General features: G+C 67.8%; 54 protein-coding genes (2 of these 54 cut by a window edge). 22 read left to right on the forward strand and 32 right to left on the reverse strand.

Features of this window, described 5'->3' with window-relative positions; all coding sequences use genetic code 11:
• From WKW77_RS21230 to WKW77_RS21255, 6 genes are all read right to left on the reverse strand, one after another.
• Positions 1-2,545: the beginning of an amino acid adenylation domain-containing protein gene (locus tag WKW77_RS21230; RefSeq protein WP_340358861.1), read on the reverse strand. 4,673 nt of this gene lie to the left of the window's left edge; 2,545 of the gene's 7,218 nt are visible here — the first part of the coding sequence; its start codon is at positions 2,543-2,545; its stop codon lies off the left edge, out of view.
• A gap of 381 nt (positions 2,546-2,926) precedes the next feature.
• Positions 2,927-3,565, reverse strand: a complete 639-nt coding sequence (locus WKW77_RS21235) for a histidine phosphatase family protein (protein WP_340358862.1) — start codon at positions 3,563-3,565, stop codon at positions 2,927-2,929.
• A 49-nt stretch (positions 3,566-3,614) separates the two neighbouring features.
• Complete coding sequence (locus tag WKW77_RS21240; RefSeq protein ID WP_340358863.1) at positions 3,615-4,256, reverse strand: DUF4136 domain-containing protein; 642 nt, start codon at positions 4,254-4,256, stop codon at positions 3,615-3,617.
• A gap of 5 nt (positions 4,257-4,261) precedes the next feature.
• Positions 4,262-5,173, reverse strand: coding sequence for a tRNA 2-thiocytidine(32) synthetase TtcA (gene ttcA, locus WKW77_RS21245; protein ID WP_340358864.1), 912 nt, complete (start codon positions 5,171-5,173; stop codon positions 4,262-4,264).
• On the reverse strand, positions 5,174-5,557 hold the full coding sequence (locus WKW77_RS21250) for a dihydroneopterin aldolase (protein ID WP_340358865.1): 384 nt from the start codon (positions 5,555-5,557) through the stop codon (positions 5,174-5,176).
• A 4-nt stretch (positions 5,558-5,561) separates the two neighbouring features.
• On the reverse strand, positions 5,562-6,440 hold the full coding sequence (locus WKW77_RS21255) for an SDR family oxidoreductase (protein ID WP_340358866.1): 879 nt from the start codon (positions 6,438-6,440) through the stop codon (positions 5,562-5,564).
• Positions 6,441-6,457: 17 nt separating this feature from the next.
• Between WKW77_RS21255 and WKW77_RS21260 the strand changes: the two genes are divergently transcribed.
• From WKW77_RS21260 to WKW77_RS21285, 6 genes are all read left to right on the forward strand, one after another.
• Positions 6,458-7,555 (forward strand): class I SAM-dependent methyltransferase, encoded by a 1,098-nt coding sequence (locus WKW77_RS21260; RefSeq protein WP_340358867.1) that lies wholly within the window; start codon positions 6,458-6,460, stop codon positions 7,553-7,555.
• Positions 7,556-7,629: 74 nt separating this feature from the next.
• On the forward strand, positions 7,630-8,529 hold the full coding sequence (locus WKW77_RS21265; RefSeq protein WP_340358868.1) for a TauD/TfdA dioxygenase family protein: 900 nt from the start codon (positions 7,630-7,632) through the stop codon (positions 8,527-8,529).
• A 64-nt stretch (positions 8,530-8,593) separates the two neighbouring features.
• Positions 8,594-9,376: a histidinol-phosphatase gene (gene hisN, locus WKW77_RS21270; RefSeq protein WP_340358869.1), complete on the forward strand. Its 783-nt coding sequence runs from the start codon at positions 8,594-8,596 to the stop codon at positions 9,374-9,376.
• Between the two features lie 9 nt (positions 9,377-9,385).
• Positions 9,386-9,580 (forward strand): DUF2905 domain-containing protein, encoded by a 195-nt coding sequence (locus tag WKW77_RS21275; protein WP_340358870.1) that lies wholly within the window; start codon positions 9,386-9,388, stop codon positions 9,578-9,580.
• A gap of 90 nt (positions 9,581-9,670) precedes the next feature.
• Positions 9,671-10,597 carry an ROK family protein gene (locus WKW77_RS21280; protein WP_340358871.1) on the forward strand — a complete coding sequence of 309 codons (927 nt, stop codon included), beginning with the start codon at positions 9,671-9,673 and terminating at the stop codon, positions 10,595-10,597.
• A gap of 17 nt (positions 10,598-10,614) precedes the next feature.
• On the forward strand, positions 10,615-11,052 hold the full coding sequence (locus tag WKW77_RS21285) for a GNAT family N-acetyltransferase (RefSeq protein ID WP_340358872.1): 438 nt from the start codon (positions 10,615-10,617) through the stop codon (positions 11,050-11,052).
• A gap of 22 nt (positions 11,053-11,074) precedes the next feature.
• Here the strand turns inward: WKW77_RS21285 and WKW77_RS21290 are convergent, their stop codons facing one another.
• Complete coding sequence (locus WKW77_RS21290; RefSeq protein ID WP_340358873.1) at positions 11,075-11,317, reverse strand: hypothetical protein; 243 nt, start codon at positions 11,315-11,317, stop codon at positions 11,075-11,077.
• A gap of 150 nt (positions 11,318-11,467) precedes the next feature.
• Positions 11,468-12,925 (reverse strand): aminotransferase-like domain-containing protein, encoded by a 1,458-nt coding sequence (locus WKW77_RS21295; RefSeq protein WP_340358874.1) that lies wholly within the window; start codon positions 12,923-12,925, stop codon positions 11,468-11,470.
• Positions 12,926-13,109: 184 nt separating this feature from the next.
• Between WKW77_RS21295 and WKW77_RS21300 the strand changes: the two genes are divergently transcribed.
• Both WKW77_RS21300 and WKW77_RS21305 read left to right on the forward strand, forming a co-directional pair.
• On the forward strand, positions 13,110-13,442 hold the full coding sequence (locus tag WKW77_RS21300; protein ID WP_340358875.1) for a hypothetical protein: 333 nt from the start codon (positions 13,110-13,112) through the stop codon (positions 13,440-13,442).
• A 123-nt stretch (positions 13,443-13,565) separates the two neighbouring features.
• Positions 13,566-13,811 carry a hypothetical protein gene (locus tag WKW77_RS21305; protein ID WP_340358876.1) on the forward strand — a complete coding sequence of 82 codons (246 nt, stop codon included), beginning with the start codon at positions 13,566-13,568 and terminating at the stop codon, positions 13,809-13,811.
• Between the two features lie 25 nt (positions 13,812-13,836).
• Here the strand turns inward: WKW77_RS21305 and WKW77_RS21310 are convergent, their stop codons facing one another.
• The 9 genes from WKW77_RS21310 to WKW77_RS21350 all read right to left on the reverse strand — a co-directional run bounded on the left by WKW77_RS21310 (position 13,837) and on the right by WKW77_RS21350 (position 23,842).
• Positions 13,837-14,877 carry a uroporphyrinogen decarboxylase family protein gene (locus tag WKW77_RS21310; protein ID WP_340358877.1) on the reverse strand — a complete coding sequence of 347 codons (1,041 nt, stop codon included), beginning with the start codon at positions 14,875-14,877 and terminating at the stop codon, positions 13,837-13,839.
• Positions 14,878-14,898: 21 nt separating this feature from the next.
• Positions 14,899-15,603, reverse strand: coding sequence for an ABC transporter ATP-binding protein (locus WKW77_RS21315; protein WP_340358878.1), 705 nt, complete (start codon positions 15,601-15,603; stop codon positions 14,899-14,901).
• Positions 15,596-17,413: a branched-chain amino acid ABC transporter ATP-binding protein/permease gene (locus tag WKW77_RS21320; RefSeq protein WP_340358879.1), complete on the reverse strand. Its 1,818-nt coding sequence runs from the start codon at positions 17,411-17,413 to the stop codon at positions 15,596-15,598. The genes WKW77_RS21315 and WKW77_RS21320 overlap by 8 nt, the downstream gene beginning before the upstream one ends.
• On the reverse strand, positions 17,410-18,270 hold the full coding sequence (locus tag WKW77_RS21325) for a branched-chain amino acid ABC transporter permease (protein WP_340358880.1): 861 nt from the start codon (positions 18,268-18,270) through the stop codon (positions 17,410-17,412). Before WKW77_RS21325 ends, WKW77_RS21320 begins: the two co-directional genes overlap by 4 nt.
• Before the next feature lie 359 nt (positions 18,271-18,629).
• A complete protein-coding gene (locus WKW77_RS21330) occupies positions 18,630-19,844 on the reverse strand; it encodes an amino acid ABC transporter substrate-binding protein (RefSeq protein WP_340358881.1) in 1,215 nt (404 codons plus the stop codon).
• A 33-nt stretch (positions 19,845-19,877) separates the two neighbouring features.
• Complete coding sequence (locus WKW77_RS21335; protein WP_340358882.1) at positions 19,878-20,852, reverse strand: Bug family tripartite tricarboxylate transporter substrate binding protein; 975 nt, start codon at positions 20,850-20,852, stop codon at positions 19,878-19,880.
• Positions 20,849-22,015 (reverse strand): CaiB/BaiF CoA transferase family protein, encoded by a 1,167-nt coding sequence (locus tag WKW77_RS21340; RefSeq protein ID WP_340358883.1) that lies wholly within the window; start codon positions 22,013-22,015, stop codon positions 20,849-20,851. The genes WKW77_RS21335 and WKW77_RS21340 overlap by 4 nt, the downstream gene beginning before the upstream one ends.
• A complete protein-coding gene (locus WKW77_RS21345) occupies positions 22,012-22,818 on the reverse strand; it encodes a citryl-CoA lyase (protein ID WP_340358884.1) in 807 nt (268 codons plus the stop codon). Before WKW77_RS21345 ends, WKW77_RS21340 begins: the two co-directional genes overlap by 4 nt.
• A 139-nt stretch (positions 22,819-22,957) precedes the next feature.
• Entirely contained in the window at positions 22,958-23,842 is an 885-nt protein-coding gene (locus WKW77_RS21350) for a dioxygenase family protein (protein WP_340358885.1), read from the reverse strand.
• 128 nt (positions 23,843-23,970) lie between these two features.
• Between WKW77_RS21350 and WKW77_RS21355 the strand changes: the two genes are divergently transcribed.
• A complete protein-coding gene (locus tag WKW77_RS21355; RefSeq protein WP_340358886.1) occupies positions 23,971-24,930 on the forward strand; it encodes a LysR substrate-binding domain-containing protein in 960 nt (319 codons plus the stop codon).
• Positions 24,931-24,943: 13 nt separating this feature from the next.
• Here WKW77_RS21355 and WKW77_RS21360 read toward each other — a convergent pair whose 3' ends face one another.
• The 8 genes from WKW77_RS21360 to WKW77_RS21395 form a co-directional block, all read right to left on the reverse strand.
• Positions 24,944-26,329 carry an alpha,alpha-trehalose-phosphate synthase (UDP-forming) gene (locus tag WKW77_RS21360; RefSeq protein ID WP_340358887.1) on the reverse strand — a complete coding sequence of 462 codons (1,386 nt, stop codon included), beginning with the start codon at positions 26,327-26,329 and terminating at the stop codon, positions 24,944-24,946.
• A 103-nt stretch (positions 26,330-26,432) separates the two neighbouring features.
• On the reverse strand, positions 26,433-28,358 hold the full coding sequence (locus tag WKW77_RS21365) for a glycoside hydrolase family 15 protein (protein WP_340358888.1): 1,926 nt from the start codon (positions 28,356-28,358) through the stop codon (positions 26,433-26,435).
• Entirely contained in the window at positions 28,355-29,116 is a 762-nt protein-coding gene (gene otsB / locus WKW77_RS21370; protein WP_340358889.1) for a trehalose-phosphatase, read from the reverse strand. Before otsB ends, WKW77_RS21365 begins: the two co-directional genes overlap by 4 nt.
• A gap of 56 nt (positions 29,117-29,172) precedes the next feature.
• Positions 29,173-30,447 carry a multifunctional CCA addition/repair protein gene (locus WKW77_RS21375; protein ID WP_340358890.1) on the reverse strand — a complete coding sequence of 425 codons (1,275 nt, stop codon included), beginning with the start codon at positions 30,445-30,447 and terminating at the stop codon, positions 29,173-29,175.
• A 44-nt stretch (positions 30,448-30,491) separates the two neighbouring features.
• Complete coding sequence (locus WKW77_RS21380; RefSeq protein WP_340358891.1) at positions 30,492-31,175, reverse strand: glutathione S-transferase N-terminal domain-containing protein; 684 nt, start codon at positions 31,173-31,175, stop codon at positions 30,492-30,494.
• An 88-nt stretch (positions 31,176-31,263) separates the two neighbouring features.
• Positions 31,264-31,833 carry an MgtC/SapB family protein gene (locus tag WKW77_RS21385; RefSeq protein WP_340358892.1) on the reverse strand — a complete coding sequence of 190 codons (570 nt, stop codon included), beginning with the start codon at positions 31,831-31,833 and terminating at the stop codon, positions 31,264-31,266.
• Positions 31,834-31,912: 79 nt separating this feature from the next.
• Complete coding sequence (locus WKW77_RS21390) at positions 31,913-32,518, reverse strand: mechanosensitive ion channel family protein (protein WP_340358893.1); 606 nt, start codon at positions 32,516-32,518, stop codon at positions 31,913-31,915.
• A gap of 29 nt (positions 32,519-32,547) precedes the next feature.
• Positions 32,548-34,425, reverse strand: coding sequence for a lytic transglycosylase domain-containing protein (locus tag WKW77_RS21395; RefSeq protein ID WP_340358894.1), 1,878 nt, complete (start codon positions 34,423-34,425; stop codon positions 32,548-32,550).
• Positions 34,426-34,656: 231 nt separating this feature from the next.
• Between WKW77_RS21395 and WKW77_RS21400 the strand changes: the two genes are divergently transcribed.
• Complete coding sequence (locus WKW77_RS21400; RefSeq protein ID WP_340358895.1) at positions 34,657-35,274, forward strand: 5-formyltetrahydrofolate cyclo-ligase; 618 nt, start codon at positions 34,657-34,659, stop codon at positions 35,272-35,274.
• Here WKW77_RS21400 and WKW77_RS21405 read toward each other — a convergent pair whose 3' ends face one another.
• A complete protein-coding gene (locus WKW77_RS21405; protein WP_340358896.1) occupies positions 35,275-36,258 on the reverse strand; it encodes a LysR substrate-binding domain-containing protein in 984 nt (327 codons plus the stop codon).
• Between the two features lie 144 nt (positions 36,259-36,402).
• Between WKW77_RS21405 and WKW77_RS21410 the strand changes: the two genes are divergently transcribed.
• Complete coding sequence (locus WKW77_RS21410; protein ID WP_340358897.1) at positions 36,403-36,735, forward strand: DUF2917 domain-containing protein; 333 nt, start codon at positions 36,403-36,405, stop codon at positions 36,733-36,735.
• Between the two features lie 15 nt (positions 36,736-36,750).
• Here the strand turns inward: WKW77_RS21410 and WKW77_RS21415 are convergent, their stop codons facing one another.
• Complete coding sequence (locus tag WKW77_RS21415; RefSeq protein ID WP_340358898.1) at positions 36,751-37,146, reverse strand: BLUF domain-containing protein; 396 nt, start codon at positions 37,144-37,146, stop codon at positions 36,751-36,753.
• Positions 37,147-37,333: 187 nt separating this feature from the next.
• Between WKW77_RS21415 and WKW77_RS21420 the strand changes: the two genes are divergently transcribed.
• From WKW77_RS21420 to WKW77_RS21450, 7 genes are all read left to right on the forward strand, one after another.
• Positions 37,334-38,008: a Crp/Fnr family transcriptional regulator gene (locus WKW77_RS21420; protein WP_340358931.1), complete on the forward strand. Its 675-nt coding sequence runs from the start codon at positions 37,334-37,336 to the stop codon at positions 38,006-38,008.
• A gap of 246 nt (positions 38,009-38,254) precedes the next feature.
• Complete coding sequence (locus WKW77_RS21425; protein ID WP_340358899.1) at positions 38,255-39,094, forward strand: ABC transporter permease; 840 nt, start codon at positions 38,255-38,257, stop codon at positions 39,092-39,094.
• Positions 39,084-40,319: an ABC transporter ATP-binding protein gene (locus WKW77_RS21430; protein ID WP_340358900.1), complete on the forward strand. Its 1,236-nt coding sequence runs from the start codon at positions 39,084-39,086 to the stop codon at positions 40,317-40,319. Before WKW77_RS21425 ends, WKW77_RS21430 begins: the two co-directional genes overlap by 11 nt.
• Before the next feature lie 3 nt (positions 40,320-40,322).
• Entirely contained in the window at positions 40,323-41,222 is a 900-nt protein-coding gene (locus tag WKW77_RS21435; RefSeq protein WP_340358901.1) for a glycosyltransferase, read from the forward strand.
• Complete coding sequence (locus WKW77_RS21440; RefSeq protein ID WP_340358902.1) at positions 41,222-42,094, forward strand: glycosyltransferase; 873 nt, start codon at positions 41,222-41,224, stop codon at positions 42,092-42,094. The genes WKW77_RS21435 and WKW77_RS21440 overlap by 1 nt, the downstream gene beginning before the upstream one ends.
• Positions 42,091-43,203, forward strand: coding sequence for a Gfo/Idh/MocA family protein (locus WKW77_RS21445; protein ID WP_340358903.1), 1,113 nt, complete (start codon positions 42,091-42,093; stop codon positions 43,201-43,203). Before WKW77_RS21440 ends, WKW77_RS21445 begins: the two co-directional genes overlap by 4 nt.
• Before the next feature lie 2 nt (positions 43,204-43,205).
• Positions 43,206-44,297 carry an NAD-dependent epimerase/dehydratase family protein gene (locus tag WKW77_RS21450; RefSeq protein WP_340358932.1) on the forward strand — a complete coding sequence of 364 codons (1,092 nt, stop codon included), beginning with the start codon at positions 43,206-43,208 and terminating at the stop codon, positions 44,295-44,297.
• 19 nt (positions 44,298-44,316) lie between these two features.
• On the opposite strand, the gene WKW77_RS21455 is transcribed toward WKW77_RS21450, so the two are convergent.
• Together WKW77_RS21455 and WKW77_RS21460 are read right to left on the reverse strand one after the other, a co-directional pair.
• Positions 44,317-45,249: a glycosyltransferase family protein gene (locus WKW77_RS21455; protein ID WP_340358904.1), complete on the reverse strand. Its 933-nt coding sequence runs from the start codon at positions 45,247-45,249 to the stop codon at positions 44,317-44,319.
• 103 nt (positions 45,250-45,352) lie between these two features.
• Positions 45,353-46,234, reverse strand: a complete 882-nt coding sequence (locus tag WKW77_RS21460) for a DUF6279 family lipoprotein (RefSeq protein WP_340358905.1) — start codon at positions 46,232-46,234, stop codon at positions 45,353-45,355.
• Here WKW77_RS21460 and glmU point away from each other — a divergent pair.
• A complete protein-coding gene (glmU, locus tag WKW77_RS21465; RefSeq protein ID WP_340358906.1) occupies positions 46,233-47,663 on the forward strand; it encodes a bifunctional UDP-N-acetylglucosamine diphosphorylase/glucosamine-1-phosphate N-acetyltransferase GlmU in 1,431 nt (476 codons plus the stop codon). The two genes, WKW77_RS21460 and glmU, sit on opposite strands and share 2 nt — an antisense overlap.
• A gap of 6 nt (positions 47,664-47,669) precedes the next feature.
• Here the strand turns inward: glmU and WKW77_RS21470 are convergent, their stop codons facing one another.
• Positions 47,670-48,149, reverse strand: coding sequence for an Lrp/AsnC family transcriptional regulator (locus tag WKW77_RS21470; RefSeq protein ID WP_340358907.1), 480 nt, complete (start codon positions 48,147-48,149; stop codon positions 47,670-47,672).
• 136 nt (positions 48,150-48,285) lie between these two features.
• Between WKW77_RS21470 and glmS the strand changes: the two genes are divergently transcribed.
• Together glmS and WKW77_RS21480 are read left to right on the forward strand one after the other, a co-directional pair.
• Positions 48,286-50,166, forward strand: a complete 1,881-nt coding sequence (gene glmS, locus WKW77_RS21475; RefSeq protein WP_340358908.1) for a glutamine--fructose-6-phosphate transaminase (isomerizing) — start codon at positions 48,286-48,288, stop codon at positions 50,164-50,166.
• A gap of 229 nt (positions 50,167-50,395) precedes the next feature.
• Positions 50,396-53,440 carry an ATP-binding protein gene (locus WKW77_RS21480; protein WP_340358909.1) on the forward strand — a complete coding sequence of 1,015 codons (3,045 nt, stop codon included), beginning with the start codon at positions 50,396-50,398 and terminating at the stop codon, positions 53,438-53,440.
• A 17-nt stretch (positions 53,441-53,457) separates the two neighbouring features.
• Here WKW77_RS21480 and WKW77_RS21485 read toward each other — a convergent pair whose 3' ends face one another.
• Positions 53,458-54,408, reverse strand: a complete 951-nt coding sequence (locus WKW77_RS21485) for a hypothetical protein (RefSeq protein ID WP_340358910.1) — start codon at positions 54,406-54,408, stop codon at positions 53,458-53,460.
• Between the two features lie 208 nt (positions 54,409-54,616).
• Positions 54,617-54,961 carry a hypothetical protein gene (locus WKW77_RS21490; protein WP_340358911.1) on the reverse strand — a complete coding sequence of 115 codons (345 nt, stop codon included), beginning with the start codon at positions 54,959-54,961 and terminating at the stop codon, positions 54,617-54,619.
• Between WKW77_RS21490 and WKW77_RS21495 the strand changes: the two genes are divergently transcribed.
• Positions 54,960-55,199 carry the 5' portion of a hypothetical protein gene (locus tag WKW77_RS21495; protein ID WP_340358912.1) on the forward strand. 231 nt of this gene lie beyond the right edge of the window, so the window shows 240 of its 471 coding nt (coding positions 1-240); the start codon lies at positions 54,960-54,962; the stop codon falls past the right edge of the window. The genes WKW77_RS21490 and WKW77_RS21495 overlap by 2 nt on opposite strands.

Genomic DNA, 55,199 nt, shown 5'->3' on the forward strand with positions numbered 1-55,199 from the left:
CTTCGATGATGCCGCGCGCACGCACGTAGAGAGGGTCGGCGCGCAGCGCGGCGCTCACCCCGGCGTCGAGCGTGGCGTCGTCGAAGAAGCTGATCGATTCGCGGCCGGCGAGCAGGTTGTCCCAGAACTGTTCGACATCCGCCGCGCCGGGGAAGCGGCCGGCCATGGCGATCAGTGCCACGGGCTCCATGTCGGCGCCGGCGCGCGGCGCGAGCTTGGCGGTCGAGCGCTGTGGCGCAGCGGGTTCATCGGCCTGCAGGCTCGCGCCGAGTGCGGCGGGCGTGGGCTGGCGGAAGAAGATGTTGGTCGAGAGACGGCGGTCGCTGTTGCGCTGCAAGTCCTTCAGCACCTTCAGGACCAGCAGCGAATCGCCGCCGAGGTCGAAGAAGTTGTCGTTGCGGCCGACCCGGTCGATACCGAGCGCTCGCGCGAAGGCCGTGCACACCATCCGTTCGGTGTCGTTGCGCGCTTCCTCGAAGGCCTGTGCCAGTTCGGGCCGCTCGCGCGGTGGCTCCGGGAGCGCGCGGCGGTCGAGCTTGCCGTTGTTCGTCACCGGCAGTTGGGGGAGCCAGACCTGTGCCGAAGGCAGCATCGCCTCCGGCAGGTGGTCGGCGAGGTGATGGCGCAGCGTCGTCCACGGCACTTCGTTGCCGCGGGCCACGAGGTACGCCACGAGGCCCAACCGGCCCGACGCATCCTTGCGCGCGATCACGGCGCACGACTTGATGCCCGGGTGCGTGAGCAGCGCCGCCTCGACTTCGCCCGTCTCGATGCGATGGCCCCGGATCTTGACCTGCCCGTCGGCGCGGCCGATGTATTCGATGGTGCCGTCCGGCAGCCAGCGCACCTGGTCGCCGGTGCGATAGAGGCGGTCGCCCGGGCCGCCGTACGGATCGGCGACGAAGCGTTCGGCGGTCAAGTCGGGCCGTTGCAGATAGCCGCGCGCGAGGCCGCGGCCGCCGATGCAGAGTTCGCCCACGAGGCCGGCGGGCAGCATCGCCATCGTCGGGCTCAGCACGCGCAGCGTGGTGTCGTTGATCGGGCGGCCGATCGGCACCGAGCGCGCATCGGCCGGCAGGTCGCGCGGGATCCGGTGAGTGGCCGAGAAGGTGGTGCACTCGGTCGGGCCGTAGCCGTTGATCAGCGTCGTGTCGGGCAGGGCGGCCAATGCACGGCGGATGTGCGACACGGACAGCGCTTCGCCGCCCGCGAGCAACTGGCGCAGTCCCTTGAGCTGCAGCGGATCGTCGTCGATCACCGCATTGAAGAGGGCGGCGGTGAGCCATGCGGTGCGGACCGAATGGCCTTCGATGGTGCGCGCGAGGCCGGCGCCGGTCGGCACCTGCTCGTCGTGGACCACGCAGATTCCGCCATTGAGCAGCGGACCCCAGATTTCCAGCGTCGAGGCGTCGAACCCGAGTGGCGCCGCGTGCAGCATCGCTTCGCCGGGGGCAAGGTCGACGTAATGCGCGTCGATCACGAGGCGCAGGATCGAACGGTGGCAGATCTCGATGCCCTTCGGCGTGCCGGTCGATCCCGAGGTGTACATCACATAGGCGACCGATTCGCCGTCGACCTCGGCGGGCGCGAAAGGCGGGAGCGCCGATTCGTCGGTGGTTCGCCCGTCATCGATGGAAAGCACCGGCCGCTCGTCGGGGACGAGCGGCCGGTGCGCGGCCTGGGTGACGACGAGGTCGACGCCGGCGTGCGACAGCATGAAAGCGATGCGCTCGGCGGGGAAATCAGGCTGGACCGGCACATAGGTCGCCCCCGCCTTGAGGATGCCGAGCAGGGTGATGACGGCGGCGCTCGAGCGGTCGAGCATCACGCCCACTGCATGGCCGGCCCGGACGCCGCGCGCTTGCAGCCTGCGCGCCATCACTTCGGCACGGCGCGCGACTTCGTTGTAGCTCAGGGAGCCGTCTTCGCCGGTGAGCGCGATGGCGTCTCCGCGTAGGGCGACCTGGCGGTCGAACATCGCGTGGACGGTCAATCCGATGTCGTAGGGCGTCGGCGGGACGTTCCATGCTTCCAGCTGGCGCTGCCGGTCATCGGCAGTCAGCGTGCGGATTTCGCGCAATGGGACGCTGGGGCGATCCAGCAGGTCGGCAGCGGTATCGGCGATGGCAGCCAGCAACGTTGCAGCGAGCTTCGCATCGAGCAGGGCGGCCGGTCCGCGCAGGCTCAATAGCGAGGTGCCGGGTGCGAAGGTCAGGCGGAACGCTTCGGGGTCGTCGGATGCATCGGGCTGTGCCCGGCCGATTTCCGCGACCCAGTCGCCGGCCGTCTTTGCGCCGTCACCATTCGACAGGCTTCCGAGCCAACGGCCCTGCAGCAGCGCCCAGGCGGCAGCGAAGAGGGTGTCGGGAAGCAGGGAGGATTCGACTGCCTTGGCGGCCCACCGCGTGGCCAGTGCCGCCGGAACCTGCATCTCGTCCATGACCTGTCCCGAGGTCGGCGCGAGACCGTTGCGGGCTACGAACAGATCCACCAGCGAAAGCGGCTCAGCTTCAAGAGGGGAACGTGAGGGAGTTGGTTGTTCCATGGACTGGTCTCTCCGCTTGCGACGGGCTATGAAGCTTCTGGTAACCCCTTATTTGTTTCACGATCGGCGCTCTGCTGGCGAACACATGTATCCGTGTTCAAGCAGTAATCACAAAGCTTTCACTCTACTCATGAAACCAATATTGCCCTCTCGAAGACCTTTGCGCCACCTTCCAAAAGCCATGCTGTCCAGCCTATGTCGTTCTGGTGGTCTGCAACATTCGATGCAACTCGTTGCCTTGTCTGCATTGACAGAAGTTGCATCCGGTCACGATTGTGTCCATGTTAACCAGAAATGAATACGAAAGCTGACATCAATCGATGACGACCGATGAAAAATGCATAGAAAAGTATTGTTTTTGCGACTCTGCGGTCGCACGGCTCACGCGGTGGTTTCGTCGAGCACGTCGTCGCTGAGATGGCGGGTGTCCGCCCAGCCGACCAGGGTGAAACCCTGAGGCGTCCAGAGCAGGCGATTGATCGCCGCATTGCCCAGCGCCCAGGTGCGCGGAGCCTGCAGTCCCTGGCGGGTGGCGGCGCGGTAGAGGACATCCATCACGCCGCCATGGGCGACCATCAAGACCAGCTCGCCCGGATGACGGGCCGCGATCCGGGCCGCGGTGCTGGTAATGCGTTCCTGAAAAGTAAGCAGTGACTCTCCGCCTTCCGGGGCGAACTCGGGATCACGGGTGCGCCAGCGGCGCGCCTGGATCGGCAGCGCCTCGTCGATGTCCGCAAAGGTCCGGCCTTCGAAGTGGCCGAAGGCCCGTTCGCGCAGGCCCGGATCCGTGGCCACTTCGAGCCCTCGCAATTCCCCGATTTCCTTGGCCGTCTGCCATGCACGGGCGAGATCGCTGGCGTAGATCGCCGAAATGGGCTCTTCCAGAAGCGCCTTCGCGACGCGACGCGCCTGCCAGAGGCCGGTGTCGTTGAGTTCGATGTCCAGCTGTCCCTGGATGCGGGTGTCGACGTTCCAGGCGGTTTCGCCGTGGCGGACTGCGATGACGCGGGTGGACTCCATCTGCGAAATTCTAGGTGGAGCCCCTAAGCCGGCGCTGTCGGAGGGGGTCTCAATGACGAGCCGTCGGAATTTCGAGGTCCACGCGCCGATCGCCCTTGGGCGGGTTCGGAAAGCCCTGGAGCGCCGCCTGGAACATCACGGGCAGGACCGCACTGCTGTCGTTGTACGGACCGTCGTTGCGCGCCCGCGTCTCGTAGACCACCCGGTTCGAGGGCAGTTCGCGCAGCACGATGCTCACTTCGCGGGAGTACCAGGGGTTGTAGGCCGGCGGCGGGCCCCACCAGCCCGGCCCGTACCAGCCGCGGCCATAGCCCCACGCACCGCCCCGGTAGGGGCCCCACGGTCCCGGGCCTCCCCACGGGCCGGGGCCCCACCAGGGGCTGCCGTACCACGGGTCGACCCATGGCGAGAGTTCCGATGTCACGCGTGCGCCGATCTGCGCGGTGTAGTGCGGCGATGCATCGTCACGTCGAAGCCCCACGGCTTCGAGCGCCGGGCCGGCCATCGCTTCGAGCTGGAGCTGCGCGGCCTCGTCGTTCTGCTGGGACGGCAGGCGCTCGAAGCGATAGGTCGCATCGGCCGGCACCGTCCCGATTTCGGAGAAGGTCCGCACGTCGCTGTCGACCACCCAGCGCGTCGCACAGCCCGTGAGGCCCACGGTGAGAGCGAGGACGGCCAGCAGCGATCTCACGTGGATCAGATCTGCACGATGGCGAGCGGCGACGGCGCCGCCGGGAATTCGGGCGCGTCGAAGGCCTTGTCGCCTTCCTCGTCCGGCACGCCCGTTGCCTTCAGGCCCTTGAAGTCATGCAGCGTTCCGTCGTGCAGATGCGAAGGCACCACGTTCTGCAGCGCGTTGAACATGTTCTCGAGGCGGCCCGGGTGCTTGCGCTCCCATTCGCGCAGCATCTCGCCGACCTGCTTGCGCTGCAGGTTCTCCTGGCTGCCGCAGAGCGTGCACGGGATGATCGGGAACTGCCGGTGCTGCGCCCAGCGCACCAGGTCCTTTTCGGGCACGTAGGCGAGCGGGCGGATCACCACATGCTTGCCGTCGTCGCTCACCAGCTTGGGCGGCATCGACTTGAGCTTGCCGCCGAAGAACATGTTGAGGAAGAAGGTCTGCAGCATGTCGTCACGGTGATGGCCCAGCGCCACCTTGGTCGCGCCGAGTTCGTCCGCCACGCGGTAGAGGATGCCCCGGCGCAGCCGGCTGCACAGCCCGCAGGTGGTCTTGCCCTCGGGGATCACGCGCTTGACGATCGAGTAGGTGTCCTGCTCCTCGATGTGGAACGGGATGCCCAGCGAGGTCAGGTAGGTCGGCAGCACCTCTTCGGGGAACCCGGGCTGCTTCTGGTCGAGATTCACGGCCACGATGTCGAAGTGGATCGGCGCGCGGGCGCGCAGCTTGAGCAGGATGTCCAGCATCCCGTAGCTGTCCTTGCCGCCCGAGAGGCACACCATGACCTTGTCACCCGCCTCGATCATGTTGTAGTCGAAGATCGCGCGGCCCACTTCGCGGCACAGGCGCTTTTCGAGCTTGTGCGTCTCGCGTTCGATCTTCAGGGTGTTGGTGGACGAAGGCTGTTCGTCGATCCATACGGCGCTCATTCATTTGCTCCTGAATACTTCGACCCCGACGGCATCGCAGTCGGGGTAGACGTCGGGTTTGGCGGTCGAGACGCGCGCGGCCTGCACCTTGGGGTGGGTCAGCACCTGCGTCAGGATGTCGTCGCACAGCGTTTCCTGCAAGTGGATGTGCCCCTTGCTCAGGCGCGTGGCGACGGTGCGGCGGATGAAGTCGTAGTCCACCACTTCGTCGAGGTCGTCCGCCACGGGCGTCGACAGGTCCAGCGGCACGTAGAGGTCGACATTGATGATCACGCGTTGTTCCGCGCGCTTCTCGAATTCGTGCACGCCGATGTTGATCCACACCTCGTAGTTGCGCAGGAATACGCGTCGGCAGGTGGTCAGCAGAGGATCGATGGTATTCATGGTTTCAGTCCAGGGCACCCGCGGAACCGGCTTCGCCGGGCCGCAGGGGTGCGCCTCCTTGAGGGGGAGCAGAGCCACACGAAGTGGGCGAGGCTGGGGGAGTCAGAAGTTCATCTACAACGAACATGATGTCGCGCGGCAGCGGCACGAGGTGCTGGCCGTTGTCGACGCAGAGGGTGGTGCCGGTCACGCTGGGCGTCTCGGCGAGGAAGACACAGGCGCGGGCCACGTCGGCCGGATCGATCGGCCGGCGCAGCAGGTTGGCGCGCGAGGCCTTGGCGAAGTTCGCCTCGTTCTGCGGCCCGCTCGGATACAGGATGCCCGGTGCGACGCCGCAGATGCGCACCGCCGGCGCGAGCGCCTGCGCCTGCAGGGCGACGGCGCGCTCCAGCGCGAGCTTGGACACCGTGTAGGAGAAATAGTCCGGGTTCAGGTTGTAGACCTTCTGGTCGAGCACATGGATCGTCGAGCGATCGATGCCGTCGCCAGCCGTGGCGGTTTTCGCCAGCAGCCGCGCGAACGACAGCGGCGCCACGAGGTTCACGCCGATCTGGCGCAGGGCGGCATCGGCATCGAAGTCGAGCGCGGTGTCCGGCTCGAACGCCGAAGCGTTGTTCACGATGCATGCCAACGGGCCGCTGGCGGCGATCCGTGCGATCAGCGCCTGCCGGCTTTCCTCGGCGGCGATGTCGGCCTCGACCGCGGTGGCGTCGTGCCCTTCGCCCTGCAGCCGCGCGCACAATGCGAGCGCCTGTTCGCGCGATGCGCGGTACTGGCACCAGACCCGCCAGCCCGCGCGCGCGAAGGCTTCGCAGACCGCGGCGCCCAGCCTCCGGCCGCCGCCGGTCACGAGCACGCCCTGGCGTGGGGACGTTGGAGCCATCCTGATAGATTTCCTGTATGAACCTGGAGCAAGGCGCGCACCGCGCCAACCCGTTGACCCGGATTATCGATGCCGCGCTGCAACGCGACGGCGGTTGGCTGCCTTTCGACCGCTTCATGGCACTGGCTTTGTACGCACCCGGACTGGGCTACTACGCCAACGCGAGCCGCAAGTTCGGCCGCATGCCGTCGTCGGGCAGCGACTTCGTCACGGCGCCCGAGCTGACGCCGCTGTTCGGCCGCGCGCTCGCAGTGCAGGTCGCCGAAGCGCTCGACAAGACCGGCACCGACGAAATCTGGGAATTCGGCGCCGGCTCCGGGGCGCTCGCGCTGCAACTGCTCGATGCGCTTGGCGGGCGTGTGGTCCGCTACCGCATCGTCGACCTCTCCGGCACCCTGCGCGAACGCCAGCAGCAGACGCTGGCGAAGCATGCCGCCAAGGTCGAATGGCTCGGCGAACTGCCCGAATCCATGAACGGGGTGGTCGTCGGCAATGAAGTGCTCGATGCGATGCCGGTGCAAGTGCTGGCGCGCTCGGGCGGCCAGTGGTTCGAGCGCGGCGTGGTCGCGCAGGGCGACGGCTTTGCGTGGAGCGATCGCCCGACCGACCTGCTCCCGCCGGTCGAGATCGAAGGCCAGCACGATTACCTCACCGAAATCCACCCGCAGGCAGAGGCCTTCATCGCCACGCTGGCCGACCGTCTGAAGCGCGGCGCCGCCTTCTTCTTCGACTACGGCTTTCCGGAATCGGAGTACTACCACCCGCAGCGCCACATGGGCACCGTGATGTGCCATCGCGGCCACGAGGCCGACGGCGATCCGCTGTCGCATGTCGGCGAAAAGGACATCACCGCCCACGTCAACTTCACCGGCATCGCGCTCGCGGGGCAGGACGCCGGGCTCGACGTACTGGGCTACTGCAACCAGGCGAGGTTCCTGCTCAACGCGGGCATCCTGCCGATGATGGAGCAGGCCACGCTTGCCGAGCGCAGCATGGCGGCGCGGCTCATCCATGAGCACGAGATGGGCGAGCTGTTCAAGGTCGTCGGCTTCGCGGCGGGCGAGCCATGGGATGCCATCGGCTTCGCCGAGGGCGACCGCAGCCACACCCTCTAAGTTGGCGTGAAGCACATAAGTTAGCAACCAACGAATGGTTGGAAATCCATGGTGCGCGCCCTAAAGTGATCGAGATGACTGCCTCGATCGCTCCTGAATCCGCCACCCGCGCCGCCCCGCCACAACAGTTCGAGATTCGCCGCTTCGCCGCACCTGTCGGTGCCGAAGTCGTCGGGCTCGACATCGGGAGGCCCATCAACGAGGCCGATTTCGCGCGCATCCACCGCGCGCACCTCGACCACCACGTACTGGTTTTCCGCGACCAGCAGGTTTCGCCGGCGGACCACGTCGCGTTCAGCCGCCGTTTCGGGCCGCTCGAAATCCATGTGCTGCACCAGTTCCATCTCCCGGGCCACCCGGAGATCCTGATCGTCTCCAACATCAAGGAGAACGGCGAACCCATCGGTCTCGGCGATGCGGGCGTCTACTGGCATTCCGACATCTCGTACAAGGAAAAGCCCAGCCTCGGCTCGCTGCTGCATGCGCAGGAACTGCCGAGCGAAGGCGGCGACACGCTCTTCGCCGACCAGCACCTGGCCTGGGAGGCGCTCGACCCGGCGCTGCAGCAGCGCATTCTTCCGCTCGCGGCCGAGCACAGCTACCTCGCCAAGTACGAAGAGCTGCGCGCGAAGAACCCGTGGCGCCCCAAGCTCTCGCAGGCCCAGATCGACCAGGTGACGCCCGCCGTTCAGCCGGTGGTGCGCACGCACCCGGAAACCGGCCGCAAGGCGCTCTTCGTCAGCGAGCATTTCACGACGCGCATCGTCGGCCTGCCCCAGGACGAGAGCGACGCGCTGCTGGCCGAACTCTTCGCGCACAGCGTGAAGCCCGAGTTCGTCTATCGCCACACCTGGGCGCCGCACGACCTCGTCTTCTGGGACAACCGCTCGCTCATGCACCTGGCCGCCGGAACGCCGGACCATCTGCGCCGCAAGCTTTATCGCACCACGATCCAGGGCGATACGCCGTTCTGAGCTGCTGAGCCTCGGGGGCCTTCCGGCTCGGGTCTAATCGGGCTTTTCCTCTGCCGCAGAGCCCATGAGTTCCACCTTCACGCCCGAAGACGACCTGCGCGTCGCCCACGCACTTGCGGACGCGGCGGCCGCGCATTCGATGCGCCTGTTCCGCACGCCGCTCGACATCATCGCCAAGGCCGACGAAAGCCCCGTCACCCGGGCCGATCGCGAAGCCGAGCAGGCGATGCGCGACATCCTCGCCGGAGAGCGGCGGGCCGACGGCATCTTCGGCGAGGAGCATGGACTGGAGCGGGTCGAGGCCGAGCGCGTCTGGGTGCTCGACCCGATCGACGGTACGCGCAGCTTCATCACCGGTTCGCCGCTGTGGGGGACGCTGATCGCGCTGGTGCGCGGCGGCCGGGTCGAGCTCGGCATGGTCGACATGCCGGTTCTCGGCGAACGCTGGATCGGCCAGCCGGGCACCGGTGCGCAGCGCAACGGCCAGGCGGTGCGCGTGCGCGACTGCACCGCCATCGCCGACGCCCGAATCGTCACCACGTCGCCGGACATCTTCAATGCTGCCGACTGGCAGGCCTTCGACCGCCTGAGCCGCAAGTGCGGGATGCGGCGCTTCGGCGGCGACTGCTACGGCTATGCGCAGCTCGCCGGCGGCACGATCGATCTGGTGGTCGAGACCGGCCTGCAGCCCTACGACTACCTCGGCCCCACCGGCCTCATCGAGGCCGCGGGCGGCATCGTCACCGACTGGGAAGGCCAACCCCTCGGCCTGAAGTCCGACGGCCGCGTGGTTGCCGCCGCAACGCGCGAACTTCACCGACAGGCACTCGCGCTTCTCGCGGCCTAAACTGCAACGATGATTCGCTGGCTGATCGTCGTCGTCCTCGCGCTCGTTCTGATGAGCGGGCTGACCGAGTGGCTGCGGCGTTTCGGATTCGGGCGCCTGCCCGGCGATTTCGAGTTCCGTGCGTTCGGGCGCGACTGGCATCTGCCGATCGCCAGCACGGTGGTTCTCAGCATGATCGCGGCCCTGGTCGCGCGATGGATTTGAATCGATGAGCGCAGCGCAGGGCCGCCCCAAGCAAGCTCGCACCCCCTCGGGGGGCGGCGAGGACACGAAGTGCCGAGATCGGGGGCACTCGTGAAAGCCTGCGTCGACCTCGGCGGAACCAAGGTGGCGGTGAGCCTGGCCGCGAACGGCACCTCCTCCCTCATTGGCCGCCGCAGCGAGCCGACCGCCAAGACCGGCGACAACGATGCCGTCGCGGTGCAGATCATTCGCCTCATCGACGAAATCTGCGCCGAGCAAGGCATCGACGCCGGCACCATCGATCGCGTCGGCGTCTCGTCCGCGGGCCCCTTCGAACTGCATGGCGGCATGGTGGAACTCGCCACGCCGAACATCTGCGGCGGCATCGCCGGCCCGGCGCGCGGATTGCCCAATGCATGGATGACCGCGTTGCTCGAAGCCCCTTTGCGCAATCGCTTCGCGCAGGTGCGCGTCGAGAACGATGCGGTCGCCGCACTCGAAGCCGAGCGCCGCTGGGGCGCGCTCCAGGGCCTCGACCATTGCGCCTACGTCACCTGGAGCACCGGCGTGGGCGTCGGCCTCTGCGTGGACGGGCATGTGCTGCACGGAAAGAACGGCAACGCCGGGCATGCGGGCCACAGCTTCGTGTCGGACGACGACAACGACGCGCTGTGCGGCTGCGGCAACCGCGGCGACGTCGAGGCGCTTGCGGCGGGCAACGGCATCGCGCGGCGCTTCGGGCAACCGGCCCCCGATCTCTTCGCGGCGGCGGCGCGCGGCGAACCGCAGGCGCTGGCGACCACCGACGCGCTGTGCCGCGTCATGGGCCGCATGCTCTTCAACCTCGTTGCGACGCTCGACCTGGAGCGCATCAGCCTCGGCGGCAGCGTGTTCTGGAACAACCGCGACTTCCTGCTGCCGCGCCTGCAGGCGCAGATCGACGGCAAGCTCGAAGCGCTCACGCGCGGGGCGCTGCTGGTGCCGGCCGGGCTCGGCGACAAGGTGGGCGACTACGGCGCGCTGGCGCTCGTGGATTGATCCGGGAGATGCTCGTGGTGCCAGACACCGTCCGCTGGTCCGATGCCATCGACGATCTCGACTGGGACGAACTCACCGCCCTCTATCGGGCCGCGCCGCTCGGCAACAAGAGCCCGGCGACGCTGAGGACCGCCTTCTCCAACAGCATGTACCGCTGCCTCGCATACGACGCGGGCCGCCTCGTCGGTGCGGGCAGGGCGCTGGCGGACGGCGTGGACTGCTCGTACATCTGCGACGTTGCCGTCCTGCCGAGCCACCAGGGCACTGGCCTCGGCAAGAAGATCGTGGCGAGGCTGGTCGACCTGTCGCGCGGACACAAGAAGATCATCCTCTACGCCGTTCCGGGCAAGGAGCCGTTCTATCGGCGCTTTGGCTTCGTTCGGATGAAGACCGCCATGGCGATCTTCGAGAACCCGGCCGATGCACTGGCGCGCGGCTACCTCGACGAGGTCTAGTCCCGCGCCGGGGCCAGCGGCGTCAGCAGTTGTGCAGATGCCCGCCGTTCAGCGCGACATGCCGTACGTAGTTGCGCCACGCTTCCTGCGCGGCCCGCGCGCTGGCCTTCGCGGTTTCGATGGCCTGATCGGGCGCGACGGCGCCGTCCTCCTTCAGAAACACCCTGAATGCCTCGTCGGCTGCCCGCTTCGCCCGGCGGGCCAGTGCGTCTGCCTTCGTTGCCTCTGCCCGGAGCCGGGCCGCGTCGTCGTTGAACATTTCCATGGCAACCCCCTTGATCCATGAATGAATGTACGAATTAGGTATTCATTCTCTGCGACCCAGTGTAGGACTGTTGCCAAATGTGAGAAGTGCCCTGAAGTTGTAGGCGGGACGGACTACTGCATGCGCATACAGCGCCTTTCCTGTCGCCGCTCACGCCGCCTTTCGCTGCAACGCCGCGCATTCGCTCGCGATCTCGCCCAAGCGGCGCAGGCCAGCTTCGATCGTCTCGGTGATCGGCCATCCGCAGTTCAGGCGCAGGTAGTGGTCGAAGCGTGACGAGTTCGAGAACAACGTGCCGGGCGCGATGAAGATGTTCTCGCGCAGCGCGAGGTCGAAGACGGTCATCGACGGCAGGTGATCGGGCAGTTCCACCCACAGCTGCAGGCCGCCCGGCGGATAGTTGAGCCGCGTGCCGGACGGGAAGTGCGCCGCGATCGCGTCGGCGGCCTGCTCGCGCTGCTGCCGCAGGTGATCGCGCAGGCGGCGCAGGTGGCGGTCGAAGGCGCCGGTGTTCATGTACTCGCCGGCGGCCCATTGCGACAGCTCTTCGTTGCTGCGCGTCTGGGTGTACTTGAGCATCTCCACCCGGCTGTGCCAGCGACCGGCCGAGATCCAGCCCAGGCGCAGGCCGGGCGCGAGGATCTTGTGCAGCGAGGCGCAGTGGATCACGTTGCCGGTGCGATCCCATGACTTGATCGCGCGCGGCGGTGTGTCCATGTCGAGCAGTTCGCTGTAGGTGTCGTCCTCGATGAGGGCGACGTCGTGCTGCTCGCACAGCGCGACGAGGCGCTCCTTGTGCGCATCGGGCATCACGCTGCCGAGCGGGTTCTGCAGGTGCGGCACGGTGACGACCGCCTTGATGTTGTCGTAGGCGTCGAGCGCCATCTCCAGCGCCTCGATCGACAGGCCGGTCTGCGGGCTGGTCGGGATTTCCAGCGCGCGCATGCCGAGGCTTTCGAGCACTTGCAGCAGGCCGTAGAAGGTCGGCGATTCGACCGCGACCGTGTCGCCGGGCTGGGCGACCGCGCGCAGGGCGAGGTTGAGCGCCTCGATGCAGCCGTTCGTGGTCAGCACTTCGTCGGGCGAGAGGGTCATGCCCACGCGCAGGCCGCGCCGCGCGGCGGCTTCGCGCAAGGGGTTGAGGCTGCGCGACGGCGCGGCGGTGGTGAGCAGCGCGGGCTTCTGGCGCAAGAGGCGCATCATGATCGCGCGCAGCGCCTCGCCGGGGTACAGCTCGGGCGAACCGCGCGCGGTGGAGAAATCGATGCGCACTTCGTGCTGCCGCCTGCGCGCGACGAAGTCGGACACCTTCGCGTGGATGCCGACGTACTGCGCCGGGTCGGGGGCGACGTGGGTCGCGGGCTCTTCCATCGCCGCGATCGCAAGACGCCGCGGACGCTTCACGAAATAGCCGGAACGGTCGCGCGCCTCGACCCAGCCTTCGCTTTCCATGGCGCGGCACAACTGCAGCGCGGTGGACAGGCTGATGTCGTGCATCCGCATCAGGCTGCGCAGCGACGGCAACCGGTCGCCCGGCTTGAGCGAGCCGGCGCCGATCGCGTCGATGTAATGCGTGGCGAGTTTGCGGTAGAGCGGCGGCGAATCCATACAGAGGGCTGATGCTCCCTCGTCGCGCATCCTGAAAACAGATGCAGATTCGAGGCAAAGGGACCATAACAGATGACGCCTGCCCGATCTGTTTCGCTTCGTTTGCCGCTTTGCTGTGCCTGTTTTTCGAGCGTCCCGATTCCTACGATGAAGCCATTCCCAACCGACTCAATGAGGTGTCTTCATGACGAGCGAATCTTCCGAAATCACCGACCTTCAACCGGGCCAGGCGCTGCGTGTGTCCGTGGACGAGGGCTTCGCGGTGCGTGTGGTGCAGGGCAGCGTCCAGGTGGTGTCGCCGCCGGCCTGGTTCGGCGACAACGTGTTCAACGTCAAGTCTACGGTGCATGCCGAAGAGGTGCATGTGGTGGAGCGCGGCGGCTGGATCGAGATCGTGGCGCTGTCCGCCGCGCGGGTGCAGGGGCTGCCGCGCCCCGCGCCGGTGAGCTATGTGAACACCACGCGCGTGGGCCGGCTGGTTCAGCTCCTCACCGGCGGGCTCGCCTGGAAGGGCTGACGGCGGGAAAGTGACCTGCGTCACATCGACGCGGCGAACTGGTCACTCGTCGTGAGCCGGGCGTCTGCCTACATTGGCCCATGGCGCCGATCCGTCGCGCCGCGCACAGGGAAGGCAGACACCATGAACCCGCGTGACCTCTTCTTCGCGATCTCGATGCTGCTGGTGATGATCGGCATGGCTCGCACGGGCGTGGCCTTCGCCGACGACCCCGGCGGCCCGACCCGCTCAGAGGCCGAAGCCAAACCGATCGGCAAGCGCGTGTCGTCGAAGCACCCCGCCAGCGGCGCGCTGTCACACAGGGAGTCGGGCCGCGACGGTAGCGTCGCGGCAAGCCGAACGGTCCCGGCCGGGGTGGCGTTCGAATGATCCGGTCAGGGAGGGCGCTGCCGGCTCACGCCGGCAGCGCACGCTGCGCATATTCCTCGCGAAGCATCTTCGCCGCCGCGACCATCGCGCGCAGTTTGCCGATGGCCGAATCGCGCGGCAAATACTTCATGCCGCAGTCGGGCGCGAGGATCACGTTCTCGGGCGCGATGTAGGGCAGCGCGCGGCGGATGCGCCCCGCGATCTTCTCGGGCGATTCGACCACCGGGTCCGACAGGTCGATGCAACCGACCATCACGCGCTTGCCTTCGAGCTGCCTGAGCACCGAGCAGTCGAGATTCGATTGCGCCGTCTCGATCGACACCTGCTTGCAGCTGCATTGCGCAAGCTCGGGCAGGAATGAATAGCCGCTCGGCCGCTGATGGATGATCGCCGCGTAGCCGAAGCAGATGTGCACGGCGGTGGTGCCGGTGATCCCTTCGAGCGCGCGGTTGAGCGCATTGAGTCCATACTGCCGCGCCTTCTCGGGTCGTGCCTGCATGTAGGGCTCGTCGATCTGCACCACGTCCGCGCCGGCCGCGAAGAGATCTCGGATCTCGGCGTTGACCGCGGCGGCATAGTCCATCGCCGCTTCCTCCTCGCTCGCGTAGAAGTCGTTCTGCGCCTGCTGGAGCATGGTGAAGGGGCCGGGAACCGTGATCTTGACCTGCCGGTCGGTGTGCGCGCGCAGGAACCTGAGGTCGTCCACCTCCACCGCATGCCGCCGCACGATCCTGCCGACGATGCGCGGCACCGGGTTCGGATGGCCGGAGCGATCCAGTGCGCTGCCGGGATTGTCGAGATCCACCCCGTCGAGCGCGGTCGCGAAGCGATTGGAATAGCTCTCGCGGCGGATCTCGCCGTCGCTCACGATGTCCAGGCCCGCTTCTTCCTGTGCACGGATCGCCATCACTGTGGCGTCGTTCTGCGCCTCTTCGAGGAACTCCGGCGCGATGCGCCACAGCTCGCGTGCCCGCACCCGCGGCGGAAAGCGGCCCGCGAGCTTCGCGCGGTCGATCAGCCACTCGGGCTGCGGAAAGCTGCCGACGATGGTCGTGGGGAAGAGCATGGGTTTTCCTTCGGGTGAATGTCAGACGCCCAGGTAGGCACGCTGGATCTCGGGGCGCGCCAGCAGATCATCCGGCGCACCCTCGGCCACGACGCGGCCTTCCTCGAGCACATAGGCGCGATGCGATACATCCATCGCCATGGTCACGTTCTGCTCCACCAGCAGCACCGCCATGCCGCCGCCATTGATGTGCCGGATCGCCGCGAACATGTCGTGCACGATGAGCGGCGACAGGCCGAGCGACGGCTCGTCGAGCAGCAGGAGGCTCGGCCGCGCCATCAGCGCGCGAGCGATCGCCACCATCTGCTGCTGGCCTCCCGAGAGTTCGCCGGCCGGGCTCGCGAGCTTTTCGCGGATCACCGGGAACAGCGCGATCACCTCCTCGAGCATCTGCCGCCGCTGCGACTTCGCGCGCGGCAGGTAGCTGCCCAGTTCGAGGTTCTCCAGCACGCTCATGCCGGTGAAGAGCCGCCGCCCTTCGGGCACCAGCGCGATGCCGGCCTCGCAGAAGCGGTGCGGCGGCAGGCGCGTGATGTCCTGCCCTTCGAAGCGGATGCTGCCGCCCCGGGCGCGCAGCATGCCCGCGATGGTGTTGATCAGCGTGGTCTTGCCCGCGCCGTTGGGACCGACCACGCACAGCAATTCGCCCGGCCGAACATCGAGCGACACGTCCCAAAGTGCCGGTGCGGCGCCGTAAGCCACTTGCAGATCGCGCAGTTCAAGCATGGGCTTTCCCAAGGTAGGCGGTCATCACTTCGGGCCGGCGCATGACCTCGGCCGCGGGGCCTTCGGCCAAGAGCTCGCCACGGTTGAAAACGACGATGCGATCGGTCAGTGCCATGACCGCGCGCATCACGTGTTCGACGAAGACGATGGTCGAGCCTTGGTCGCGGATGCGGCGGATGAGTGCCACTGCATCGTCGATCTCGCTCGGCGTGAGGCCGCACAGCACCTCGTCGAGCAGCACCAGCCGGGGTCGCGAGGCGAGGGCGCGCGCGAGTTCGAGAAACTTGCGCTGGTGCAGGTTGAGGTCGTCGGGCCGCGCATCGGCCTTGTCCTGCAGGCCGGTGAATTCGAGCCAGGTCATCGCCTGCCGGCGCGCCGTGTCCGGATCGCGGATCGCCCCGCCGAACATCGTCGCGATCGCGACGTTCTGCAGCACGCTCAGGTGCGCGAAGGGGCGGGGAATCTGGTAGGTGCGCGCGATGCCGCTGCCCGCGATGCGGTGCGCGGGCAGGCCGTCGAGCGGGCGGCCTTCAAACGCGATCGTGCCGCCGCTGGGCGTGTAGTGGCCGCTGACGACGTTGATGAAGGTCGACTTGCCCGAGCCGTTCGGCCCCAGCAGGCCGAGGATCTCGCCCTGCCGCACGTCGACGTCGACACCGGCCAGCGCGCGCACGCCCTTGAAGGACTTGGCGAGGCCGCGCACGCGCAGCAGTGGCTCGCCTTGCGACGCGACCGGTGCAGCGCGGGCGGGAACCTCTGGCGGCTGGATCGCGCTCGGCGTCGCGACCGGCGAGGGCGACGGCGCGGGCCGGCGATGCCGGCGGAAGCGCTCCAGGATGCCGTCGGGCATGAACAGGATCGCCGCGATCAGGATCACGCCGATCAGCGCCTTGCCCGCAACCGCATGGTCCGCCGCGGTGAAGCTGTAGAGCAGCCCGGTGATCGCGACCGCGCCGATGGCGGGCCCGGCCCAGTGGCGCGTACCGCCGAGCACGCTCATCAGCACCACCGTGAGGGGCACCGTGATCGTGAAGACCTCGCCCGCGGTCACGTACGAGAGGAAGAGCGCGTGGATGCCGCCCGCGACGCCCGCCAGCGCGCACGAGATCGCGAGCGCGTAGAGCTTGTAGCGGTAGGTCGGCACGCCCATCACTTCGGCGGCGTCTTCGTCGTCGTGGATCGCGAACAGGCCGGCGCCGAACTTCGACACCTGGATGCCCCAGGCGATCAGCAGCGTGACGACCGCGGCAGCGAGCGCGAGAAGGTAGAAGGTGGACGACTGCGTCGGCCCGATCTTCGGAACCGGCACGCCGGATAGCGGCACGCCGGAGCCGCCGTCGAGCGGCGTGTTGACCACGATGGTGCCGATGACCAGCGTGATCGCGAGCGTCAGCAGTGCGAACAGCTCGCCGCGAACGCCCTTCACTCGGAACACGATCGCGCCGAGCGCCACGCCGATGAGTGCCGCCATCAGCGCCGCGACGGGCAGCGTCCACAGGAAGGGCCAGTCGTAGCGCGCCATGAGGTTGGCGCTCGTGTAGATGCCGGTGCCGAAGAACGCGCCGTGGCCGAAGGAGAAGTAGCCCGAGTAGCCCGACAGGATGTTCCACGAGGTCGCGAGCACCACCCAGTGCAGCGCGAGGTAGAGCAGCGAGTCGTAGAACGCCGGCAGGCCCAGGTGCGGCACGAAGGCGAGCAGGGCGCCGGCCGCGAGGATGGCGAGCGGCGTGCGCTTCATGAACCGCCCTGCCGTGCGTGGCGTGGCCGTTGCGGCCGGCAACGTGGGCGAGGCCTGTGTGAGTACGCTCATGTTTTTGGTCGCAGCAAAAGAACGAAGATCAGCAACGTGAACGAGACGATCGGGGCCCACGAGGGTGCGGTCACCGCCATCGTCACGGCTTCGCTCACGCCGATGAGCGTGCCGGCGACGAGCGGCCCGAGCGCACTGCCGAGCCCGCCGAGCATCACGGCCGCGAACACCACGCCGACCCATGCGTACATCTGCGAGGGCGCGAGCGTGAAGCTCAATGCGAGGCAGACGCCGGCCACGCTCGCGAGCGCGGAGCAGGTGCCCGCCAGCAGCAGGCCGAGTGCCTTCTCGTTGACGCCGAACGCCGCCGCCACCGGCGCATCCTGCGCGGCCGCGCGCATCGCCTTGCCAAGGTCGGTGAATCGAAGCGCGCCCCACACGGCAAAGGCGATGCCGATCGCGAGCAGCAGCGTGATGAGCTCCGGCACCGGCACGAACAGTTCGCCGATCTTGAACTTCTGCTGCGCGTAGCTCGATTCGAGCTTGCGGAAGTCGGCGGTCCAGATCGACTGGATGATGCTCTCGACGATGCCCATGAGCCCGAAGGTCAGCAGCAGCGAGTTGAAGGGCGTTACCGCGAAGCGCGCCATCACCCAGTGCAATCCCGCGCCGAGCACGAAGAAGACCGGCACGATCACCGTGAGCGTCAGCAGCGGGTCCATGCCCATCGTCGCCAACTGGTAGCAGAGATAGGCGGCGAGGAACGCGAACGCGAAGTGCGCGAGGTTGATGAGACGCAGCAGGCCCCAGCTCAGGCTGAGGCCGAGCCCCATCAAGCCGTACAGCGCACCGACGAAGATGCCCGAGAGGATCGACTGGGACAGCAGCGAGAGGCTCGGGAGAGTGAAGCCCGACATGTCAGTGGTCCTTGAGGCGGGGTGTTCTTTGCCATGTTTGAAAGGCAGGTGATGCGTTCGGGGCGCGTGGCGAGGACGCAGGGTGGTCCCCTCCGCGAATGTCCCCCGGCTTCGCCTCCTCCTTTATTTCGCTGCGGGGACCACCCGGCATCCTCGCCACGGGAAACGCTGCGTGGTGCCGGCCGATCAACCACGGCCGTGACGGATCGCGCCGATGGTGTGCTCTGCGTAGCGAAATAAAGGAGGAGCCCGAAGGGCGGGGGACATTCGCGGAGCAGAGTACGCCGTCGGCGCGATCCCGCCCCCACCCCTCAATCACCGCGGCGCACGCACCGAGGCCCGTTCGGTCGAGCGTCATATCAAGGTGCAATCAGCTTCGCACCGCCGGAAGTGACTTCCTTCGGCCACACCACCACCCACTTCCCATCCTGGATCTGCTTGATCCGCATCAGGTCGTCGCCGAAGTTGCCGACGCCATCGAAGCGCAGCTTGCCCTGGATGGTGTCGACCTTGTTCGTCTTCAGGTAGTTGGCGATGGCCTTGTCGTCCAGGCTCTTGGTGCCCACGATGCCTGCCTCGAGGATCTGCCAGGCGGTGTACGACGCTGCGGCCTGCGTTTCGACAGACGTGTCGGTGAAGCCCGCCTTGGCCGCGCGCTCGCGGTAGATCTTCACGAACTCGGCCGCGCCGTAGTTGCTGGTGAAGGGAGGCTGGTCCTCGAAGATGGTGGCCGACAGCGCGTTCTTCGCCTCCGGTGAGGCCAAAAGCGGACCGGGCGAGGGGTAGAGGTAGAAGTGCTGCGGCGGCACATAGTCGATCTTCTTCATCGCATCGAGCAGCAGGTTGCCGTCGAGCCCGATCGCGCCCACCCACACGAAGTCGGGCTTCGCATCCTTGATGCGGTTGGCGATCGGGCCGAAGTCGCGGTTGCCGAAGTCCCATTCGAGGAACAGCACCTCGCTCAGCCCGCGCTTCTTGAGCACCTCGCGCGCACCCGCGCTCATGAACTGGATCGACGGGAACTTGCTGGTCACCACCGCCACCGTCTTCGGCGGCTTGGGCGATGCGGCGAGCGCATCGAACAGCGTGTTGGGCACGGTGTTCGCGGGATCGGAGCCGATCGACCAGGCTGGGAACTGCATGTCGTACTTGGCCAGGGACGGAATGCCCAGCGTGTGATGCACCAGCACTTTGTTATAGCGCTGCGCCACACCCATCGCGGAAAGGATCGCGCCGGTGGCATACGGCCCCATCAGCAGGTCGACCTTGTCGGCGGTGACGAGCTGCTCGTAGAGCGTGCGCGCGAGGTCGGGCTTGGACTGATCGTCCTTCACCACCCATTCGACAGGCCGGCCGAGCAGGCCGCCACGCTTGTTGACCTGCTCGATGTAGATGTCACCCACCAGCTTGTGGATCTGCGCCGTGGCCGAGAGCGGCCCGGTGAGCGCCAGCGTGCTGCCGATGCGGATCGGCTGCCCGGTGGGCGTCTGCGCCAGCGAGAGGCCGGCTGCCGCGAGCGCGATCGCGGCCACTGCGGCGCGCCGTCCGATCCCATTGCATGTCTGCGTCTTCATGGTTCCTGTCTCCTGTGGTTTCTTCTGTCGGAATCAGTCGACCTGTGCGCCGGAGCGCTTGACCAGCTCGGCCCACTTGCCCAGCTCGGTCTTGTTGAAAGGCTGCATCTCGTCGGTGCGCAGGGTGCGCGATTCGATGCCCTGGTCGCGCAGGCGCGCCATCACCTCGGGTTGGGCGAGCGCGGCGCTCGCGCCGGCGCGCAGTTGCGAAAGCGTCGCCGCAGGCGTCGCGGCGGGCGCGTAGAGCATGAACCACGCGACCAGATCGAAGTCGGCGACGCCCTGCTCCATCAGCGTGGGCACGTCGCTCGCCGCGGCGCTGCGCACCGCGCCGCTGGCGCCGAGCGCGCGCAGCTTGCCGGCCTTGATCTGCGGCAGCACCGCGGCCGGGTGATAGAACATGAAGTCCACCTGAGAGCCCATCACGCTGGTGAGCGCGACCGCGCCTTCCTTGTAGGGCACATGGATCATCTTGCCGCCGAGCCGCTGTGCGAGCAGCTCGCCCGCGAGGTGACCGGACGTGCCGTTGCCTGCCGACGCGAAGGTGATGCCGGCCGGTCTTGCGGCCGCCTGCGCGAGATCCTTCAGCGACTTGATCGGCGAATCGGCGGCGACGACGAGCAGCGTCGGCGTGTAGCCGATGAACGCGACGGGCGCGAAGTCGCGCACCGGGTCGTAGGGCAGCTTGCTGTAGAGCGAGGCGTTGATCGCGTGCGTGCCGACGGTGCCCATCACCAGCGTGCGGCCGTCGGGTGCGGCCTTGGCGACGAGGTCGGTGCCGGTCGATCCGCCGGCGCCCGCGCGGTTGTCGACGATCACCGGCTGCTGCAGGCTCTTGCCGAGCGCCTCGGCGACGACGCGGCCGACGGTGTCGGTCGTGGTGCCGGCGCCGAAGGGCACGATCATGCGGATCGGTGGGCGATCCTGCGCCTGCGCGATGCCGGACAAGGCCAGCACGCCGGCCGTCAACACGCCGAGAAACGAGCGTCGCGTATCTGCGGGATTCATGCCGGGTCTCCTTGCTTGCCGGCCTTCGTGCGGACCTGCAGCGCGGCGCGTATCTCTTCGTTGTGTTCGCCGAGCACCGGCGGCGGTCGCACGTCGAGCGAGCGCTGCCCGTCGAAGCTCACCGGCGAGCGCACCGTGCGGAACAGGCCCATCACCGGATGCTCGGCCGAAGTCATGAGCTGGAGGTGCCTGGCCTGCGGATCTTCGAGCGCCTCGCTGGTGTCGTACATCGGTGCGTGAGGCACGTCCTCGCGCTGCAGGCGGCGGCACCATTCGTCGCGCGGCTGCATGCGGAAGCGCTCGCCGAGCAGTTCGATCAGCGCTTCCTGGTTCGCGATGCGCGCCTCGCGCGTGGCGAAGCGGGGGTCCTCGAAGATGTCCGGCTGCTCGATCGCGGTCGCGAGTCCGCGCCAGAACTTTTCGGGCGATGACATGTGCAGCGCGATCCACTTGCCATCCGCGCAGCGCAGCACGTACGACTGCGAGACGCTCGGCCGGCTGTAGGGGCCCATCACCTCGTCCACCTGGAAGTAGTGCGTGAAGGCATCGAGGTTGAAGTGCGTCATCGCCTCCAGCATCGAGACTTCGACGATGCGGCCCTGGCCGGTGCGGCTGCGCTCGAACAGCGCGCCCAGCACGCCGTAGGCGGCATAGAAGCCGGTCAGCGAATCGGCGATCGCGGGCCCGACCACGCGCGGGTTCTCGGGGTTGATCAGCAGGTTGAGAAAGCCGCTCGCGGCCTGCGCGACGGTGTCGTAGGCCGGGCGGTCCGCGGCCGGGCCGGTCGCACCGAAGCCGCTGATCGAGCAGTAGACGAGCTTCGGGTTGAGCTTGCGCAGCCGCTCGGCGCCGACGCCCAGCTTCTCGGCCACACCGGGGCGGAAGTTCTGGATGTAGACGTCGGCATCGGCGATCAATGCATCCAGCACATCGCGGTCGTCGGCGCTCTTGGTGTCGAGCGTGATGCTGCGCTTGTTGCGGTTGTAGGTCTGGAAGTGCGGGCTGTAGAGGCCATCCTTGAAGGCGCGGAACGGGTCGCCGGTCTTCGGCTGCTCCACCTTGATCACGTCCGCGCCCAGATCGCCGAGCAGCATGCCGGCCGCGGGGCCGGTGATGAAGGTGCCCTGCTCGATGACCTTGAGGCCTTGCAGCACCTGGATCATTCGTGCGCCCCGAAGCCGGCGGGCAACGCGCCGTCGTACTGCATCTCCCGCGTGGCCTGGTAGGACAGAGCGAAGCCGATGGGCTGCCGGATTTCCTCGTAGAGCTGCGCGATCAGCCCCGCGGTGCGCGCGAGGATCGGCACGCCCCGGAGCGCCTCGACCGGAAAGCCCGCGCCGAGCAGCACCGCCGGGATCGCGCCCGAGACGTTGAGCTTGAGCGGCTTGCCCAGCACATCGGGCATGAGTGCCTCGACGGCCACGGCGATTTCGACGAAGCGCTGGTCGGTGCGTGCCGATCTCGCGACCGCGAAGAGCGCATCGACGCGGGCATCGCGCTCCTTGTGAAGCGGATGGCCGTAGCCGGGAATGGAGCGGCCGGCGGCGCGCCATGCCTTCATCACCTCGAGCGCGGCCGTGCCCAGCGGCTTGCCGGCGCGCGCGAGCGCATCGATTTCGCCGTACAGGCGGCCTGCGGTTTCCGAGGCGCCGAGGATCACCGACCCGCACCCGAGAATGCCCGCCGCCACTGCACCCTGGAGGGCATCCGGCGCGGCCGCGAAAGTCATGCGCGCGGCCTGCACGCTCGGCACGAGGCCATGGTCCGCAATCGCGACCAGGGTCGCGTTCAGTACCTCGGACTGGCCGGAGGTGGGGTGCTTGCCCGTCAACAGGAAGAAGAAATGGTCGACGAAGGAGATCTTGCCGATCAGATCCTTCGACAGGTCCTGCCCACGGATGACGATCGTGTGCGCGTCCGAGGTGCTGATGGCCGTGCGCGGCACGGTCGCTTTGCCGATCTTCATAGGCACCCCCATGCGCCTTCGGCGCTCCCCCTCGAGGGGGCGCACCCGGCAGCCCGGCGAAGCCGGTTCCGCGGGTGCCCTGGGGTGGGTTGTGTCAGTTTCATAGGGCTTGCCTTGAAGTAAATGATGGGTGGGCGCATCAAGCCGTGGCGGGTGCGAGGCGCACGTCGAAGCTCGCCGAGTGGTAGGGCACGCGCATCTCGCGGCCGTCGATCGCCTTGCCCGGCGGATGGGTCTCGAAATCGACCACGAGGCTGTCGCGCTTGCCGAAGACCGCGTCGGCGTCGATGTACGGACTGCCGCCGACGAAGAGCTGCGTGGTCAGCGTCACATGGCCCGGCGCAGAGACCTGCAGGTGCAGGTGGCCGGGGCGGTAGATGCTGCGCTCGGTGGCGCGCATCATGTCGCCGACCGGCCCGTCGTCCGGGATCGGGTAGTAGTTCGGGCGGATCGACCAGAACCAGTAGCGGCCCTGCGCGTCGGTGCGGAAGCGTCCGCGCGCCTGCATCGACGGCTCGCTGCTGAGCTGCACGTCGTACTTGCCGTGTCCGTCGCCCGACCACACGTCGAGCAGCGCGCCCGCGAGCGGCTGGCCGTCGCAGTCGGTCACGCGGCCCATGTAGAAGGTTGGCTCGCCCGTCGCGCCGTTCGCGATGTCGCTGCCCAGTTCGACGTCCGGCGCACCGGCCCAGTAGAAGGGGCCTTCGACCGTGGCTTCGGTGGCTTCGGTTGCGCCCTTTGCCTGGCTGGCGCGGGCCTGGGCCAGGGCGACCACCATCATCGACAGGCCGAGCGTGTCCGACAGCAGGATGAATTCAGGCCGCTTGTCGGTCGAGATCTGTCCGGTGGCATTGAGGAAGTTCAGCCCCGCGAGCCATTCCTCGGGCTTGAGATCGACTTCGCGCGCGAAGGCATGGAGGTGCTTGACCAGCGCCGTCATCAGCTCGCGCAGGCGCGGGTCGGGGGTCTTGGCGAAGGCATCGAGCACGTCGCGCGTGATGCCGTCCTGGTTGTATTCCGACATGGTGCTTGTCTCCTGTCCCGGCGTCATCGAGCGCCGATGGGCGGGACGATAGGGCGGCGACCCGCACGCGACAAATGATGAATTTCCATCGATATCATCGATGGCATCGATCATTCGTGGGGGTTTTCATGGAGATGAGGCATCTGCGCTATTTCGTCGCACTGGCCGACTGCCTGAGCTTCACGCGGGCGGCGGAGCGGGTACACGTCACCCAGTCGACCCTCTCGCACCAGATTCGCCAGCTCGAGGAAGAGCTCGGCCAGCCGCTCTTCGAACGCATCGGCAAGAAGGTGGTGACCACCGAAGCCGGCGAGCTGCTGCGCGGCTTCGCATCGCGTGCGCTGCGCGAGGTCGATCAGGGCGTGGCGCTGCTCAAGCCCGATGCCGGCAACCTCACGGGCCAGGTGCGCATCGGCGCGACGCACACCTTCAACATGGGGCTCATCCCGGAATGCGTGGCGCTCTTCCTCGCGCGGCACCCGACGGTGCGCATCAGCGTGGAGGAGCTCTCCGCCGAAGTGATCTGTGCCCGCCTTCGTGCGGGTGAGCTCGATCTGGGCATCGCCTATCGGCCGGAGGACCCGACGGACCTGTGGTTCGAGCCGCTCTACAACGAGGAGATGGTTCTCGTCGTTTCCGACAGCCACCCGCTCGCCGGCCGCAAGCGCATCCGCATGGTGGAGCTGCACCGGCAGGACCTCGTGCTGCTCGCCAGGTCGTTCTCCACGCGCACCATGATCGACGAATGCTTCAGCGCCTGCGGTGCCGAACCGACGGTGGTGGCGGAAATGTCGACCGTCGCGCCGATGCTCGGGCTGGTGGCGCGCACGCAGATCGGCACGATCGTGGCGATCAACGCGGTGCCCGAAGGCATGTCGGGGCTCGCCGTGATCCCGCTCGAAAGCCCGACGCCGACGCGCACGCCGGGCATCCTGTGGCGGATCGGACAAACCAAGCCGGTGTTCATCCAGTCATTCGCGGTGATCCTGCGCAAGACGGCGCTGGGGAACAGCCTGCGGCGGGAGAAGGTGGGGGTGCGGGTGAACGAGAAGCGCGCGGGGCGGCGGGTGACTGAAAGAATTCGCTGAGGTCTCGGTCTGCCTACCGAACGCTCTCCGCCGCGCGCAGCGCATTCAGGAAGCCGTTGCGCCACCAGTGCACATCCTGCTCGCGGATGCACGCGAGCAGCTTCTGGTGCCGCTCGCGACGTTCCTCCAGCGGCATCTGCAGCGCCTGCTGCACGATCTCCGCGGTGCCGTGGATGTCGTACGGATTCACCAGCAATGCCTGCTTCAGTTGCTCGGCCGCGCCCGCGAAGCGCGAGAGCACGAGCACGCCCGGGTCCGCCGGATCCTGTGCGGCGATGTATTCCTTGGCGACGAGGTTCATGCCGTCGCGCAGGGGCGTCACGAGGCCGACCGCCGCCGCGCGGCACAGGCCCGGAACACGCTTGCGCGCCACCATGCGGTGGATGTAGCGCACCGGCATCCAGTCGAGCTCACCGTAGTCGCCGTTGATCGCGCCGCACAGCGACTCGAGCTCGCGCCGGATGTCGCCATAGGCGTCGACCGTCTCGCGCGTCGGCGAGGCAATCTGGATCAGGGTCGCGCTGCGGCGGTTCTCCGGGTAGTGCGCGAGCAGTTCGCGGAATGCGCGCACCCGCTGCGGAATGCCCTTGGAGTAGTCGAGCCGGTCGATGCCCAGCAGCAGGCGCCGCGTCGAATACTCGCGCTTCATGGTCTCGTACATGTCCCGCGATTCCTTCGCATGCGTGAGCGCGGCGAACTCGTCGACGTCGATGCCGATCGGGAAGGCGTCGCAGCGCACCGTCTGGCCGAAGGCGCGATAGAGATGATCGCCCATCACCTCGCCCCTGGCTTCATAGCGCACGTAGTCCTCGAAGTGCTGCACGTCCTGCCGGGCCTGGAAGCCGACGAGGTCGTAGGCGAACAGCGAGCGCATCAGCCACTCGTGCTGTGGCACGGCCGCCAGGATGATCTGCGGCGGCAGCGGGATGTGCAGGAAGAAGCCGATGCGCTGCCGGCACCCCATCGCGCGCAGTTCGGCCGCCAGGGGGATCAGGTGGTAGTCGTGCACCCAGATGATGTCGTCGTCCTGCAGCAGCGGCAGCAGCTTGCGCGCGAAGAGCTGGTTGACGCGCCGGTAGCCGCCCACGAAGCCGGCCTCGAAGTGCGCGAGGTCGAGCCGGCCGTGGAACACCGGCCAGAGCACGTCGTTGCTGTAGCCGAGGTAGTAGCAGTCATGGTCCTCGCGGCTCAGGTCGATGGTCGCGAGCGTGACCTTGCCCGCCTGCTGGCGGTGCAGTTCGCCTTCGCCGGTCGGGCCGTCCTCCACGATGGAGCCGCTCCAGCCGAACCACAGGCCGCCGCTTTGCTGGAGGCTCTCTCCGACGGCGACGGCCAGTCCTCCCGCTGCAGGCTTGCGCGGGTCGGCTACGCGGTTCGAGATCACCACCAATCGACTCATGGGTGCTTTCTGCGGCCGCCGCCGGGCCGCCCCAAGGCGTGCCGTGCCGCCCCCTCGGGGGGTGGAGTTACTGGAGCGCAGCGAGTGAAAAGCCGGGGGGGCGTCATATGCACGAGTCCCAGGGGGCGGAAAGTCGAACTGCTGCATTGATGATTCCGACCATCGAATAGGTCTGCGGAAAGTTGCCCCACATTTCGCCGGTGACCGGATGCGTGTCCTCCGACAGCAGGCCGAGCGGGTTGCGCGCAGCAAGCATGGTCTCGAAGATCTGCCGCGCCTGCGCCTTCCGGCCGATCTTCGCGAGCGCGTCGATGCGCCAGAAGGTGCAGATGTTGAACGCGGTCTCTGGCTTGCCGAAGTCGTCGGCCGCCTCGTAGCGGCGCATGTAGGGGCCGTCGCAGAGCGCCTTCTCCATCGCGTCGACGGTGGAGATGAAACGCGGGTCGCGCGCGTCGATCAGTCCGACCTCGACCATGAGCAGGATGCTCGCATCGAGCTCGTGACCGCCGAAGCTTTCGGCGAAGGCCTGCCGCTCCTCGCACCAGGACTTGGCGAGGATCTCTTCGCGCATGCGCGACGAATGGCCGTGCCAGTAGGCCGCGCGCTCGGGCAGGCCGAGTGCGCGCGCGATCTTCGCGAGCCGGTCGCAGGCAGCCCAGCTCATCAGCGCCGAGCTGGTGTGCACGCGCGCTCGCGTGCGCAGCTCCCACATGCCCGCATCGGGCGTGCCGTAGACGCGGATCGCCTGTTCGCCGACCGCTTCGAGGTACGGAAACTCGGCCAGGCCCGCGCGGCTCAGCAGCCGGTGGTCATGGAAGGCCTGCGCCGCGCCGAGCACGATGTTGCCGTACACATCGTGCTGGAAGTGCTCCTGCGCCTGGTTGCCCACGCGCACCGGCCCCATGCCGCGATAGCCCGGAAGGCCGTCCACGAAGGACTCCGGCAGCTGGCTCTCCAGCCCGATGCCGTAGAGCGGTTGGATGTGTTCGCCGCGCGAGCCGATCACCACGTTCGAGAGCCAGCGCAGGTAGTCCTCCATCGTGCCCACTTCGGAGAGGCTGTTGAGCGCGCGCACCACGAAGAAGGCGTCGCGCAGCCAGCAGTAGCGGTAATCCCAGTTGCGCTGGCTGCCCGGCGCCTCGGGGATGCTGGTGGTCATCGCGGCGACGATCGCGCCGGTGTCCTCGTAGAGCGAGAGCTTGAGCGTGATCGCGGCGCGGATCACCGCCTCCTGGTATTCGAAGGGGATCGCGAGGCGCTTGCTCCAGGTGCGCCAGTAGGCGATGGTTTCCTGCTCGAAGTGACGCGCGGTGTCGGCGATGCCGTCGGTCAGCGTCTCGTCCGCACCGAGCACGAAGTTGTGCTCGCGCGAAAGCACGAAGGGCTGGTGCGACAGGATGTGCGAGACCGATGCATCGGTGTTGAGCCGGATCGCGAATTCGGGCCCGACATAGCGGATGTGGTTGCTGCCGCGCGTGATGGTCGGCGCCGCGGCGCCCCACTGGAAGCGCGGCGCCAGCTTGACACGGATGCGCGGCGCGCCGACCACGGGCTTCACGCGCCGCACCATCGTGAGCGGGCGGAAGTAACGCGAGCGGCTGTGGAAGCGCGGCGCGAAGTCGGTGATCTCGATGCACTGGCCGGCGGTGTCGAAGAGCTGCGTGCGCAGCACCGCGGTGTTCGGCTCGTACCACTGCCTGGACGAGGCGAAGTCCTCGATCTCGATGCTCCACGCGCTGGCTTCCTCGCCGGGATGCAGCAGAGCGTTGAAGACCGGATCGCCGTCGAAGCGCGGCAGGCAGCACCACACCACCCGGGCGCGCGAATCGATGAGCGCGCTGTAGGCGCAGTTGCCGATCACGCCGACTTCGAGCGATTGCTCCGCCGGCGGGCCGAAGCCGAGGTGCGCGGTGGGGCGGGTCAGCGCCTCGTCGTGCGGCGCCGCCTTGTCGCTTGCGCCTGCGGCCCCAGCCACCGACAGGCCTGCGCGGTCCTCGGTGGCTTCGGTGTCCTTCTGAAAAGTGGTCATGCGGGCCTCCTCGGGGTTGTCGTTGCGGGCGCCGCGAGCAGGTCGCGCGTGACCACGAGCCATTCGAAGATCGCGCGCGGCGAGTCGAGCCGATGCAGCGCCAGGCTGGGACCCGAGCCCACCTTGATGCCGACACCGCCGCGCGGCTGCACGATCGCGAAGCCGCTTTCGTCGGTGGTGTCGTCGCCCGCGAACACGGGCACGCGGCCCGCGAAAGGCGGCTCCTTCAGGAAGGCGTCGATGGCGATGCCCTTGTTGATGCCCGCTGGCTTCACTTCGAAGACGAACTTGCCGTGCATGAGTTCGAGCTGCGGCTGGCCTTCGATCACGCGCTGCATCGCGTCCCGGCACACCGCTTCGAGCTGCGGCGCGAGCCGGTAGTGCAGTGCGATGGCGGCGTGCTTGCGCTCGACCAGCAGGCCCTCGTGCACGTCCGCGAGCTCGTTCGCGGCATCGAGCACCAGCGTGAGATCGGGCGGGCGCTGCTCCTGCATGTGGCCTTCGGCATCGCGGCGCTGCACGCCGTGCTCGCCGGCGGCCGGGAGCCGCAACGGCGCGAGAAAGCGATCGATCACGTCGATCTGCCGGCCCGAGACGACGGCCAGCGCACCGCCGAGCAGATCGGCGAGGTCGCCGAGGAGCGGGATCAACGCGGCGGGTACATGGATCGCTTCAGGCGTCTCGGCGAGATCGACCAGCGTGCCGTCGAAGTCGAGGAAGAGCGCCGCGTCGTGCGTGAGTCGGGGGGGCTGCTGCATGGAGGAAAAACCATAGCAGACTCCCGCCGCGCGCCGCGTCGGCCAATGTCGTCAATTCAACTCTGGGAGGAGGGTTGAAGCGCTTCGCCGACCGCGGCCACGCGGGCACGTGAGATCGCCTCGCCGATCCGGGGGCCGGACGCGCCGGCGTCGCGCGCTGCGCGGGCGATGGGTTCGGTCGCGACCGATTGGGCGGCACCGAGCGCGGCGAGCAGCCGCTGGCGTGGCGGATACGGGCGGCATTCGAGCCCGAGCCGTCCGCGCGCGTCGCATTCGCAGGCCTGCAGGACTTCGTCGAAACGGTCGGGCTTGCGAAATGCATCGCAGCGCTCCAGCAGGCGCACCACGGCCGCGGCGTCGAGGTCGCCGCTGCGGTGGATGTTGCCGTGCTCGCGCGCGACCACGTCCGCGAGTTCGCGAATGTCGACCGGCACGCGCCAGCGGTCGCACACCTCGCGCAGCAGCCTGGCGCTGCGCTGTTCATGGCCGTGGTGGCGCGGCAGGATGTCGGCGGGCGTGGTGCCCTTGCCGAGGTCGTGCATCAGGCAGGCGAAGCGCACGGCCAGCGATGTCTTCATCTGCTCGGCCATGTCGAGCACCATCATCAGGTGCACGCCGGTGTCGATCTCGGGGTGATGGGCCGCGGGTTGCGGGACGCCCCAGAGCCGATCCACCTCGGGCAGCAGCACCGCGAGCGCGCCGCATTCGCGCAGCAGCTCGAACATGCGCGAAGGCTTGCACTCCATCAGGCCGCGCGCGAGTTCCTGCCACACGCGCTCGGGCACCAGCGCATCGACCTCGCCGGCTTCGACCATCTCGCGCATGAGCACCATGGTCTCGGGCGCGACGGTGAAGTCGTCGAAGCGCGCAGCGAAGCGCGCGACGCGCAGGATGCGCACCGGGTCTTCGCGGAACGCGTCGGTGACGTGGCGCAGGCGCTTTTCGCTCAGGTCGCGCTGGCCATGGAATGGGTCGACCAGATCGGCCGGATCGACGTCGAGGCGATCGGAGGCGCCGATCCTGTCTTCGGGCAAGGCGATCGCATTGATGGTGAGGTCGCGCCGCGCGAGGTCCTGTTCTAGCGTCACGTCGGGCGCTGCATGCACGACAAAGCCGCGATAGCCCGGTGCGCTCTTGCGCTCGGTGCGCGCGAGCGCGTATTCCTCGCGCGTCTCGGGATGCAGGAACACCGGGAAGTCGCGGCCCACCGGCACGTAGCCGCGCGCGATCATCTGCTCGGGCGTCGCCCCGACGACGACCCAGTCGTGATCGCTGCCGGGCCGGCCCAGCAGCGCATCGCGGATCGCGCCGCCGACGAGGTAGGTTTGCATCGGGCGAGTGTAGGGCGGCGATTGCGTCCCGCCGCCCCGGAGGGTCAGCGCCGCAGGCGGTAGGGCTCGTCGAAGAGCACGAATTCCTTTTCGGCGAGTGCTTCTTCGATCCAGGCCTTCACGCCGGGCAGTTCCAGCACGCGATCGATGTAGGCCGAGATCGGCGCGGGCACCGGCAGGCCGTAGGTGCGGATGCGGGTGCATACCGGCGCGAAGTAGGCATCGGCGATGCTGAACTCGCCGAAGAGCATCGGCCCGCCGTGGGACTCGAGCAGGCCGCCCCAGAGCTTCACCAGACGGTCGACATCGGTGCGCACGCCGGGCTGGTTGCGCAGGATGAGCTGGCCCTGTTCGCGCAGGTCGGCCTCGATGTTCACCGGGCAGTGGTTGCGCAGCGAAGTGAAGCCGGCATGCATCTCCGCGCACGCGCTGCGGGCCTGCGCACGGCGGGCGCGGTCGGCGGGCCAGAGCTGCTTTTCCGGGTAGGTCTCGGCGAGGTATTCGCAGATGGCGAGCGTGTCGTAGACCACGATGCCGCCGTCCTTCAGCACGGGCACGGTGCCGGTCGGGTTGATCTGGAGGATCGTGTGCTTGAACTCCGAGTCGGCGTCGAAGGAATCGAAGCGCACCATGACTTCCTCGAAGGCGATGCCGGCCTGCTTCATCAGGACCCACGGCCGCATCGACCAGGACGAGTAGTTCTTGTTGCCGATGTAGAGCTGGGTCATCGCGAATCTCCGGTGGGCTGCTGCAAAGCTTTCCATCCTAGCCGTCGGCATGGCGGTGATTGATGCGGAACAGGGCGGGAATTGATGCTCAGCGAGCAGGACGATCGTCGTCGGGCGTCGTGATCACGTGGGGTCGGCTCCCCTTCGGATCTCCGGCGGTCGGTCCGACCACGCGCTCGACCAGAGCCACCAGCCGGGGCACCAGCGCAAGCACCCCCAGCGCCATCGTCGCGCTGATGATCGCCGTGAGCTCGCGCCCGAGGCCGCAGGCCATGCCGATGGCGGCAGTCATCCACAGCCCGGCCGCGGTCGTGAGGCCCTCCACATGCCGCTCGTCGCGGCCGCGCTTGAGGATCGTGCCCGCGCACAGGAAGCCGACGCCCGCCACGAGACCCTGGATGACGCGGCTCATGTCGGCCGACGTCGCGCGCCCTTGCTCAGGCACCAGCACGAAGAGCGCCGAGCCGAGCGCCACCAGCATGTGCGTGCGCACCCCCGCGGCCTTGCCGTGCTGTTCGCGCTCGAAGCCGAGCAGGAAGCCCAGCACCGCGGCGAGCAGCAGGCGGATGAGGATGCGCAGCACCTGCGTGATCTCGCCAACGTCGGAGAACTCGGCGGCGAACACCTCGGTGGTCTTCGCCCAGAGGGAATCGGCCATGGTGCAGCGGGTAGTGGGGCCAGGGGAGTGTCGCTCAGCCTCTGGCCGGGCCGCGTAGGACTGCGGCACTTTCGCCGGCTCAGTGCGGCGCCGGGTCCGCCTGGGAATACGGCGCCGGATGCGGCGCAAGGGCTGGCGGCAGGGGCGGCGCGCTGCCGTGCCAGCGGCGCACCGCCCGCTGGAAGAACATGCTGTTGGGGATCTTCAGCGTCGTGCCTTGCCGCGCGTCGCCGGTTTCCTCGAGCGTGGTGAAGACGAGGTTGATGTCCAGCACGCGGCCCTTGAGGCCGGGCTTCTCGCCGTTCTCGAGCACCTCCACCGTGTCGCCGGGCCAGAACATGCGCGTGGTGAAGATCAGCAGCGCGCAGAACATGTTCGACAGCACGCTCCAGGCGGCGAAGAAGGCCACCGCGCCGACGGTGGCGAAGCCGGTGAAGGCCGTCCAGAGCACCGTGCCCGAGGCGCCTAGCCGCTCCAGGGCCCAAAGGACCGCGCCCCCGTAGATCAGGAAACCCGCCGTGCGGCGGGTGACCATGGCCACGTTGGAGGGCAGCGCGTAGCTCATGGTCACGCGCTCGACGAGGCGGCGAACGAAGCGATACAGCAGCCAGGCGCCCAGCACGATGAGCGCGACCTCCGCGACCGGCACGATGATCCCCAGCCATTCGATCGCCCAATTGGGCAACTGGGCGCGCAGGCTCTGCAGGGTCCGGTTCAGGGCAGGTCCTTGTTGGGTTCGGGCTCCGCGGTATCGCGCGGGCCGACGCGGCCGAGCTTGTCCTTGATCGATTGCGGCCGCCCGGTGATCAGGGCCGCGTAGTTGGTGGTGTTCGCGAGCACCTTCTTCACGTAGTCGCGCGTCTCGTTGAAGGGCACGTTCTCGGCCCAGATCGCCGCTTCCATGATGGGTCCGTTGCGCCAGTTGCGCGGCCGGCCCGGGCCCGCGTTGTACGCGGCGGCGGCAAGCGGCATCGAGCCGTCGAAATCGTCGAGCGCCAGCTTCAGGTAGTTGGTGCCGATGGTGATGTTGGTGTCGCGGTCGGTGATCTGGCCCGGGGTGAAGTCGGACATGCCGATCTTCTTGGCGGTCCAGCGCGCGGTGGCTGGCATGACCTGCATCAGGCCCGAGGCGCCGACGCCCGAGCGCGCGTCCATGACGAAACGGCTTTCCTGCCGGATCAGGCCGTACACGTAGGCGGGATCGAGGCCGATCTCCTGGCTCTTGCGCACCACCGTGTCGCGGAAGGGCATCGGGAAGCGCTGGTCCACGTCGATCGCGCCCTTGGTGCGCTCGCTGGTGTTGATGCAACGGTCCCACACTTCGCGCTGGCAGGCGAGGTCGGCGGCGGCGAGCAGCTCGCGGTCGGCCATGCCGCCGCGATCGTGCAGATTGGTGGCGTAGTTCCACTCGCGCGTGCCTTCGGGACGCATGCCGATGGAGATCGCGTAGAGCGCGCGATTGAGCGCCGGGTTGTCGCGCGCGGCCTTCTTTTCCTCGGCCGTGAGCGGCGCCGGGCGCGTGGGCACGGCGGCACGCTGGCCCAGTTCCTCCAGCGCGAGCAGCTCGTAGAAGCCGCGCGTGCCCGCGATGCCTTCGTACAGCGCGCGGGCCTGGGCGCGGCGCTCGTCGCCGCCGTAGGTGGCCAGCGCGCGGGCCTTCCAGTAGACCCAGGTCGGGTCCTGCCGCTGCGCCTCGCTCATCGCGTCGATCGCGGCCTGCACCGCCTTCCAGTCGCCGGTGCGCAACGCGGCGCGGGCCTTCCACGCGAGCATCTCGTCGGAGAGGTCGCTGTTCCTGGTGACGTAGGAGAAATAGGTGTTGGCCGACGGCGAGAGCTTGCTGGCCGCCTGCCGCCCGATGGTGCCCCAGAGCCAGTTGCGTTCCTCGGCGGAGAGCATCGGCCCCCACTTGCCGTCCAGCTGCGATGCGGCCGTCTCGGGGTCGGCGATCGCGAGCTTGATCAGCGCGAGCACCACGATCTCGCGACGCGACTTGGCGGCAACCACCGCGCGGCTCGCGAGGAACTTGCCGACGTTGGCGTTCATGTCCTCGAACAGCGGGATCGCATCGGGCGCCACGATCATCACGGCACCACGCGCGGCCTGCGGACGATTGGCCTCGATCGACAGGCGCGCCTTCTTCCATGCGTCGTTGGCGGGCATCTGGCGCGCGCTGATCATGCGATCGGCCGCGGTGAGGCAGCCGTCGTCGAGGTCGCGCTGGGCGAACCAGTTGCGGCGCACCTCGTCCACCTGCACCGGGGTGGCGGTGCCGGACTGCAGCGTCTCGATGAGCACCGCGTAGCAGCGGACCTGCCCATCGTCGTTCATCCGGAAGGCGGGATGCAGGCTGGTGAAGCCGTTCCAGTCGCGTCGCTGGCCGGCCAGCAGCAGCCAGTCGTTGCGCAGGCGGTCTTCCTGGTAGGTGCCGGCGTATTGCGCGAGGAAGGCCTGCACTTCCTGCTGGCTCGCTTCCGTGAGGCGCGCCCTGAGCTCCCAGTAGGCCGCCCAGGGTTCGAGCAGGTGGCCGCGTGCCTGCGGCAGCAGTGCCGTGAGGCGCGCCTTGTCGCCGCGCTGGGCGGCCTGTTTCATCTGCAGGAGAACGTCGTCGTTCGCGTTCTGCGCATGGGCGGACTGGGTCGCGCCGGCCGCGGCGAAGATCGAAAATACAAGGGTGGAGAAAAGCCCCCAGGCTCGGCGCTTCGTGTCCTTGCGGCTCCCCGAGGGGGCGCTTTTTGTCTTGGGGCGGCCTGGCGACAAAAAGGCCGCACGGGGCAGGCGGCGGACCGGTGCCAAAATGCTCTCGAATTGCATCGGGGGATTATGGACAAGTCAAACGGTGCCGACACCTCGGCAACTGCCAACTTTCTCAAAACTCAGCTGCGTCATGCACTGGTGGAACAGCGTCTGGCCATGCCGGACCGGCTCGCGCGCGCCGATCTGCTCCAGCGCGTGATGCGCATCTGGCTGGTCGGACGGCCGGATACGGTGATCGGCGCCTACTGGCCGATCAAGGGCGAGTTCGATCCGCTGCCCGCGCTGCATCGCTGGAAGGAAGACGGCGAGCTCCTCGACGAGCCGCAGCGCCGTCGCATCGGCCTGCCGGTGGTCGACCGGGTGCACAAGACGCTGACCTTCCATGCGTGGTATCCGGGCTGCCCGATGGAGAACGATGCCTACGACATCCCGAAGCCGAAGGACACCGAGCTGATCGTGCCGACGCTGCTCTTCGTGCCTTGCCTCGGCTACAGCGCCGGCGGGTATCGCCTGGGCTACGGTGGCGGCTTTTATGACCGCACGCTGGCGGCGCTGGAGCCGAAGCCGTTCACGGTGGGGCTGGGCTTCACCAATGGGTTCCTCGAGGACTTCGAGCCGGAGGCCCATGACGTGCCGCTGGACGCCATCCTGAACGACAACGGCGTCGTCTGGCCGGTGGGCTGATCAATCCAGTTGGTCGATGGTGTCCGGATCGGGCACTTCGCCGATCGTCTCGCGCGTGATCGCGGCCTGGCCCTGCAGCCATTCGCAGAACGCCTGGATTTCCGGACGCGGCGCGCTGCGCGGGCCGGTGATGAGCCAGTAGGCCATCGGTGAATCCATGCGGTGGTGCGGAAGCACTTCCACCAGATCGCCGTTGGCGAGGCTTTCGGCGATCAGTGAACTGCGGGCAAGCACCAGCCCCTGGCCGGTGAGCGCGGCCTGCACCATCTGATAGGCGTAGTTGAAATAGAGCCAGCGCCGGGGCTGCGCGCGCGACATGTGGTGGACCTCGAACCAGCGGCGCCACGTCAGCCATTCGAGGTGCGTGCGGTGTGCGTCGCCGGCCTCGATCAGCGTGAAGCGCGCGATGTCCGCCGGGGCCTTGATCGGCGGATTGGTCTTGATCAGCCACGGGCTCGCGACCGGCGTGATGGTCTCGCCGAAGAGACGCACCGCGCCCCCCGGCATGTTCTCGCGCGGGCCGTAGCGCAGCGCGAGGTCGACGTCGGCGACATCCATGTCCAGCGCGACGTCGCTCGCGTCGATGCGGATGTCGATCTCCGGGTTGTCGCGCTGGAAGGCCTCCAGCCGCGGGATCAGCCACATCGACGCGAAGGACGCGAAGGTGGTCAGCGAGACGCTCTTGCGTCCGGCGTTCTGCCGGATCTGGCGCACCGCGCCGTCGATGCGCGGCAGCGACTGCTGCACCGCCAGCAGCAACTGCGCGCCCGCGCTCGTGAGCTCCACCGCCCGCGTGTGCCGCAGGAACAGGCCCACGCCCACTTCGTCTTCCAGCGACTGGATCTGCCGGCTGACGGCGGACTGGGTCAGTGCCATTTCCTCGGCGGCGGCGCGGAAGTTCAGGTGACGGGCGACGGCCTCGAAGGCGCGCAGGTGGCCGGCGGAGATCGGCCGGGAACGCAGGTGGGTCTGGGAATGCAGCATCGGCGGGTGGCTTCGGCGGGAGGTTGATTGATGCGAAACCGGAATCAGTAGGCTACCGCGTTTTCATTGGACTGCCAACGGCGGCAAGCCGATCATTCATTCCCGAAGCGCGCCATTCGCGAGCTCACCACCAGGAGATTCATCATGTCCGCCGTCGCCACCACCACCACGCTTTCGTCCGTTGCAGCGGCCCGTCCGGCCGCCGTGCCGCCGGCCGTGCGCCGCGGTGCATGGCAGCTCGAGGCCGGACACGCGATGAGCCTCAAAGCCTCCAGTTCGAGCGTGCTGCGCATCCGGCAGGGCCGGGTGTGGGTCACCCGGGATGCCACCGCCCACCGGGGCAGCGAAGACCTGGTGCTGGCACCCGGCGAATCGCTGGCGGTGGCCGCGGGCGAGCGCATCGTGATGGAACCGTGGGACAGCCACGGCGCCACCTACAGCTGGGACGCCGCCCAGCCCGCCGCCCGCGCAGGCTGACCCGCGCTCCGGCGATCAGCCGGAAATATCGAAGCGGGAGCGCAGCGCAATGAAGTATTCGAGCGCTGCGATCCCGCGGAGCGCGTTCACGTCCCCGAGATCCTCGCGGTCGTCCACGTCGGCAAGGCCCATCTCGAAGCGCTGGTAGCGCCGCTGCGTCAGCTCGCCGTCGTACAGCACGCGCAGCTCGACGTGCCGCGGGTCGGCCGCGAGCCGCGCCAGCAGGGCCTGCACCGCTTCGGGTGGGCCCTCGAAGTGCTGGCAGAAGCGCATCCCGTCGAACACCAGAAGGCCGGTGATCCCGTCGCGCAGATTGCGCGCGCGGGAGACGGCGACGATCTGGCCGACGACGGTCGTGGACTGGTCGGTGGCCAGCAGGCTGATGTAGAGGACTTCCCGAAGAGGCGGCATCTGTCGTCGTGTGTAGGGCGACGGCAGTCTAGGAGGCAGGACGAAACCTCGAAATGTCAAAAGACATGTGTGGGCGACCTATAGTGATCTGGTGAATTTCGAGGACCACTTGCCCCGGCTTTCCCCGCCGCGTGGAGCCCATCCGTGCGACGCGTGCGGCCTGCGCCGAAATCCGGCGTTCCTGCCGATGTCGGCGGAGGAGGTGCGGGTCATCGAGTCGTTCCGCACCGGCTCGCGGTTCTTCGACGCCGGCCGCCTGGTCATCGACGAGTTCCGGCTGAGCGGGCAGCTCTTCACGCTCTATTCCGGCTGGGCGTTCCGCTTCAAGACGCTGGCCGACGGCCGGCGGCAGATCCTGAGCTTTCTGCTGCCCGGCGATTTCATCGGGTTGCAGGACGAATTCGCCGACGGCCACACCCATGGCGTCGAGGCGATGACCGCGGTCACCCTCTGCGCCTTCGAGCGCGATCGGCTCTGGGAGTTCTTCAGCGGGCATCCCAGGCTGGGCTACGACATCACCTGGCTGGCCGCGCGAGAGGAGAAGATGGTGGACGACAACCTCGTGACCACCGGCCGCCGCAACGCAGGGGAGCGCGTCGCGATGCTGCTCATGCACCTGTATCGCCGGGCCGAGCGGCTCGGCATGGTGCGCGAGGGCTGGGCGGAATTTCCGCTGAGCCAGCAGCACATCGCCGATGCCCTGGGGCTTTCGCTGGTCCACACCAACAAGACCTTGCGTCGGCTGCAGCAGCTCAACTTGCATCGGCTGGAAGGCGGCTGGCTGCGCATCATGGAGCCGCACGCCCTCGAAAAGCTGGGCGACTACTTCGAGCGGCCGATGCAGCCGACGCCGCTGATTTGAGAGGAGCACCCCTATCCCGCTGGAACGAACGTTGCGTGTGGCGCACGCAGCCGGAACGCGTGTGATTCAGTCAACCCGGCCTTCGGCAGATACTGCGAGAGGCATACGACCGTGGCGTTTCGCACAGTTGGCCAAAGGGTAGTAGTTAAGCTTTAATTTTGATGTGTATCATCGTGCAACTAGTGTCTCTGAGGCTTGTCTCGTTTGGACTCCTCGGTGCTCCCAGCCTCGGAGGGTCTTTCGTCAATGTCGAACGCAGGTGAACCTCACCTTGTCATCAAGCCGCAGCGTCGTGCGGTCTTCTTTCCCTGGCGGGATGTGCTGGAGTACCGCGACCTCCTGCGCATCCTCGCGTTGCGCGACGTGCGGCTACGCTACAGGCAGACCGCGATCGGCGTGCTCTGGGTCGTGCTGCAGCCGCTCATCGGCGCCGGGCTGTTCGCCTTCGTCTTCGGGGCGGTGGCCAAGCTGCCGACCGGCGATGCGCGCGTGCCGTACTTCGTCTTCGGCTTCGCCGGCCTGCTGATCTGGAACACCTTCATCCAGATCTTCCAGAAGGCCGGTGATTCGCTGGTCGGCAATTCGGGGCTGGTCAGCAAGATCTACTTCCCGCGCATCGTGCTGCCGCTGTCGACGGTGCGCGGCGTGCTGCTGGATTTCGCCGTCGCCGCGGTCGTCATGGCGGTGCTGCTCGTGATCTACCGCATCCCGCCGACCTTCGCGCTGCTCTTCCTGCCGGTCTCGATGCTGATGGCGATCCTGCTGGCGCTGGGGCTGGGTTTCTGGACCGCGGCCCTCAACGTGAGCTATCGCGACGTGCGCTATGTCGTTCCGGTGTTCAGCCAGTTCCTGCTGTGGGCCAGCCCGGTCGCGTACGCCGCGTCGAGCATCCCCCAGTCGGCGCAGTGGCTCGCCGCGATCAACCCGATGGTCGGCATCCTCGAATCCTTCCGGTGGGCCGTGCTCGGCACGCCGATGTTGAACTGGAGCTCCGTCGTCTGGAGTGCCGTGGTCTCCGTGGTGCTGTTCCTGGTGGGCGCCACAATGTTCCAACGCGCGGAGCGGAGATTTGCCGATGTCATCTGATCTGGCCCTTTCGGTCCGCGGGCTCAGCAAGGAGTACCGGATTGCCCACATGGCCCAGCACAGCCGGGTCACCGAAGCCGCCTTCGCGGCGCTCAAGAGCGTGTTCAACCGCCAGAGCTACGAGACCTTCAAGGCGCTCGACGATGTCTCGTTCGACGTGAAGAAGGGCGACGTGGTCGGCGTCGTCGGCCGCAACGGGGCGGGAAAGAGCACCCTGCTGAAGGTGCTGAGCCGCATCACCGAGCCCACCGCGGGCGAAGTGCGCCTGTACGGCAAGGTGGGCTCGCTGCTGGAGGTGGGGACGGGCTTCCATCCCGAGCTCACCGGACGCGAGAACATCTACCTGAACGGCTCGATCCTCGGCATGCGCGAGCGCGATATCGACCGGCAGTTCGACGCCATCGTCGACTTCGCCGAGGTCGAGCGCTTCCTCGACACGCCGGTCAAGCGCTATTCGAGCGGCATGTACGTGCGCCTCGCGTTCGCGGTGGCCGCGCACCTGAACCCCGAGATCCTGATCGTCGACGAGGTGCTCGCGGTCGGCGACACGCAGTTCCAGCAGAAGTGCCTGGGCAAGATGAAGGACGTCAGCAGCCAGGAAGGCAAGACGGTGCTCTTCGTGAGCCACAACATCGCCGCGGTGAAGGCGCTGTGCAACAAGGGCCTGCTGCTCCAGAACGGCCGGCTGATGCGCCAGGGCACGGTCGACGAGGTGCTGGCCGAGTACGCGACCCGCACGCCGGTGGCGGTGCAGGCGCGTCACGGCAAGTCTTCGAAGCTGCAGCTCGTGGACTTGCTGATCAACGGCGCGCAGACGGCCGTGGGCGACGTCGATTTCCTCAAGCCGCTGGAGATCGAACTCGAGCTCGAGGCGCAGGAACCGACGCCGATGTGCATCCCTTTCCTGCGCTGGTACGACGCCAACGGCATCACCCTTTCCGAAGTCTGGGGGCCCGAGGAATCGGTGGATTTCCAGCGCTACGACGGGCGCTTCTCGTTCCGGCTCGCGCTGGAGCGGATGAGCCTGATGCCGGGCCGCTACTTCATCGATTTCTTCCTGCACGACGTGGCGGGCAAGGAAGTGTTTGCCGCGCAGGAGTGCGTGCAGCTCGAAGTGCACCCCGTCTCGCTGCCCGGCGCGCCGCGCGCCTATGAAGGCCGCCACGGCCTGCTCCGGCTCGCCAGCCGCCTGTCCGCCCACAGCATCGTTTCGCAACAGGCGTGAGCCATGGGGCCCTCGACGCTGGAAGCCCTTACGGCCTCCTACAACTCCGCCGCGACGTTGTCCGAAACCCTGGCCTCGGCCTGGGAGGACAACCGCGTCCCGGTGCTGCTGGTGGACGACGGCTCCAGCGACGGGTCGGCCGACTACGCCGAGCGCTGTGAAGGCGTGCGCGTGATCCGCCAGCGCAATGCCGGCCCGTCGGTGGCGCGCAACCGCGCGATCCTCGAAAGCCGGGCGGATTTCGTGCTCTTCCTCGACAGCGACGACCTGCTCCTGCCCGGCTACCGCGCGGCGTTCGAGGCGGCGCTGGCCGCGAATCCGGACGCCGACGTGTTCGTCTGCGGCATGCAGGTGGTCGATGACGAAGGCCGTCCGGTCGACCGCCATCCCGCGCCCAGCCTGCAGCCGACGGCCTTCCTGAGCGTGCTGGGCGGCGAATCGGTGCCGACCAACGGCATCATCGTGCGGCGCGATGTCTTCGCGCGCAGCGGCTTGTTCCGGCCCGGTCTTCATCACGCGGAAGACCTCGACCTGTGGCTGCGCATCGCGGCGGCGACCGACAAGTGGGTCCGGATGGACCACTCGCTCGCGGTGTACCGCCTGCGCGGCGGCTCGCTGAGCAAGAACGGGCAGGCCATGTGGCGGGGTATCCGGCAGGTGGTGGGCATGGCGTCCCGCCTGCCGGTGGGCTCGCCGAAGTCGCGCCGCGTCACTGCGCGCCATGCACTGCAGGGGGGCGCGCGCTACGTCTACAACATGGCCTTCGCACCGATGCTGCGCCAGCGCGCGCGTGCGTCGATCGCCGAGGCGCTGCGCGAGGTGGCGCGGCTGCCGGTGCGCTTCTGGCCGCTGGTGCTTCGCGACGGTTTCACCAGCCTGTGGCGGCGGCAAGGCTCGCACTGATGCCCGAGTTCAGCGTCATCATTCCTTGCTACAAGCAGGCCCATCTGCTGCCGGCCGCGATCGAATCGGCGCTCGCACAGTCGCGTGACGTGGATCTCGAAGTGATCGTGGTGGACGACGGTTCGCCCGACGACGCTTCCGAAGTCGCGAGCCGCTATGAGGGCGTGATCGTGATCCGCCAGCCCAACGCGGGCCTGTGCGCCGCGCGCAACCGCGGCATCCTGCGGTCCAGCGGCCGCTACCTGCTCTTCCTCGATTCGGACGACTACCTGCGCCCGGGCATGCTCGCCGCAGCCGCGCGCGCCTTCGCGCAGTCCCCCGACCTCGACGTGGTGCACGGGCTCGCGGACGTGGTGGACGAGGGCGGCGAGAAGGTCATCGGCGAATTCGGCGGCCAGGACATCGGCCGCGATGCGCTGCACCGGCTGCTGCAGAAGAACATCGGCCCGCCGAACACCTTCGTCGTGCGGCGCGAGATGCTCTCGCAGGTCGGCCTCTTCGATGTCGGCCTGCGCTCCTGCGAAGACTGGGACCTGTGGCTTCGCATCGCCGGGCGCGGCGGCAAGTTCGGGCTCGCGCGAGACATGCGCAGCGTCTATCGCATGGTGCCCGGCAGCATGAGCAAGAACGTGGAAGTGATGTGGCGCACCGGGCGCGCGGTCATCGGCCGCAATGCCCGCGCCCATGCCAACTGCCCCTCGTGCCGCGAGGCGCGGCGTGCCGGCATGGTCGGCTTCTCGCTGTCGATGCGGCCGCTCTTGCGGGACCTGATCCGCTCGCCCGGCGGCAAGTCGCGCGCGGCCGGCATCCTGCTTCGCAATCCCAGCCTGCTGGGCTGGCAACTACGACGGTTTCTTCGGATCGACAGATGACTAGCGAGATCAGCAGCGACAGCGCAATCGACGGCAAGGCGGGGCTTCCGCTCAAGGTCCTCATCATCGGCTGCGGCGCGGTGGTGGAGGAATACCAGGGCCCCGCGGCCCGCGAGGCGGAGCGCCAGGGATGGCTCGAAGTCGTCGGCCTCGTGGACCGCAGCGAAGAGCGGCTCGCGCGCTGCCAGCACCTCTTTCCCTCGGCCACGTGCTTCACCGACCTCGATCGCGCGCGCGAAGCCGACATCGCGCTGATCGCCACGCCGGCGCGCAGCCATGCGGAGCTCGCGGTATCGCTGCTGGGGCGTGGCTACAACCTGCTGGTCGAGAAGCCGATCTGCGCCACCGCCGCCGAGGCGCGCACCATGCGCAGCGAGGCGGACCGGCTCGGGCGCATGCTGGCCGTGGGGCACTTCCGGCGCTTCTTCCCGGCCATCGAAACCGTGCGCACCCTGATCGATTCAGCCGTGTTCGGGCCGGTACGACGCATCGTGGCCGACGAAGGCGGCATGTTCCGCTGGCCGGCGGCGTCGGCGGGCTTCTTCACGCGGCAGGAAGGCGGCGGCGGCGTCACGCTGGACATCGGCATCCACATGCTCGAGATCCTGGTGTCGTGGCTGGGCCTGCCCGAGGTCGTCGACTACGCCGACGATGCCATGGGCGGCGTGGAGATCAACAGCGCCGTCAGGCTGCGCTGGCCGGGGGGCACCGAGGCCGACATCCGCCTGAGCTGGGACGTGGAGCTGGCCAATCGCTATCGCATCGAATTCGAGCGCGCGACCGTCACCTGGCGCACCGGCCAGGCCACCGATCTGCTGATCGAGATCGACGGCGTGCCTGTCCCCCAACTCGCGACGGCCCGCCAGCCCTACGGCAGCACCGCCGAGTATTCGACCCCGGCGCACGGCTACCTCGGCGCCTTCACCGCCCAATGGAAGGATGTGGTGGATGCGGTCCGCGAGAACCGCAAGCCCCGCGTCAGCGGCGCCACGGCCATGGCCGCGCTGTCGCTCGTAGAGACCATGTACGCCCGCAAGCGACTGATGGACATGCCCTATTTCGATCCGGAAGAATCCGCCCGCGCCCACCAGCTCGTGGAGGGCGCGTGACCATGCAAGTCGCAGTGCTCGGAGGTTCCGGATTCGTCGGGACCCGCCTGATGGAGAAGTGGGTGCTGGGCGGCACGCACGATGTCCGCGCGATCGTGCGCAGCCCCTACAGCCTGGCCCGCATGGCGCGTTTTGCGCTGCCGCCTTGGAAGCAGGCCGACATCTTCGACGCGGCCGCCCTGGCCGAAGCCATTCGCGGCTGCGACGCGATGGTGCATGCGATCGTCGGCGATGCCGCGCAGATCGTCGCCGCCGCCGAGGCCGCGGTGGAAGCGTGCAAGACCGCGGGCGTCCGCCGGCTCGTCTACCTCAGCAGCGCCTCGGTGCACGGGCAGAACCCGCCGGCCGGCACCCACGATGCCACGCCGCTGAAGGACGACCAGCCCAACGACTACAACAACGCCAAGGTGCGGGCCGAGCGCGTGCTGCGCGAAGCCTCGGGCGTGGAGGTCTGCATCCTGCGCCCTGGCATCGTCTACGGGCCGCGCTGCCAGTGGTTCAGCGGGCTGCCGCGTGCGCTGCACTCGAAGCAGGCGTTCCTGGTCGAGGGCGGACACGGCCTGTGCAACCACATCTACGTCGATAACCTGATCCATGCGATCGAGCTGGGCCTCACGCATGCGCGCGCGACCGAGGGCGCCTTCTACGTTGCGGACGGCACCTGCATGACCTGGCGCGAGTTCTACCAGCCGCTTGCACAGGCGCTGGGCTTCGACGTCTCCGACTTCCGCGACGTGCCGGCTGCAGGCGTTCCCGCGCGATCGTTGCGCGAGCGCGTGGCCTGGGCCAAGCAGGTGCCGGCTTCGCGGATGATCCTTCCGATGTTCAGCCGGCGCCTCAAGGACGCGGTGAAGGCCGGCCTGGAGCGCTATACGGCGCCGCCGATCGCCAGCGGCTTCGTGCTGCCACACGCGCCGTCGCCATCGGCGGACTACGAGATCAGCCAGCTGCACACCTGTGCGACGCGGTTGCCGATGGATCGCGCGGTCGAGGTGCTCGGCTATGCGCCACCCTTGAGCGCCGCAGAGGGCCTGGACCGCAGCGCGCGCTGGCTCGCGGGCCTCTGGGTCACCGCGCCCGCCGCGAAGAAGTGAGACGGCGCGCGCGGCCGCGTCAGGCCGAGCGGTAGACGCGGCCGATCGCCGCCGCGATCTTCAGTTCGAGGCGCCGCCGCGCGAGGTCGCCCTCGTCCCACACCTTGATCGGCGCATTCGCGAACTGGTAGTACGCCTTGGCCGCGAGCCGCGGCGGTTGCCCGCGCAGCGCCTGCCGGATGTGCTTGCCGTGCCACGGCTTGACCGAGCCGATTGCATGCGAGAGGTAGTAGCCGCCCGGCGCGAAATCCATCGCCTCGGGGCCGGCGGTGTTCAGCGGGGCGTCGTACACGGTCAACGCGAAGTTGAGCGCGTCCTGATCGGTCGAATGGAAGAGGTCCGCCCCGCCGCCGATCTTGAGCTTCTCGGCGCCTGCGTTGTGCGCAAGCACGAGATCGCAGAGGTGCCGCCACAGGTCGAGGAAGTCCATGTGCGCGCGCGGCACCGCGATGAAGCCTGCGTTGTAGTAGCGCTCGAGCGCGCGCTTCGGCACGATGCCGTGCGGCTCGAAGAAGCGGTTCCATTGCAGCCGCTTCGGATGCCGTGCCGGGAAGCACCAGTTGACGTCCTCGATCAGCGAGATGCCGTCGTCGGTGAACCAGCCGCAGAACGAAGGCCAGTCGCACTTCACCACGATGTCGGGATCGATGTAGGCCATCACCGCCGCTTCGGGCGCATGCTTTTCGAGCAGGTCGCGAATGAAGGTCGGCTTGTAATAGGTGAAGTGCACCGGCGTGTCGAGGAACATCATGCGAAGCGCGAGGCCGGGTGCGACCTCGAACCTGCCGGAGCCTGCATCGAACGAGGGCGCGCCGGTGATCCACGCCGGCAGTTCGCCGCGATAGCCGACCCACAGATCGCCTCGATAGCCCGCCGCAATGAGCGAATTGGTCAGCGCGGCGACGCCGTAGTGGTAGTTCTTTTCGAAGAGCGTGCAGAGGCTGATGTTCATTCGGGAATGGTCGGTCGGCGCGAAGGGCGGGCGCGCTCAAGTGTAAACAAATGTTGTACTTTGCGGCTGGATATTGCCTGTGTCATTCGTCATAGTTCGGCCGCTAAAGCGCTGAAGCCAGCTCGCGCAGATCGTCCTCGTAGGCTTGCAGCCGCTGCCTCGCCTTGCTGCGCTGGGCGGGCGTAGTCTGGTTGTGCAGCTCGGCGACGGTGCGGCACGACTCCTCCCGTTGCGACTGCCGCCGCTCCCGCTCCGTCCCGGTCGGCTCCGCCACGTGGCGCACGAAAGCGCGCACCGCAGCCTGTGCATCGGAAGGGGCGGCTTTCTCGGCCAACAGCCTGCGAAGCAGCGCGAGGATCTCCTGCTGGCGCGCCCTGCGGTTGGCGTCGAACTCGCGCGGGTCGAAGCTGGATTGCGCGATCTGGCGGCGCAGCAGATCGCGCTGCGCCGCATCGAGCCGGCCGTAGAAGTCCTCGCTGCGGTCCAGGAACTGCTCGTAGCGCTTCTCGCGCTGATCCTTCGGGCTCAGTGCGATCCACTCCTTGCCGTAATCGGCGTTGACCCGCGCGTACTTGCGCTCGAGGTGCGCAAGCTGCGCATCGCTCAGGCTCAGGGCCACGTCCGCACCCGCGGACACCGCGCGGTCCGCCAGCGCGAGCAGGCGGGCCTGGATCGAGTCGGCCAGCTCGCAGGCCTGCGCGGGCGTGACGTCGTCGGCCGCCAGCGTGCGCGTGCGGCGCAGCAGGTCGATGACTTTCGGCAGTTCGTTCTGCCGGTGCCACTCCAGCACTTGCGTGAGTTCGTCGCGCACCCGTGGCGTCTGGGAGCTGTCGAAGTCGACGTAGCTGTCGAGCCACCAGTAGCTCACCTCCGGCAGGTTGTTGTAGGCGAGCTTGATCGCGCTGCAGGCCGCGAGGCAGCCCGCGAGGACCAGCACCCCGATAATTCGCGCCAGCCTTGCGCAACGCATCCGGAAAAGTGGCATGAATCAGACCCCGCAACAGAATCAGGAACCCATCGACGTCGTCATCATGGCAGCCGGCAAAGGCACGCGCATGAAAAGCAGCATGCCCAAAGTGTTGCATCGATTGGGGGGGCGCGCGCTGGTGGCGCACGTGATCGACACCGCGACGCGCATCGGCGCGCGCAACATCGTGGTCGTGACCGGCCATGGCGCGGCCGACGTCGAGGCGGCGCTCGAAGGCGCGGCAGCCGGCAGGGCGCCCGCGTTCGCGCGGCAGGTGCCGCAGCTCGGCACCGGCCACGCGGTGCAGCAGGCGGTGCCGCATCTGCCCGACGACGGCACGGTGGTCGTGCTCTCGGGCGACGTGCCGCTGATCGGCGAATCCACGCTGCGCGCGCTGGTCGCGCAGAGCGCCGGCCGCCGCCTTGCGCTGCTGACCATCCGCACCCCCACCCCGAAGGGCTACGGCCGGATCCTTCGCGCGGAAGGGCAGCACGACGGCGACGTGCTCGCGATCGTCGAGGAAAAGGATGCCTCCGAAGCCCAGCGCGCGATCGACGAGATCTACACCGGTGTCATGGCGGTGCCGAGCCGCTTGCTCAAGGCGTGGCTGACGCGGCTGGACAACAAGAATGCGCAGGGCGAGTTCTATCTGACCGACGTGGTCGGCTTCGCATCGGTCGATGGCGTGCCGATCGTCGCGCACCGCACGGAGGATGCGATCGAGGTGCTCGGCGTGAATTCGCCTTCGCAGCTGGCTGCGCTCGAACGCGCGTTCCAGCTTCGGCAGGCCGAGGCGCTCATGGCGCAGGGCGTGCGGCTGGCCGATCCGGCGCGCTTCGACCTGCGCGGCACGCTGGCCTGCGAGGCGGATGTGGAGATCGACGTGAACTGCGTGTTCGAAGGCGCGGTGTCGCTTGGCGCGGGCGTGACCGTCGGCGCGAACTGCGTGATCGCCAATGCGCGCATCGAGACCGGCTCGGTGATCCATCCCTTCACGCACATCGACGGCGAGAAGGCCGGCGTGACGGTCGGCGCGGGCTCGCTCGTCGGGCCTTTCGCGCGGCTGCGTCCGGGTGCGCGGCTCGGCCCCGAAGTGCACATCGGCAACTTCGTCGAGGTCAAGAACTCCACGCTTGCGGCCGGCGCGAAGGCGAACCACCTGGCGTACCTCGGCGACGCGACGGTGGGCGAGCGGGTCAACTACGGCGCCGGCAGCATCACCGCAAACTACGACGGCGCCAACAAGCACCGCACGATCATCGGCGACGACGTGCACGTGGGCAGCAATTGCGTGCTGGTGGCGCCGGTCACCATCGGCGCGGGCGGCACCATCGGCGGTGGCTCGACGGTGACCAAGAGCACCGAGCCCGGCGCGCTGACGATCTCGCGCGCGCGCCAAACCAGCTTCCCGAACTGGCAGCGGCCCAAGAAGGCGCCGAAGACCTGAGCGCCTTCAGTCGAGCCCGGGCAAGGGCACGCGCGGCGAGAACTTCGCGCGCTTGACGCTGAAGAAGGCTTTCACGTTGCGCACGTTCGCGTCGTTCGTGAAGAGCCGCTGCGCGAGCGCGTGGTAGAGCGGCATGTCGCGCACGGTGACCACCAGCACGAAATCCGGCCCCGGCGAGACGCGGTAGCACTGCTGCACCGCGTCGTCCGCCACCGCGCGCTGCTCGAAGGCATCGAGCGCCGTGGCGTCCTGCCGGTCCAGCGAGACCTCCACGATGACGGTAAGCAGCGGGGAGACGCGTCCTGCGTCGAGGATCGCCACTTCGCGTTCGATCCAGCCCGACTCACGCAGGCGACGCACCCGTCGCAGGCAGGTCGGCGGGGAGATGTTGAAACGCTCCGCGAGCGCCTGGTTGCTTTGGGTGGTGTCCGTTTGCAGCGCGTCGAGAACGCGCAGGTCGGTTGCGTCGAGGTCGATTTCTTTCATGATGAGATTAATTATGAAATAAACAGACGAACGAGAGAAGTGATGAAATCTGTCGTCACAAATTGGCAATAACGAGTCGATTAATTTCTCTCCGCCGCTCGTACGATTCGCGCACTTCAATCCAGGAGCACCTCCCATGTGTGGCATCGTCGGCGCCGTTTCAGGCCGCAACATCGTTCCCGTTCTCGTGCAGGGCCTGCAACGCCTCGAATACCGTGGCTATGACTCGTGCGGCGTCGCGGTGCATGCCGGCGGTCTCCAGCGCGCGCGCACCACATCGCGCGTGGCCGACCTTCTCGCGCAGGTGCAGGGCGACCACATCGAAGGGCTCACCGGCATCGCCCACACCCGCTGGGCCACGCACGGCGCACCCGCCGTCCACAACGCACACCCGCACTTCAGCCACGGGCCAGGGGCCGATGCGCAGACGGCGCGGCCCGGCCGCATCGCGCTGGTCCACAACGGCATCATCGAGAACCACGAAGCGCTGCGCGAGGCGCTGCAGGCCAAGGGCTATGTCTTCGCGAGCCAGACCGACACCGAGGTCATCGCGCACCTCATCGACAGCCACTACGACGGCGACCTCTTCGAAGCGGTGAAGGCGAGCGTGAAGCAGTTGCACGGCGCCTATGCCATCGCCGCGATCTGCCGCGACGAGCCGCACCGCGTGATCGGTGCGCGCGCGGGTTCGCCGCTGATCCTCGGCGTGGGCAAGGAGCAGGGCGAGAACTTCCTCGCCAGCGACGCGATGGCGCTGGCCGGCGTGACCGACCAGATCGTCTACCTCGAAGAAGGCGACGTGGTCGACATCCAGCCCGGCAAGTACTGGATCGTCGACCGCGCGCACAAGCCGGTGACCCGCCCGGTGCGCACGGTGCAGGCGCACAGCGGCGCGGCCGAACTCGGGCCCTACCGCCACTACATGCAGAAGGAGATCTTCGAGCAGCCGCGTGCGATCGCGGACACGCTCGAAGGCGTCGAGGGCATCGTGCCGGAGCTGTTCGACGGCATCTCGGCCGACGGCACGCCCGGCGCCGCGGCCTGGCGCGTATTCAAGGACATCGACAAGGTGCTGATCCTCGCCTGCGGCACCAGCTACTACAGCGGCTGCGCTGCGAAGTACTGGCTCGAAGCGATCGCGAAGATCCCGACGCAGGTGGAGATCGCGAGCGAGTACCGCTATCGCGAATCGGTGCCCGACCCGAAGACGCTGGTGGTGACGATCAGCCAGTCGGGCGAGACCGCCGACACGCTCGCTGCGCTCAAGCATGCGCGATCGCTGGGCATGGAGCACACGCTCACCATCTGCAACGTCGCGACCAGCGCGATGGTGCGCGAGTGCAAGCTGGCCTACATCACGCGCGCCGGCGCGGAGATCGGCGTGGCATCGACCAAGGCCTTCACCACGCAACTCGCGGGGCTCTTCCTGCTCACCCTCGCGCTGGCGCAATCGCGCGGCCTGCTGACGCAGGAGAGCGAGGCACGCTTTCTCAAGGAGATGCGCCACCTGCCGGTCGCGCTGCAATCGGTGCTTGCGCTGGAGCCGCAGGTCATCAGCTGGGCGGAGGACTTCGCGCGCAAGGAGAACGCGCTCTTCCTCGGCCGCGGACTGCATTTCCCGATCGCGCTCGAAGGCGCGCTCAAGCTCAAGGAGGTGACCTACATCCACGCCGAGGCCTATGCGGCCGGCGAACTCAAGCACGGGCCGCTCGCGCTCGTGACCAGCGAAATGCCGGTGGTGGCGGTGGCGCCCAACGACGCGCTGCTCGAGAAGCTCAAGAGCAACCTGCAGGAAGTGCGCGCGCGCGGCGGCGTGCTCTACGTGCTGGCCGATGGAGACACCCGCATCGACAGTTCCGAAGGCGTGCACGTGATCCGCATGCCCGAGCACTACGGCGCCCTGTCGCCGCTGCTGCACGTGGTGCCGCTGCAGTTGCTCGCCTATCACACCGCCTGCGCACGCGGGACCGACGTGGACAAGCCGCGCAACCTGGCCAAGAGCGTCACGGTCGAGTGAGGCGGGGGCGATAGGGCGGGGGGGCGGCCGTCGGCGGGCGGCGGCGGCACGGTGGGGCGCGCCTCGCGCCTGGCGGATGAAGGCGCCTCGACGGGCCGGTTGCATCTTCTGGCGATCGGTTGCGGCATCGGCAAGAATGCAATGCCTCTTGCGTCCGGCCGAGCCTGCGATCCCGAGTTGCGGGTGCGATGGACCCGGATGGCCCACTTCTGCCCACGGAAGGAGCCCCATGGAAATCGAGTCCAACTGGCCGACGCGCGCGATCGACCGCAGCGGCATCCTCACCTTGGCGCTCACCCTGGTGCTTGCGATCGCGAGCTACTTCTTCGGCCAGCCCATGGCCATCGAGCTGCACTGGTTCTGGATGGCTTTGGGATCCGTGTGCATGGTGGGTCTCTCGCTCGTGCAGTTCGTGCGCACCAAGCGGCTGCAGCGCCATGACGACGAGCTTCACGCGATCGTGGACGCGGTGCCCCACGTCCTTTTCTTCAAGGATGCGCAGGCCCGCTACCAGAGCATCAACGCGGAGTTCGCGCGCGTGTTTGGTCTGGATCAGCGCAAGGCCATCGGGCACACGGACCATGATCTGTTCGGCGCCGAGCTGCATGAACGCTTCGTGGCGCAGGACCGTGAGCTGATCGCCTCGGGCGCGGCCCGCACCTTCGAGGAAGAGATCGAGATCGGAGGCGCCCGGCACTGTTTCGAGTCTCGCAAGCGACCCGTCTACGACAGGAGGCAGAAGCTGTGCGGCATCGTCGGCGTGGCGATCGACGTCACCGAGCAGCGGGCGGTCAAGCGCCGGATGGAGGATCTCAATGCGCGCCTCGGCGTCGCGCTGGACGCCGCGCGCATGGGCGTCTGGGAGTGGAATCCGGCCAGTGGCGAAGTGCGGCTCGACCCGCGCGCTCGCGACATCCTGGGCTTGAGCGGAACCGCCAATGCCGAAATCGATTTCCTTGCGAAGCTGCATCCGGACGACGTGGATCCGGTCAAGGAGTACATGAGGATCGTGCGCAGCGGACGGGAGGTGGGCGTCTACGAGTTTCGCGTGGTGGACGACCAGGGTGCGGTGCGCTGGATCGAAGGCTTCATGTCGATGGACCGCATGCGCGCGGGCTACGACTTCGTGATCGGCGTCAACCGCGACATCACCGAGCGGCGTCAGGCCGAGTTCGAGCTCAGCGCGGCGAAGTCCGAGGCGGAACGCGTTCTCGCCGAGCTCGGGCAATCGCGAAGCGACCTCGACCTCGCGTTGAGCGTGGGCGGGCTGGGGGTCTGGCGTTCGGTCACCCGGCCTCTCGGGGTCCCCCATGTGAACGACCCGGCGTTTCTCGATGCGCCCATCGAGGCCGACCAGCGCCTGCGGGAGATCTGCGGATTCGGCGACGGCGCGGTGATGACCTACCGAGGTTTGTTTGCGCTGATCGATCCGCAGGACCGCAAACGCGTGGCGGAGCGACTGGGCGAGCTGTACCGGCAACAAGGGGGTGCCTTTCGCAAGCAGTTCCGCATCTTTCCGAAGGCTCGTGCCGAGCGCATCGTCGAAGTGCGCGGGAGCCTGTCGATGCGCACCGACCCGGCCGCCCCGGGCACCGTCATCTCCTTCATCGGCATCGTCAAGGACATCACCGACGAAGAAGCGCTCAAGGCGAGCCTGGTGACCAAGGCCGAGGAGGCGCGCTCGGCGGTGGACGCCAAGGCCCACTTCCTCGCCATGATGAGCCACGAGGTGCGCACGCCGCTGAACGGCGTGCTCGGCATGATCGACCTGGTGCTGGACACGCCCCTGGACGACGACCAGCGCACGATGCTCATGCGCTGCCGGGAGTCGTCGGTGTCGCTCTTGACCATCATCAACGACATCCTGGACTTCTCGAAGATCGAGGCGCGCATGCTGGACATCGAGAGCCGGCCGCTGTCGCTGGCCAGTCTCGTGGAGGACGTGTGCGCCACCTTCGCGGCGGAGACTGCGCGCAAGGCCATCGGACTGGACTTCCACGTCGACGCGGCCATCCCGCAGTTCGTGGTGGGCGATGCCGTGCGGCTGCGCCAGGTGCTCACCAACCTGATCGGCAATGCGGTCAAGTTCACGGACCATGGCCAGGTGCACGTGAGCGTGATGCGCACGCCACGAGACGAGCTGGAGTTGGCGGTCCGGGACACCGGCATCGGCATCGATCCGGGCGCGGTCGAGACGCTGTTCGAGCCCTTCCGCCAGGCCGACATCGCCACCACCCGGCGCTTCGGCGGCACGGGCCTGGGGCTGACGATCGTCCGGCAGCTGGTGGAACTGATGCAAGGCAGCGTGCGCTGCGAGAGCGCGCTCGGCGTGGGCAGCCGCTTCATCGTGACCTTGCCCCTGCGCCCTTGGGTGCCCAGCGTGGACTCCATGCCCGGACGCGGTGCGTCGCAACGACTCGCCATCGATGCCGGCAGGCAGCCCGCGATCGATCGATCGCTGCCCGGACCCGCGACCGGGCAAGGCAAGCGCGTGCTGCTGGCGGAAGACCATCCGATCAATCGCGAGGTGATCACACGCCAATTGGTCAAGCTGGGCTATGCGTGCGATGTCGCCGAAGATGGCCAGCAAGCGTGGGAGATGCTGGCTTCGTCCGGCGTCGGCGCAGGCTATGCGCTGCTGCTGACCGACTGCCACATGCCGAGGCTCGACGGCTATGAACTGACGAAACGGCTGCGCGAGCGGGAAGCCGCGCAAAGCAGGCCCCGGCTGCCGATCGTGGCCCTGACCGCCAATGCCCTGCCGGGCGAGGCCGAGCGCTGCCTGGCGCTGGGCATGGACGCCTATCTGTCCAAGCCGCTGCAACTGGAGGATCTGGGAAGGACGTTGTCGGATGTGCTCCAGCAGGGGCAGGACGGCAATGGCGCAGGGCGCGCTTCCGACGCAGGCGGCGATCCGGCTGCACCGTCCCGATATGCCGGCCTCACGCAGCTGTCCGGTGGCGACGCGAGCAAGGTCGCGAAGCTGGTGCAGATCTTCGTGGCGGCAACCGAAACGGACATGCGGGCGATGGACCGCGCCGCGGCGGCCGCCGACCACGCCGCCTTGCGCCAACTCGCGCACCGCATGTGCTCCGCCTGCCACCAGCTCGACGAGCACGACGCCGTGCAAGCCTTCCGTGCCGTGGAAAACCAGGAGGCGGATGACGATGCGCAGCTCTCGCGCCAGACCCTGTGTGCCTACCAGGCCGCTCGCGAGGAACTCGAATCGGTCATGCAGCGTGCGCAGGCTTTTGTGCGTGACGTCGCCGGGTGAAATTCCACCGGCGAGGACTATCGCGCGGCGCGGTGAATGGCCCCGCGGCGATACGGCGGAGCCACGACATACGCATCGAGAAAGGCAAAGATGCGATCGGCGGTCGTGCGCCCGAATCCTCGAGAGGAGGTCACTTCTTCACGCGCGACGAAACTGCGCAGCGCGTCCAGCGTGTGGATGCCGCGCGCGTTCAATGTGTCGACGGACGACCCCAGCCACGGGCGCAACTCTTCCACGGGTGTGTGCGCGGCGGTGGGGGCCGCCAGTTCATGGGTCTCGACCAGCCCGTGGCGCCAGAGTTCCAGGGGTGTTGCCGACCCGGCAAACGGGCGATCGGTCAGCATCAGGGCCTCATAGACTTCACGCGCTTCCCGTTTGCCGAAGCTTTCGCAGATCACTGCAAGGGAGAGTTTTCGCAGCGCGCCGACGGTCTGGTGGCCGCGGCCCAGTGCCCGCGTGAGCGTCGACGGCCGGAGGCCGAGCGAGGAGAGCGGCGATGCATCCTTCAAGCCCTTGAGCGCCGAAGCCCGGGCCTCCCGCGGAAGCGCGAGCACGGCCCTGCTTTGATCGAGTGCGCGCTGCGTGGCATCCGGGTCGGGCGAAAACGCCATGCCAACTTGCGCGAGGGCCTCACGCAGCCGGGTGAGGGTGCCGCGCCCGATGGACTCCTCGCTCAAGAGCTCACTTTCGCTGATGGCGGACAGGTCCTCGACGCGAAAGATGGCGAGCTCTCTCAGGATGTGATGGACATTCGCTCGCAGCGGGATCTCCTCGATGGGCGTCTCAGGGGCGAGAAGGGGCGAATCGAGCCGCTGGGCAGCCTTCGGGTGCCAATTGAAGGACGCAAAGACGAAAGGCACGTCCTCCGCAACAATTCCTTCGCGTTGCGAGATGGCGTGAATCCGTTTGGCCTCCACGACCGCCTTGCGCATTGCCGCGAGGCAGGCTCGCAGTTCACTGTCGGGCAATTGGGCGAGATCGTTGATTGTTTGAATCGTGCGCGTCGGAATAGGGCCTCCGATCTGGCCGGTGGGCGTTTCTCTCCATGCTCGACGCAACGACGAGGGAGCCGCAGACCGGCACAGTCTCGAACCGCTCGTGCGTAGCGTCAATTGCACTTTGGTGCATGCCTGCGCTGAACGAAGGCTGACCGGAATCCGAACCGATCGGCCGAACTCAGCGGTATTTCCATCGGACCTCGCCGAATTCGTTTTGCGCGCCTTCGGATAGCCTAGCTCTCATGAATGCTTCTTCCGAAACGACACTTGCCGGTCCCAGGAGCCTGCTGAGGTTTCTGATGGGCGAGGGCTGGCTGTTCAACAAGAGGGCGTCGCGCATCTCGCGCGCTCCGTCCGCCGCGGTGCCGTCGCGGCCGCTGTCCGCGCGCAGCGCATTGCACGCGCATTTGCGTGCGGGCACCGACTGGCCGCCGACGAAATCGCAGGCACCGTTCTCACGGGCGCTCGCAGGAAGCCGGCCAGTGCTGCCGAAGTCCGAGGGGATCGAGGCGTCCGTCTTCATGGACCGTCTGCTCGAACTCGACCGTCTGCGCGGCAACGGAAGCGCGAGCATTGCCAAGCGCGATGAGCTGCTCGATTGGCTGGGCGCGAAGCTCTTCAGCCGCATGCGCATGCATCGCGAACTCTTCCGGCCGCAATGGCTTGCAGCGGGCAATGGCGAACACTACGACACGCGGTTCCGGCCGCTCGACCCTGCGCGCGACTCGCTCTTCGCTTGCCGCGTCGAGGGCGACGAGCTC

The sequence above is a fragment of the Variovorax ureilyticus genome (genome assembly GCF_037889935.1).
Classification (GTDB): Bacteria; Pseudomonadota; Gammaproteobacteria; order Burkholderiales; family Burkholderiaceae_C; genus Variovorax; species Variovorax ureilyticus.

Bases quoted from the DNA above. Each gene is read 5' to 3' on its own strand.
- WKW77_RS21315 (WP_340358878.1), bottom strand. From the start codon at position 15,603: ATGCTTGAACTGCGCGATCTGCAAGTGGCTTACGGCGCCGCACCGGCA.
- WKW77_RS21445 (WP_340358903.1), top strand. From the start codon at position 42,091: ATGACTAGCGAGATCAGCAGCGACAGCGCAATCGACGGCAAGGCGGGG.
- glmU (WP_340358906.1), top strand. From the start codon at position 46,233: ATGAATCAGACCCCGCAACAGAATCAGGAACCCATCGACGTCGTCATC.
- glmS (WP_340358908.1), top strand. From the start codon at position 48,286: ATGTGTGGCATCGTCGGCGCCGTTTCAGGCCGCAACATCGTTCCCGTT.
- WKW77_RS21295 (WP_340358874.1), bottom strand. From the start codon at position 12,925: ATGGATTCGCCGCCGCTCTACCGCAAACTCGCCACGCATTACATCGAC.
- otsB (WP_340358889.1), bottom strand. From the start codon at position 29,116: ATGCAGCAGCCCCCCCGACTCACGCACGACGCGGCGCTCTTCCTCGAC.
- WKW77_RS21345 (WP_340358884.1), bottom strand. From the start codon at position 22,818: ATGAAGATCGGCAAAGCGACCGTGCCGCGCACGGCCATCAGCACCTCG.
- WKW77_RS21235 (WP_340358862.1), bottom strand. From the start codon at position 3,565: ATGGAGTCCACCCGCGTCATCGCAGTCCGCCACGGCGAAACCGCCTGG.
- WKW77_RS21380 (WP_340358891.1), bottom strand. From the start codon at position 31,175: ATGACCCAGCTCTACATCGGCAACAAGAACTACTCGTCCTGGTCGATG.
- WKW77_RS21480 (WP_340358909.1), top strand. From the start codon at position 50,396: ATGGAAATCGAGTCCAACTGGCCGACGCGCGCGATCGACCGCAGCGGC.
- WKW77_RS21410 (WP_340358897.1), top strand. From the start codon at position 36,403: ATGTCCGCCGTCGCCACCACCACCACGCTTTCGTCCGTTGCAGCGGCC.
- WKW77_RS21435 (WP_340358901.1), top strand. From the start codon at position 40,323: ATGGGGCCCTCGACGCTGGAAGCCCTTACGGCCTCCTACAACTCCGCC.
- WKW77_RS21325 (WP_340358880.1), bottom strand. From the start codon at position 18,270: ATGTCGGGCTTCACTCTCCCGAGCCTCTCGCTGCTGTCCCAGTCGATC.
- WKW77_RS21300 (WP_340358875.1), top strand. From the start codon at position 13,110: ATGACGAGCGAATCTTCCGAAATCACCGACCTTCAACCGGGCCAGGCG.
- WKW77_RS21420 (WP_340358931.1), top strand. From the start codon at position 37,334: ATGTCGGCGGAGGAGGTGCGGGTCATCGAGTCGTTCCGCACCGGCTCG.
- WKW77_RS21395 (WP_340358894.1), bottom strand. From the start codon at position 34,425: ATGAAACAGGCCGCCCAGCGCGGCGACAAGGCGCGCCTCACGGCACTG.
- WKW77_RS21330 (WP_340358881.1), bottom strand. From the start codon at position 19,844: ATGAAGACGCAGACATGCAATGGGATCGGACGGCGCGCCGCAGTGGCC.
- WKW77_RS21425 (WP_340358899.1), top strand. From the start codon at position 38,255: ATGTCGAACGCAGGTGAACCTCACCTTGTCATCAAGCCGCAGCGTCGT.
- WKW77_RS21310 (WP_340358877.1), bottom strand. From the start codon at position 14,877: ATGCTCTTCCCCACGACCATCGTCGGCAGCTTTCCGCAGCCCGAGTGG.
- WKW77_RS21340 (WP_340358883.1), bottom strand. From the start codon at position 22,015: ATGATCCAGGTGCTGCAAGGCCTCAAGGTCATCGAGCAGGGCACCTTC.
- WKW77_RS21385 (WP_340358892.1), bottom strand. From the start codon at position 31,833: ATGGCCGATTCCCTCTGGGCGAAGACCACCGAGGTGTTCGCCGCCGAG.
- WKW77_RS21365 (WP_340358888.1), bottom strand. From the start codon at position 28,358: ATGACCACTTTTCAGAAGGACACCGAAGCCACCGAGGACCGCGCAGGC.
- WKW77_RS21470 (WP_340358907.1), bottom strand. From the start codon at position 48,149: ATGAAAGAAATCGACCTCGACGCAACCGACCTGCGCGTTCTCGACGCG.
- ttcA (WP_340358864.1), bottom strand. From the start codon at position 5,173: ATGAGCGCCGTATGGATCGACGAACAGCCTTCGTCCACCAACACCCTG.
- WKW77_RS21375 (WP_340358890.1), bottom strand. From the start codon at position 30,447: ATGCAAACCTACCTCGTCGGCGGCGCGATCCGCGATGCGCTGCTGGGC.
- WKW77_RS21260 (WP_340358867.1), top strand. From the start codon at position 6,458: ATGAACCTGGAGCAAGGCGCGCACCGCGCCAACCCGTTGACCCGGATT.
- WKW77_RS21290 (WP_340358873.1), bottom strand. From the start codon at position 11,317: ATGGAAATGTTCAACGACGACGCGGCCCGGCTCCGGGCAGAGGCAACG.
- WKW77_RS21490 (WP_340358911.1), bottom strand. From the start codon at position 54,961: ATGAAGACGGACGCCTCGATCCCCTCGGACTTCGGCAGCACTGGCCGG.
- WKW77_RS21455 (WP_340358904.1), bottom strand. From the start codon at position 45,249: ATGAACATCAGCCTCTGCACGCTCTTCGAAAAGAACTACCACTACGGC.
- WKW77_RS21255 (WP_340358866.1), bottom strand. From the start codon at position 6,440: ATGGCTCCAACGTCCCCACGCCAGGGCGTGCTCGTGACCGGCGGCGGC.
- WKW77_RS21460 (WP_340358905.1), bottom strand. From the start codon at position 46,234: ATGCCACTTTTCCGGATGCGTTGCGCAAGGCTGGCGCGAATTATCGGG.
- WKW77_RS21320 (WP_340358879.1), bottom strand. From the start codon at position 17,413: ATGAGCGTACTCACACAGGCCTCGCCCACGTTGCCGGCCGCAACGGCC.
- WKW77_RS21405 (WP_340358896.1), bottom strand. From the start codon at position 36,258: ATGCTGCATTCCCAGACCCACCTGCGTTCCCGGCCGATCTCCGCCGGC.
- WKW77_RS21265 (WP_340358868.1), top strand. From the start codon at position 7,630: ATGACTGCCTCGATCGCTCCTGAATCCGCCACCCGCGCCGCCCCGCCA.
- WKW77_RS21450 (WP_340358932.1), top strand. From the start codon at position 43,206: ATGCAAGTCGCAGTGCTCGGAGGTTCCGGATTCGTCGGGACCCGCCTG.
- WKW77_RS21305 (WP_340358876.1), top strand. From the start codon at position 13,566: ATGAACCCGCGTGACCTCTTCTTCGCGATCTCGATGCTGCTGGTGATG.
- hisN (WP_340358869.1), top strand. From the start codon at position 8,594: ATGAGTTCCACCTTCACGCCCGAAGACGACCTGCGCGTCGCCCACGCA.
- WKW77_RS21400 (WP_340358895.1), top strand. From the start codon at position 34,657: ATGGACAAGTCAAACGGTGCCGACACCTCGGCAACTGCCAACTTTCTC.
- WKW77_RS21350 (WP_340358885.1), bottom strand. From the start codon at position 23,842: ATGTCGGAATACAACCAGGACGGCATCACGCGCGACGTGCTCGATGCC.
- WKW77_RS21355 (WP_340358886.1), top strand. From the start codon at position 23,971: ATGGAGATGAGGCATCTGCGCTATTTCGTCGCACTGGCCGACTGCCTG.
- WKW77_RS21440 (WP_340358902.1), top strand. From the start codon at position 41,222: ATGCCCGAGTTCAGCGTCATCATTCCTTGCTACAAGCAGGCCCATCTG.
- WKW77_RS21415 (WP_340358898.1), bottom strand. From the start codon at position 37,146: ATGCCGCCTCTTCGGGAAGTCCTCTACATCAGCCTGCTGGCCACCGAC.
- WKW77_RS21275 (WP_340358870.1), top strand. From the start codon at position 9,386: ATGATTCGCTGGCTGATCGTCGTCGTCCTCGCGCTCGTTCTGATGAGC.
- WKW77_RS21430 (WP_340358900.1), top strand. From the start codon at position 39,084: ATGTCATCTGATCTGGCCCTTTCGGTCCGCGGGCTCAGCAAGGAGTAC.
- WKW77_RS21335 (WP_340358882.1), bottom strand. From the start codon at position 20,852: ATGAATCCCGCAGATACGCGACGCTCGTTTCTCGGCGTGTTGACGGCC.
- WKW77_RS21360 (WP_340358887.1), bottom strand. From the start codon at position 26,329: ATGAGTCGATTGGTGGTGATCTCGAACCGCGTAGCCGACCCGCGCAAG.
- WKW77_RS21250 (WP_340358865.1), bottom strand. From the start codon at position 5,557: ATGAATACCATCGATCCTCTGCTGACCACCTGCCGACGCGTATTCCTG.